This is a genomic window from Paraburkholderia sp. J63, from assembly GCF_905220245.1.
In the GTDB taxonomy this organism is placed as follows: Bacteria; Pseudomonadota; Gammaproteobacteria; order Burkholderiales; family Burkholderiaceae; genus Paraburkholderia.
Window position 1 is genome coordinate 56,610 of record NZ_CAJMZF010000025.1, and the last position, 52,269, is coordinate 108,878.

The following is a 52,269-nucleotide window of genomic DNA, read 5'->3' on the forward strand; positions in this document are numbered from 1 at the left end:
GGCGGGGGCTTGCACCATCGGTACGCAAATTGTTGTTTATGCCTATATAGGCCAGTTCTACACGGCCGGTGTACGCGCGACCGGGGTGGGCTGGGCGTCCGGGATCGGACGTCTGGGCGCGGCGTTCGGGCCGATTCTGATTGGCATTATCGTGGGTCTCAAGCTTTCGCTGCACGTCAATTTCTTCGTGATGGCGATTCCCTCGGTGCTGGGTGCGATCGCGGTTGGGTTCATCAATCATCGGCTGTCTGCCTCTGCGGCGAGTCTCCCATCGGAAAGTTCGCCAGCCGATGTCAATGCACAGCGTGCGTTTGGCACCGCTTCGAACCAGTAAGGCAGTCGCGGTCGGCCCGGCTTTCTGCCGGCGGCTAATCAATCGATGCGATGCGCTTGCGCTAACATCGACGTTGGAAATCCCAACGTCTTCGCATCCGACTCCGCGCCGCCATGACCAAGCCCACCCGGCACCGCAAAACCGACCCATCCCCCGAGCATCGCGCTTCCACCACGCACGCGCCCACCGGCTTCGTGCGGGTCCGGGGCGCAAGAGAGCACAACCTCAAGAGCGTCGACGTCGACATCCCGCGCGACGCGCTCGTGGTGTTCACGGGCGTCTCCGGCTCCGGCAAGTCGTCGCTCGCCTTCGGCACGCTGTACGCGGAGGCGCAGCGGCGCTATTTCGAATCGGTCGCGCCTTACGCGCGGCGGCTGATCGAGCAGGTCGGCGCCCCCGACGTGGACGCGATCGAAGGCCTGCCGCCCGCCGTGGCCCTGCAGCAGCAGCGCGGCGCGCCGAGCGCGCGCTCGTCGCTCGGCAGCGTGACGACGCTTTCCAGCCTCGTGCGGATGATGTATTCGCGCACCGGCAGCTATCCGCCGAAGCAGCCGATGCTCTATGCGGAGGACTTCTCGCCGAACACGGTGCAGGGCGCGTGCCCGACCTGCCACGGCCTTGGTCGCGTCTACGACGTGACCGAGCGCTCGATGGTCCCCGACGACTCGCTGACCATTCGCGAGCGCGCGGTGGCTGCGTGGCCGCCCGCGTGGCATGGGCAGAATCTGCGAGACATCCTCGTCACGCTCGGCTACGACGTGGACAAGCCGTGGCGCGATCTGCCGAAGAAGGACCGCGACTGGATCCTCTTCACCGACGAGCAGCCCACAGTGCCGGTCTATGCGGGCTTCACGCCGCAGGAGACGCGCGCGGCGCTCAAGCGCAAGGCGGAGCCGAGCTATCAGGGCACTTTCACGGGCGCCCGCCGCTACGTGCTGCATACCTTCGCGAATACGCAGAGCGCGTTGATGAAGAAGCGCGTTTCGCAGTTCATGCTCAGCAGCGAGTGCCCGTCGTGCCACGGCAAGCGCCTCAAAAAGGAGGCGCTCTCGGTGACGTTCGCGGGACTCGATATCGGCGAGCTCTCGCAATTGCCGATCGCGCGACTGGCCGCGCTGCTCGAACCGGTCTCGCGCGGCGAGTGGCCGTCCGACGCGGCAGCGTCGGGCGCGGCCACGCTCGATCGCGAGGCCCGGCGCGCGGCGACGGCGCGCCGTGTCGCGGCTGGCGGCTCCGCGCATGAGGCGGCGCCCGATGTGCGCCGGACGCCGAACCTGTCCGACGAGAAACGCATCGCCGCGCAGCGGCTCGCGATCGAACTACTGGAGCGGCTCAAGACCCTGATCGACCTCGGGCTCGGCTATCTCGCGCTCGACCGCGCGACGCCGACGCTGTCCTCGGGCGAGCTGCAGCGGCTGCGGCTCGCGACGCAGCTATCGTCGCAATTGTTTGGCGTCGTCTATGTGCTCGACGAACCGTCGGCGGGCCTGCATCCCGCGGACGGCGACGCGCTGCTCGATGCGCTGCAGCGCCTGAAGGCCGCGGGCAATTCGCTGTTCGTGGTCGAGCACGACCTGGGCGTGATGCGGCGCGCCGACTGGCTCGTCGATGTCGGACCTGAGGCTGGCGAAGCGGGCGGGCGCGTGATCTATAGCGGCCCGCCCGCCGGTCTCGCGGAAGTCGCGGGCTCGCACACGCGGCGCTATCTGTTCGGGGAGGGTGGACGTAGCGGACAGGGCAACGCCAGCGAGCAGGCGGCCGGCTCGCAGCCATGCAGGCGCCGCGAGCCGCATGGCTGGCTCCGTTTCGAAGGCGTGACGCGCAACAATCTGCACGGTCTCGACGCGGCATTCCCGCTCGGCTGCCTGACCGCGGTCACCGGCATCTCGGGCTCGGGCAAGTCGAGCCTCGTGAGCCAGGCGGTGCCGGACCTCGTCGCCGAACATCTGGGCCGCGCAGTCGATACGGCCGACGACGACGAAATCGACCCGCTGCTCGCGGCCGCGCCCGTGACGACGGATGGCAGGATCGTGGCCGGCATGGAGCGGATCCGCCGCCTCGTGCGCGTCGACCAGAAGCCGATCGGCCGCACGCCGCGCTCGAACCTTGCGACCTACTGCGGGCTGTTCGATCACGTTCGCAAGCTGTTTGCCGAGACGCCGGCCGCACGCAAACGCCGCTACGGCGCCGGGCGATTCTCGTTCAACGTCGCCCAGGGGCGCTGCCCGACCTGCGAGGGCGAAGGCTTCGTGATGGTCGAGCTGCTGTTCTTGCCGAGCGTCTACGCGCCATGCTCGACCTGTCATGGCAGCCGCTACAACCCGCAGACGCTCGAGATCCGCTGGCGCGAGCGCAACATCGCCGAGGTGCTCGCGATGACCGTGGATACCGCGTGCGAGTTCTTCGCCGGCGAGGCGCAGGTGATGCGCTCGCTTGGCGTGCTCCGCGACATCGGCCTAGACTATCTGCGGCTCGGCCAGCCCGCGACCGAGCTTTCGGGCGGCGAAGCGCAACGCATCAAGCTAGCAACCGAGCTGCAGCGCGCCCAGCGCGGCGACACGCTATACATCCTCGACGAGCCGACCACGGGCCTGCATCCCGCCGATACCGACCGCCTGATGGTGCATCTGCACGGACTCGTCGATGCGGGCAACACGGTGGTGCTCGTCGAGCACGACATGCGCGTGGCGGCGCAAAGCGACTGGATCGTCGACGTGGGGCCCGGCGCCGGCGACGAAGGCGGCCGCATCGTGGCGAGCGGGGTGCCGGACGCAGTGGCCCATGCCGCGCGGAGCCGCACGGCGCGCTATTTGAAGGCCGCGCTCGAGGCGAGCGACGCCGGCGAGCGACGCGCGGCACGTTGAGTGTGTCGCGAGCGGGCGCTGTTTACAGGCCGGATCGCCGCCGGTATCATGTTTTCTCAGAGCTTTTGAGAATTCTCAAATCGTATGAGAAAGCATGAGAAGCCGGCGGATCCCTGGCATTTTCCGCGCCCGGAACTGGCTGCCGCTTACCTGGACGCGTTTGCGCTGGGTTTGACCGCCGCGCGCGGGCTATTCGCGCGCCGGCGCATGGGCAAGACGGAGTTCCTGTGCAAGGACCTGCTGCCCGCGGCCGTCGAGCGGGGATATCTGGTGGCCTACACGAATCTCTGGGACACCGAGACCCCGGACATCGCGCTGGTCTCCGCGCTTGCGGAAGCACTCGAGCCGCGCGGATTCCGCGCCGTGCTCGCTGCGCTGGGCAAGCCTGTCAAAAAGGTCAGGGCGAGCGCAAAAGTACCGGGTGGCGCGGAAGGGTCCATCGAAGCGGAACTGGCGCAGCTCGACGCCGATAGCTCCATCACGATGCGCGAGGTGCTACGCCAGCTCGACCGCCAGAAGAAGCCGCTGCTGCTCGTCATCGACGAGGCCCAGGTGCTGGCGAAGGAGATGCACAGCACGTTCGCGCACGCGCTGCGCGCCGCACTCGACATTCGCAAGGAGCGCATCAAGGTCGTGTTTGCCGGCAGCTCGGAGACGACCTTGCGCGACATGTTCGCGCGTTCCTCCGAACCGTTCTACAACTGGGCGCCGCTGGAGCCGTTTCCGCTACTGGGGGATGAGTTCGTCGCGTTCACCATCGACCTGATGAACAGCATGGCCCGGCATACGCTGACGCTTGCGCAGGGCAGGCGTGCCTTCGACGAACTGCACCGTACGCCCGAGTTCTTCAAGCGCTTTATCGAGCGATTCCTGGTTTATCAGCCGCAGGGTGTCGAAGCGGCGCTCGAGCACACCAAGGACACCGTGTTCTCCGATGCGCACTTCATCCGTCAATGGGACTCCACTCATCCCGCCGACCAGGCCGTGTTGACGCTGCTTGCCGACGGCGACTCGGACCTGCATTCCGTAGCGGGGCTGGAGCGCTTGTCGGATCTCATCGGCAAGCCCGCTACGCGCAATACGGCGGGACACGCCCTGCGCCGTCTTCAGGACGCGAACGTCGTGACGCGACTCGGCGTGGGGAAATACCACATTGAGGATGAAGCGTTCGCCGAGTGGATTCGCCGACGCATTGCGCGCAAGCGCTGAGCGGCCCACCGCGATCGAGGTGGGCCGCCCGCTGGGGTAGAAAAGCGTTAAAGCGTACTGTCGAAGTCCTTCAACTGCCGCTCGGCCTCGTCGCGCGCGATCCCGTAACGTTCCTGGATCCTGCCGACGAGGTACTCGCTGTTGCCCTCGGCCACCGCGAGATCGTCATCGGTCAGCTTGCCCCACTTGGCCTTCAACTTGCCGGACAACTGCTTCCACTGGCCTTTGATTCGGTCTTCGTTCATCGTGAGCTCCATGTGTTGTTTGAGGCCACGTCGATATAGCAAGCGGCGTGCCGCCGACCCTCGCCGGTCGCCAGGCTCGCGCCGCCCGGTCATCGCCGGGGCTTCAGCGCGACCGGCGATGCGGCCCGATATCCGCTACGATACGGCAGACGGCGGGAAACGCGGCCTTCAGCGCCTCGACGAGCCCCATCGTGACGTTGTTCCGGTTGACGTTGAAGCGCTTGACGCTCGCCTTGCCATCGGGGCCGGTCAGGCCGCGCGGCACGGGCAGGTCGGGATCGAGCAGCGCCGCGGCAAATTCGCGCTGACAGGCTTCGAGGCTGCCTGGGCTGTAATGGATCGCAGATATCACGGAATCCTCACGATATCGGCGGCCGCGTCACGACGTTGGTCCACAACTGGCGAAGGCTGTCGACGCCGCCCGCTGTCGAGCTCCAGAGCGTCGTATCGCTGACGAGCAGCGTGCCCGCGAACGTTTCGGGCCGCGACTGCAGGAGCGCGTCAAACGTCTCGTGCTGCGCCGCGAACGGATGCGGCGGCGCGTGAGGATCGATGCGCTGGCGTGCGAGCACATCGAGCTGGTGGGCTGCGTCGCCCATCCGCTCGAGTTGCGGCAGATGCGGATGCAGATTGAAGTGCTCGACATTGTGGAGGATCCCTAAGCGGTCGAGCGCCTTTTCGGCTTCGACCGGTGCCGGAGATCCATCGGGCAGCGCGGCGGGACGCAGCCCGAAGCGGTTTTCCACCGGTACGCCGAGATCCGCGAGCAGTGAGCGCGCGAAGCCGCCAAACCGTTGGCGGGGCGGAATGGTCTTGTCGCCATGGTGCTCGAATTCTGCAATCTGGCGCGGCAGCCGGGCCGTTTCCGCGAGTTCATCAACGTCTCCAATATCGTGATGCGGGCAGACGAAGGCGAGGTGATCGGGTTGCGCGAGGAACGCGCGGATCGCCTCGACTTCGCCGCTTTCGGCCTTCTGCGCCGTGCGCAGCGAGTCGAAACTGATGACGATGAGCGTATCGACGCCGCTGAGCACACGCTCGTCGAGCGGCGTGAGCGTGCCGTTGTCGAGCACGCGCTCGATCTGTGTCACCGGCTGGCCGGTCAATGCGGTCGCGAGCTCGACGAACGCCGTGAAGTTGTGCTTCATGATGTGATCGAGAAAGCCCGCAATGCCCTGATCGTATTGCCCGGGGTCCGAGAATTCGTGGAATCTCGGGAAGCCCATCCGGCGGCTTTCGAACAGCGCGGGGAAGCGGTCGTCGATCACGGGGAGCGGCGCACCGCTTTCGCCGGGGCGGCTCCATGCGTAGTAGAGCAGAACGTTTCGATGATTCATGATGCGTGGACCTCGGTTCGGTCGTGACGGTCGTGGTGTGGCAGGGCCGCGGCCATGGCGGCCTCGGCGCGCGCGGCTTCGACGGCAAGCGTGGGCCAGCCAGGCAGCTTCGCGTCCCATTCGATCAGCGTGGGTAGCGCGCCGGTCCGGCGTATCGTGCAACCAGGTGCTCGCCTCGAAAGCCAGATACGTGGAAGGGTTTTCGAGCAGCATCTGCGTGCCCAACGTTTCCTGCACTTCGTCGACATGGTTCGCGACGCGCACGAGACTCTCCTTCGTGTACGGAAGCGGCAGCAGGTCGTCGAGAAAGCCGCAGTCGTGACTCGACCACGCGAGATGCTCGGAAAAGACGGCCGGCGCATAGCGCGTAATCAGCGTCTTGAGCCGCTGGAGATGGTCGCGATCGAGCGGACGGTCGGCGCCGATCGAAAGGCCCACGCCATGCAGCGAAAGCGAATAACGCGCGCCGATAGCGGAAAGATAGCGATGGGGCGGGCCGCCCGCGCCCATGTAATTTTCGGCGTGCACCTCGAAGAAGCCCACGTCGGGCCGCGATTCGAGAATCGTGCGGTAATGCTCGGCCTTGAGGCCGACGCCGGCGCGCGAGGGCAGCCGATCATGCGCGCGGAAGCGAGGGGAGAAAGAGGACGCTGACATGGCCTGTCGGGATCGAAAGCAACGTAGCGGTCCGGGCTTTGAAAAAAGCCCGGACAGGTATCGATATTAGACCTTCGGCGTCAGGCTGCCGGGGCCGTTCGGCGTGGAGATGCTCGTGCACGTTCCCTTCGGCACGAGCCGGAAGGCGTTGCCCTGGTAGTCGGCGGCGCTCGTGCCGGCGCAGGTCGTGCCCGCGCCCGCGTAGCAGTCGTTGTGGCCCTTCAGCGCCGTGCCGAAGCAGGGCTCGACCTTGCCCGACTTCACGAGTGCGGTGTGCTCGGCCTGGATTTTCTTCTGGGCGTCCGTGAACTCCTGCGCGCTCGCGGGCGTGATGGAAAGGGCAGCGAGGGCAGTCGCGAATGCGCCGGCAACCAGACCGGTCATTTTGTAATCGGCCATGCGATATCTCCGAGATAAAGAGAGAGCAACGATCTTCGAAAAGATCGCCATAGGAGCATCAGGGACGGGGGCCCCAGGTCAGGAAGAAGAGCGGCCGTATCGTGCCGCTCGTTCTGCCGCGATGATGGGTCACCGCTTGCTCAGAATACGGAATGGGCGCAGGCGAAAGATTGCACGGTCTTGTGCGATTTGGTCTCGGATTGCCGGGCGCCGAACGAACGGCGTTCGCGGCGACGGCGTGTCACGAGCGGGCGCGCCTCGCGTCCGCCGCATGATGGAGCGCCTTGAGCACCATCGCCACGGCGCTGCTGCCCGGCGAGTGGCTCAATACGCCGATGGTCGGCGCGATCGTCGAAAGCCGCAGCGGTAGCATGCTGAGCTCGCGTGCCGCGTCACGCTGGTTCGCGCGCGCCGCCGAAGCCACGAACAGGCAAGGCAACTGCTGCGCCACCGCACGATTCGTGTAGTGAGAGGCCGACTCCATCACGATCCGCGGCATCGGCTTGCCTGCCTGCGCAAACTCGGCTTCGAGCGCGATGCGCATGGGCGAGCCGGCCGGCGGGGCGATCCACGGAAACGCGGCTGCCTCCGCCCAGCTTACGCGGCTGCGTTTGTGCAAGGGATGATGCTTGCCCGCGACCACCACCATTTCCTCGCGCAACAGCTCTTCGACATGAAGCCCCGCGGCCAGCGCCGTGGTCTCCAGCCAGCACACCAGCAGATCGAGTTCGCGCCGCTGCGCCTGCGGCAGCAGGTGATCGAGCGTGTTGACGCGCACGTTGAGCTGGATCGGCATGTCGTGCTGATGGAGCCACGCGAGCGCGCCCGCCATGAACACCTCGTCCATATTGGGCAGCAGACCGATCGTCAGCGGCCTGCCCACGCCGTGACGCAGCGCCGCAAACTCGGGCTCGATCTCGCGCAGATCGTTGAGGATGCGCGCGATGCGTTCGAGCATGACTTCGCCATAAGGGGTGGGCTGAACGCGGCGCGAGGTCCGTTCGAAGAGCCGTAGCCCGAGCTGCTCCTCGAGCTCGCGCAGCCACTTCGACAACGCGGGCTGCGTGACGGAGGCCGCCTCCGCCGTGCGCGCGAAGCTGCGGTAGCGGCCGAGCCAGGCGAGCGTTTCCAGATCGCGCAGACGCAGACGGCGGAGTACGCTGGGCAGGGCGTCGGTGCCCGCCAGCGCCGAGGGTGCGGAGGGTGCGGAAGCTGACGAGGCCGTGTCGTGCATGGTCGTGCGTTTTCTATTCATGTCCTGGAGGTTATGGATTATGCAGAAACTTTCATCGAATCGCACGGCCTCCTGGCGAATAATGCAGCACACCCACAAGGCGGCGCCGCACGGCAGCACGCCACACACCACGGAGACACAACGTGACGAACAAGGTAGACACCGGCGCATCCGACGAGAGCAACAGCGTGCCGCCGGGCCGCCTCGGACGCAGGCAATTCCTGAAGGTCGCCGGCGCCGCCGTGGCGGCCGCCGGCGTTGGCACCACGGCGGCCGTTGCGGAGGCGGCGAGCGTTGCGCCGCGCGCGGCGAGCGCCGGGGCCGACGACGCACCGGCCTTCCGCCAGGCCGCCGCGGCGCCCGCGCAGGCGCCCGCCGGCTACAACATCCTTTTCATCCTGACCGATCAGGAGCATCACTTCGACGCCTGGCCGTTTCCGGTGCCGGGCCGCGCGGCCATGCGGCGCGACGGCATCACCTTCACGAATCACCAGATCGCGTCCTGCGTGTGCTCGCCATCGCGATCGACGATCTACACGGGCCAGCATACGCAGCACACCGGCGTGCTCGACAACGCCGGCATGCCGTGGCAACCCGACATGTCGACCGACATACGCACGATCGGCCACATGATGCACGATGCGGGCTACTACGCAGCCTATCTCGGCAAGTGGCATTTGAGCTCGACGCTCCAGGAAACGGCGAGCCCCTATAACGCGCCCGTCTCCGACTATCACCACACGATCAACGAATACGGCTTCGAAGATTACTTCGGCGTGGGCGATCTGATCGGCATGGTGCGCGGCGGCTACAACTACGACGGCATCACGACCGAATCGGCCGTGAGCTGGATGCGCAGTCATGCGCCGCGTCTCGCGAAGGAGGGCAAGCCCTGGTTCCTCGCGGTCAATCTCGTGAATCCGCATGACGTGATGTTCGTGAACACGGACACGCCGGATTCGAAACTGCAGGAGCAGAGCCATCCGGTGCTCGGCAACGCGCATCCGCCCGAAGACGCGCTGTATCAGCAGAAGTGGGACAACGTCCCGCTCGTGGCCTCGCGCCGTCAACCTTATGACGAACCGGGACGCCCGCCTGCGCACGGCATGTTCGACGAAGCCCACGCCAATCTCGTCGGCAGCTATCCGTTCACCGACGAGCGCATCCGGATTTATCAGGACAACTATTTCAATTGCATTCGCGATTGCGACACTCACGTGGTGCGTCTGCTGCAATCGCTGAAGTCGCTGGGGCTCGACGAGCGCACCATCGTCGTGATGACCTCCGATCACGGCGATCATGTGGGCGCGCATCAACTGGTCGGCAAGGGCGCCACGGCGTACAAGCCGCAGAATCACGTGCCGCTCGTGATTCGCCACCCGGCGTATCCGGGCGGCAAGCAGTGCAATGCGCTCACCTCGCATATCGACGTCGCGCCTACGCTGCTGGGTCTGACCGGACTCGACACCGCGCGCGTGGCGACGATTGGCGGGCCGTCGCTCAAGGGGCATGACCTCACGAAGTGGCTGGGCGCACCGGAGACCGCGCGCACCAATAGCGTTCGCGACACGGCGCTCTTCAACTACGCCATGCTGCTCTATTACGACAGCGAGTGGATGCTCAAGGAGTTCAAAACGCTGCACGAGAAGGGCGTGCCGCCCGACGAGCTACTGCGCCGCGCGCTGGCCCAGCAGCCCGATTTCCGCCTGCGCGGGACCATACGCAGCGTGTTCGACGGCCGCTACCGGTTCTCGCGCTACTTCTCGCCGCTGCAGTTCAATACGCCGGATTCGCTCGAGACGCTGTTTGCGAAAAACGATGTGGAGCTTTACGACCTGGCGAGCGATCCGGGGGAGATGCGCAATCTGGCGCTTGACCGCAAGCGCAATGGCGAACTGCTGCTCGCCATGAATGAGAAGCTCAACCATGCGATCGCGAATGAAGTGGGCGACGATAGCCCCGATGTCATGCCGATTCGTGACGGGAAGGTTCAGTTGACGATACGGGCGCATGGGGGGGCGTAAGGGCTGAAAGCGCGGCTGGAAAAGCCGCGCGATCCGCCCTTCGCGTCAGCGGCCCTTGAATTCCGGCGGGCGTCTTGCCGCAAACGCGGCGACGCCTTCGGCCGCATCATGGGTCAGCAGTAAATCGCGCTGGAGCTCGGCCTCCATTTTCAAACCTTGTTTCATCGGAAGACCGAAACTGGCAAGCAGCGCACGCCGCGCTGCCACCACCGCGAGCGGACCGTTCCTGACTATCCGCCGGGCTATCGCGAGCGCCGTGCCTTCGAGTTCGTGCGGTTCGACCAGGTCGGTGATCAGCCCGCAGTTCAGCGCCTCGTCGGCCCGGATTTCGTCGCCGGTCAGGATCATTCTCATCGCCACGCCAAGCCCGGCAATTTTGCCGAGCCGCTGCGTCCCGCCGCCTCCGGGCAGAATTCCCCACCTGACTTCGGGCAGCGCGAAGCGTGCGTTGCGCGTGGCGATGCGGATGTCACAGGCCAGCGCCAGCTCCAGGCCTCCCGCCACACAAAAGCCGTCAATGGCGGCAATCGTGGGCTTCACGACATCCTGATCCGCCGTCAATCCACCAAAGCTGACCGTTGCATCGTCAAGCGCTTGCTCCGCCATGCTGCGACGATGCGCAAGGTAGTCCAGGATATCGGCGCCGGTGCAAAATGCACGCTCACCCGATCCGGTCAGCACCGCGACTTTCAAATTCGCGTCTTCGTTGAACCGCTTCCAGGCAGCCGCCAGAGCGCGATCGTGCTCGACATCGAGCGCGTTGAGCCGCTCGGGCCGGTTAATGGTGAGATGCGCGATATGTTGGTCGATGACCCTGAAATCGATTGACATGGTAAGTTCCCCGAACGATCAGACCGGCGATGCCGCTTTCGCTCGGGGCGTACGCGGTCGCTTGGGCGCAGCGGTCTTGCTCGCGGCGGGAGCCTGATCCGGAATGCGATGGGGACCGTCGGAAGCACGGATGATCAGCTCCGGTGCCCAGACTTCCTGAAGATCGCGAGGCGACCCGCCCGCCAGTCGCTCGAGCAGCATTTCCGCCATCCGCTTGCCGGCGCGATGCGTTTCTGCCGAAAAGGTGGTCAGCGCCGGCTGCACATAGCGCCCAATGGGATGGTTGTCGCCGCCAATCACGCCCACGTCGCGGCCCGGCGTTCTCCCCGTTTCCGTGATACCGCGCAACACACCCAAGGCGATCAGGTCGTGGCCGCATACGATGGCCGTGGGCGGGTTCGGGAGGGCAAGCAGGCGGCGCGCAGCGTCCGCGCCGCCTTCTTCGGATATCGCCGCTTCCACGCAGAGGGCCTCGTCGTAGGGGATGCCCGCGGCACGCAATGCCTCGCCGTAGCCCGCATGTTCGAGGTGGCTGAACATCAGGTACTCGGGGGCATGAACCAGAGCGATGCGACGATGACCCAGTGAAATGAATCGCGCACAGCCGGCGCGGCCCACGACGTGATGATCGATATCGACGTAAGGGAAGTCGTCGGACGTCTCGCTGCGGCCGAACGCGACAAACGGAATGTCCTGCTCGAGCAGATAGGCGATGCGCTCGTCCTGGCGGCGCGTGCGCCCGAACAGCAGCGCATCGACGCGCTGGCGTTCGATGAGGCGCCTGAAGACATCGATTTCCGCTTCGAGCGTTTGCGCGGACGCCACAATGACCTGATAGCCGCTGTTCTCCATCGCTTCGTTCACGCCCATCAGCATGTCCAGAAAGAAGGGATGCGCGAACGAAGTTTGCGGGGGCGAGACGACGAAGGCGACGGTGTCGGCCGTCTGCCGGCGCAAGCGTCGTGCGGACGGATCGGGCGAAAAGCCGTGCAGCTCGGCGGCTTCCAGCACGCGTTTGCGTGTGGCCTCGCTGACGTCCTCCCGGCCGTTCAGCGCCTTCGACACGGTGCTGATGGAGAGCTTGAGCGTGGCGGCAAATTCCTGAATGTTCATTTCACTTTCTCTGGATCGGCGGCGAGCGGCGCCTCGAAAACGATTTTGCCATTCTACGCCACAACGCGGCCGTATCAAGGACTTGCGACGGCGTGCTGGGCAAAGAACGATTTCGGGCGGCGTCGCGCGAGTGGGGCGGAGTACACATCGTTGCGACGGTGTATACCCGTATATGACCCCTATAAGAAAGCCTCAAACAGCATGTTGAGTCGTGGCCTGAAGGCTTGCGCGGCGCGGCTTTCCGGGTAATTCGCCTTTCGGAGCCCGGACAGAAAACGATTTCGTAATAGGTTTTTGATTCTTGAGTTTCCATGGATCGCCTGCTATCTTGCAATCGAAATCGTTTTCGAAAAAGAGCGGAGACCGGCATCCCTGCCATTTCCGCCTTCGTGGTCCCACTAGCCCAGGTGAGCGTCCAGAGGAGACTGCCTGGCATACCTATCTAATGGTGAGCGCTTTGATCGAACATATCGTGACCGGAAAGGCCCCTTTGCCGCGCGGGCACTACGCACAGGCGACGCGGGCAAACGGGCTGGTTTTCGTCTCGGGTCAGTTGCCCCTTGCGGCCGACGGCGAGGTGACGCTGGCGGAAGGGCTCGAAGCACAGGTGCGTCAGGCGCTTTCGAACGTGCGGGAAATCCTGCTGGCGGCAGGAAGCGACATGGGAAAGCTTCTGAGCGTGCAGATCTTCGTAGCCGATATCGAGTCCTGGCCGCGCGTGAACGAGATCTATCGGGAGTTCGTCGGCGACCCGGCGCCCGCCCGAACCGTAGTCCCGTGCGGCCAATTGCACTATGGCGCGCAGGTCGAGATCAGTGCGATCGCCCTTTGCGGTGACGCGCCTTGACGCATAGAGGAGATCGAAATGCAGATGTTTGACTGGTATCGGGCAGCCACGCCGGCAGAGCGGCGCACGTTCTGGGGATGCTTCGGCGGCTGGACCCTGGATACGTTCGACAATCAGGTTCTGGCGTTCATTTTGCCCGCGTTGATGGCGGCGTGGCATTTCTCGAAGGCGGAGGCGGGTTTGATCGCGACTTCGTCCCTGCTTGCCGCCGCGGTGGGCGGGTGGCTCTCGGGCATTCTGAGCGACCGCCACGGACGTGTGCGCGTGCTGACATGGTCGATCATCTGGTTCACCGTGTTCAGCATTGTTGCTGGTCTGACGAACTCGTATCCGCAGTTGCTGATCGTGCGAGCGCTGCAAGGTTTTGGCTTTGGCGCCGAGTGGGCGGTTGGCGCCGCGCTCATGGCTGAGGTCGTCAATCCGGCCCATCGGGGCAAAGCGTTGGGTCTCGTGCAGAGCGGCTTCTCCATTGGCTGGGCGCTTGCCGCTATCGTCACGGGCCTGCTGCTCGCGTATCTGCCTGCGTCGGTTGCGTGGCGGTCGGCGTTCTGGGTCGGCGTGATTCCCGCGCTGATCGTGCTGCTGATCCGTCGATATATTCCCGAGCCGGCCATGTTCCGCGAAATGAAAAAAGCGACGGGCGGCGAGGCGGTCGCGACATGGCGCTCATCGTTCCGGCGTGACATCCGCCGTTCGAGTCTCCTCGCGGCACTGCTGGTGACGGGGCTGCAAGGAAGCAGCTACGCCATCATGATCTGGCTGCCTACGATGCTGGTTCAGGTTCGCCACTTTCCCGCAACGTCCGTAGCCTTGATGGCGACGATGATGAGTGTCGGGTCGTTCATCGGGCAGGTGGGTTTTGCGTGCCTCAACGACTCGCTGGGACGTCGTTTGACTGCGGCGATTTTCTGTCTATTCTCGGTAGTCCTTACCGGTTGCTATCTGCTAGTTCCCATGAACGCCTGGTTGCTGGCGGCGTTGGGGCTTCCCGTCGGCATGGGCATCAATGGCGTATTTGCCGGAATCGGACCCATGTTGTCGGAACTGTTCCCAACCCAGATTCGAACGACGTGCATGGGGTTCTCGTACAACGTCGGAAAGTCGCTGGGCGCGCTGAGCGTTGCTCTCGTGGGCGTGGTTGCCGGGCATCTGGGCCTTTTGGGCGCGATCGCACTGTTCTGCTTCATTGGCTACTTTTGCGCACTGCTTGCGCTGGCGTTCCTGCCTGAGACGCGCGGCCGCGATCTTTCGAATATCGCGCCCGTCGAGGAAGCCTATGGTCAGGCGGACTTGCTGGCGCACGCCACGTCTGTCCGGAGATAGCACGTCCTGCCATAGACGCGAGATTGGGTTGATTTTGTATTTGCACACGCTGAAACATTGGAGATACGCATGAGCAGGGAAGCGGGGATCGATCTCGTCGATTCCGAAGCGGTTGTCGAGTTCTATGATCCCGCGACGGGTCATGGTCTGCCCCACGATCCGTTCAAGGCCATCGTCGCACCGCGCCTGATCGGCTGGGTCTCCACGCGTTCGTCGCGCGGTCAGCTCAATCTTGCGCCGTACAGTTTCTTCGGTGCGTTCGCGTCGGTTCCACCCATCATCGGCTTTTGCAGTGAAGGCCGCAAAGACAGTCTTCGCAATGTCGAAGCCACGCGCGAATTCGTCTGGAATCTCGCCACGCGCCCGCTTGCGGAGCAGATGAACCGCACGTCGGCGCCCGTTGCGCCCGATATCGACGAGTTCGAGCTAACCGGCCTCACGCCCGTTGCGGGACGCAACGTATCGGTTCCACGCGTGGGTGAATCGCCGGCGGCGCTCGAATGCAGGCTGCTCCAGGTCGTGCAGTTGCACGACCTGAATGAGAGGCCTACCGATAACTGGCTCGTGCTGGGCCAGGTGGTCGGCGTGCACATCCAGAAGGCGTACCTGAGGGATGGCCTCTTTGACACGCATGCCGCGCAGCCGATCATGCGTGCGGGTTATCGCGGCGACTATGCCCAGATCGGCGAAATCTTCGAAATGATCCGGCCAGTGTTCTGAGCGTTCCTAATTAAGACGAAAGCGTTTTATTCAAAGTGAGAGCATCATGACTCAAATCGACAACGAAGTATCGATGATCCGGGAAACCGCACGCCGGTTCGTGCGCACCCGGCTCGTACCGCTCGAACAGCAAATCGAAACGGACGACGATGTCAGCGAGGAACTGCTGGCGCAGTTGCGTTCGGAAGTCGCGGCACTGGGGCTGTACGGGTTCAATCTTCCGGAGAGTATTGGCGGCCCCGGCTTGTCGGCTGCCGCGAAGGTGGCCATTCTCGAGGAGGTGACGCATACGTCGGTGCCGCTGAGCGAGGTATTCGGGCATCTGCCGCTGCAACTGACCCAGACCAATGAGCGCCAGCGTGCCGAGCTTCTGCCCGACATTCTTTCGGGGCGCAAGATCGTCACGTATGCATTGACCGAGCCCAACGCGGGATCGGACCTCGGCGGACTTCGTACCCGCGCGGAGAAAGTCGCGGGCGGGTGGCGGCTCAACGGCAGCAAGCATTTCATTTCGCACGCCGAGACCGCCGATTACATCATCGTGCTCGCGGTCACCGATCCAGCGGCGGCGTTGAAGAACAAGCTGACCACGTTTATCGTGCGGCGCGGGAATCCGGGCGTGGTCGGGATGACGCGATACCGGAAGATGGGCTGGCGCGGCTACCACCTCAACGGCTTCACCCTCGAAAACTGCTTCGTGCCCGACGAAGACTTGCTCGGCGAGCCCGACGCGGGCTTTCTGGGCATGATGCAGTCGATCAATCAGGACCGGCTCCTGTCCGCCAGCCGCTCGCTCGGTCTTGCCGCGCGCGCCCAGGCCATGGCCTGTGAGTATGCACTCGAGCGCAAGGCATTCGGCGCACACCTCGCGCAACATCAGGCCATCCAGTTCATGGTCGCGGACAACGACGTGGAAATCGAAGCGGCGCGCATGCTGATTCGAGCGGCAGCGGAGATGATCGAATCGGGCAATCCGCAGGCACACGTCTCGGCATGCCGTGCCAAGCTCTATGCGAGCGAAATGGGATGCCGGGTCACCGATCGCGTCCTGCAGATCTTCGGCGGCATGGGCTACATGACCGAGCTTCCCGTCGAGCGTTTTTATCGCGATGCGCGGGCATTTCGTATCGGTGAAGGGACCTCGGAAATGCAGCGCGTCCAGATCGCGCGTGCCGCGTTGGCTGTTGCCGGGGGACGTCATGGCGTTTGATCTGCTCGAATTGGGCGATGCCGGTCTCGTCGCACTGCATCATGGCGAAAAAACGATGACGCGCGGGGAATTGCGGATCGCATCGCGGCGCGCGGCGTCGTTTTTGTTCGAGCTGGGCGTGAGACGCGGCGACACGATCGCCGTATGGCTGCCGGACGGCGCCGTGTGGCTGCAGCTTTTCTTCGCCGCGGCGCAACTCGGGGCACTGATGGTGCCGGTCAGTACGCGATTCAGGCAGCAGGAAGCGCGCCATGTGATCGACACGGCGAAAGCGCGCGTGCTTCTGGTGCCGCAGACGTTTCTGGATTTCGACTATGCGGGCGCGGCTCGTGCGATCCAGGCTTCGAGCGAGGTATTGCAGCATGTCGTCACGGTGTCGCAATTCGATAGCTTCGAATGGGAGGCGTTCGAGCCGTATCCGGACTGGGACGGCCGCGACACCGATCTGCTGTGCACGTTCACGACCTCGGGCACCACGGGCCGCCCCAAGCTCGCGGTTCACACGGCAGGCGGGATTGAGCGCCACGCACGCAACGTCGCACAATTCAACGACATGCACGCGCAAGACGTCGTGCTCTGTGCGCTGCCTTTATATGGAGTGCTTGGATTCGTTCAGGCCATCGCCGCGCTCGCTTCGGGAGCCGCGTGCGTGCTGCTGCCCGTCTTCAAGGCGCAGGCCGCCGCCGCGGCCATCGAGCGTCATCGCGTGACGCATTTCTTCGGTTCGGACGCCATGATCGACATGGTGCTCAGCGCGGGAGAGGGCTCGTTGGCCAACTGGCGGCGCGGTGCCTTTGCGGAATATGCAAGCCTCGGCCAAAGCGTCATTGCCAGGGCGTGGGCCGCGTGGGGCGTGCGTTTGACCGGGCTGTACGGGATGTCCGAATGCCTGGCGATGACCGCGATGGGCGACCGCGAGGCGGACGCAAAGCAGCGGGGTTTGCCAGGCGGTGCGCCGATTGCATCCGGCATCTCGTTCCGGATTGTCGATCCCGCCAGCGGAGCGATATTGCCGGACAGGCAGCAAGGCGAATTGCAGCTGCGCGGCTACAACGTCATGGCGGGCTACCTGAACAATCCCGCGGCGACAGCCGAGGCCCTCACGGCGGATGGCTGGCTCAAGACCGGCGACCTTGCTTACGCCGAGGGGGGCGCGTTCGTCTACCTGGCGCGGATCCGCGACAGCTTGCGCTTGCGAGGCTATCTCGTCGATCCCGTCGAGATAGAGACCTTCCTCGCGCAGCATCCGGGCGTTCAGGCGGCGCAGGTCGTCGGGGTGCATATCGACGGCGAGGGCGACGTGGCCATCGCCTTTGTCTGCAACTCGGCGACACCTGCCGCGGAGCACGAATTGATCGCCTACTGCAAGCAAGGTATCGCGGGCTTCAAGGTTCCGCGCCGCATCCTGCCCGTCGAGGCCTTTCCGCAGCAGGACGGCCCCAACGGCGTCAAGATCCTCAAGAGCATCTTGAGGGACATGGCTTCGCAGGCGCTCGGTCTCGTTCAACACTCATCCGTCACGCGAGAAATCAATCATGAAGCAAGCTGAAATCCGTTCCGACATCGCCTGGGCCACACCGACGAAGGTCGTCGTTCACGGTCTGGACCTATGCGAAGACATCGTGGGCAAGATCGACTTCGGGCAAATGGCATTTCTGCAATTGTTCGCCCGCTTGCCCGAAGCGCGTGAACTGCGCATGTTCAACGCCATGATGGTCATTCTCGTCGAGCACGGCATTACGCCTTCGTCGCTGGCCACGCGCATGACCTATGCGGGCGCGCCCGAAGCGGTCCAGGCGGCGGTGGCTGCGGGCTTGCTGGGGTTGGGTTCGGTATTCGTCGGATCGCTCGACAATGCGGCGCGGCTCTTGCAGACGTCGCTTGCCAATGGCGATCACGAGCCCGACATCGAGAGGCTCGCGCGCGAGGCCGTCGACGACTATCGCGCGCGCAAGGAAATCTTGCCGGGCATCGGGCATCCGTTTCACAAGCCCATCGATCCCCGCGCGCCCGCACTGTTTAGTGTTGCCAAGGAATTGGGGTATGAAGGGCGCTACGTTCGGCTCATGTCGGCAATCGGAAAAGAAGCCGAGCGGCAACTCGATCGTGCGTTGCCGGTGAACGTCACCGGCGCGATGGCCGCGGTCGCATCGGAGATGGGCATTCCATGGCAGATCTGCCGCGGGCTGGCCGTTGCCGCACGGGCGGTGGGGCTGGTTGGGCACGTCCTCGAGGAGATGCGCCAGCCGCTGGCCACGGCGCTCTATCTGCGCACCGAGCACGAAGCCAGCGCACATCTGATCCCGAAGGAGCATGAGGAGCCGGTATGAGCGCTTTCGAACCGGGCGTGATGACGCGGGCGAAAGGCACAGCCCGGCGCGGCGACTTTCGTTTCTGGACGGAAGAGAAGTTGCGCAATGCGGACACCGATCAGTTCAGACACGTCAACAACGCCGTAATGGCGACATTGTTCGAAGCGGCGCGCATGGAGATCGTTGCGCAAGCATCGATTCGTGCGCTCATGCGCGGCGCGAATCTGGCCGTGGTCAGGCTGCTGATCGAGTTCAGCGCCGAGCTGCATTTTCCCGGGCGCGTAGAGGTGGGAAGCACCGTGGTCGAGGTCGGCAAGACTTCGTTCAGGGTGCGGCAGGGCCTGTTCGCGCAAGCGGACGATATCTGTCGTGCGAGCGCGGAAGCGGTCTGCGTGCTGGTTCACGGCGAGACCGGACGCCCTCATCCTGTTGCCCCCGAATTGCGCGCGTATCTGTTGGCGGATGAAGACAGGGAGACCCTCGCATGAACGGGAACAAGGTGCTGTATGAACGTCGTGGGGCGGTGGCGCTCCTGACACTCAACGATCCCGAGCGCCGCAACGCGTTGTCGCGTGAGATTGTCCGCGGGATTTCGCTGGCGCTCGACCAGGCGCTGAACGACGGCCAGCGCGCGGTCGTGATTGCAGCGGCCGGACCGGCGTTCTGCGCCGGCGCCAATATCGAAGACCTTCGCGACGGATGGATGGAGTGCCCCGATCCCGACGAAGATCCCGCCGTGATGTTCAAGCGCATCGCCGAATTCGATCGTCCTGTGCTCGCCGCGGTTCACGGTGCCGCATTGGGCGGCGGAATGGAGCTCACCCTCGCATGCGATCTCGTCGTGGCGGCCGGATCGGGCTGGTTTTCGATGCCCGAGTTGGGCCGCGGCGTGATTCCGAATACGGGCCTTGCGCTGCTTGCCCGCCTCACAGGTGTGCGCAGGGCAGCGGAGCTGATATTGACGCGCCGGCGCGTGTCCGCACAGGAGGCGCTGGATATGGGGCTCGTCAACCGCGTCGTGCCCGGCGACCAGGTGCTCGAAAGCGCGTTGTCGCTGGCCGAAGAGATCGTGGGGGCCGTGCCACCCGGCGCGTTGAAGGCCGCCAGGCTCAATCTGCACGCGCACATGGCGGTTGACTGGGACCGTGTCCTGAAGTCGCCACTCGACGTTCCCAGGCGCGAGTGGCAAGAGGGATTGAACGCCTTCATGCAAAAGCGGCCAGCGGACTACGGGCGCTTCTGGCAAGAAGGCCAAAACTGAAGTAGGCGATTCGAAGGAGAACGAAGTGAAGGTGCTGGTTTCAGTAAAGCGAGTAGCGGATGCCAATGTCAAGGTCGGCGTGAAGCGGGACAAGACGGGCGTCGACCTTGCGAACGTGAAGATGTCGATGAACCCGTTCGACGAGATCGCCGTGGAGGAGGCCGTGCGCCTCAAGGAAGCCGGGGTGGCGACGGAGGTGATCGTCGTATCGGCGGGCATCAGGCAATGCGAGGAAACGCTGCGCACGGCGCTCGCGATGGGCGCGGACCGCGCGATCCTGATCGAGTCGGACGAAGCGTTGCAGCCGCTGGCCGTGGCGAAACTGCTCAAGGCCGTGGTCGACAGGGAGCAGCCACAGTTGATCGTGCTGGGCAAGCAGGCGATCGACGACGATTCGAACCAGACTGGCCAGATGCTGGCCGCGCTGGCGGGCCTGCCGCAAGCGACGTTTGCTTCGAAGCTCGTCATCGCCGATGGCAAGGCCATCGTTGCGCGCGAGGTGGACGGCGGCGCGCAAACGCTGTCGCTCGTGCTGCCGGCCGTGGTGACGACGGATCTGCGCCTGAACGAGCCGCGCTATGTGACGCTGCCGAACATCATGAAGGCAAAGAAGAAGCCACTGGAAGCCGTGAGCCCCGAAGCGCTGGGCGTCGACGTCACGCCGCGTCTGACGACGCTAATCGTCAGCGAGCCGCCGAAGCGCGCCGCTGGCGTGAAGGTGGCGGACGCGGCAACGCTGGTCGAGAAGCTGAAGACCGAAGCCAGAGTGCTTTGAAACCTGAACAAGCGGAGATGAATGAAATGCCGATTCTGGTCATTGCCGAACATGACGTCCCGAGCGACGCGTCCCTGGCAGCGGGCGCGTCGCTGAAGGCGGCAACGTTGAATACGATTGGGGCCGCGGCCGTTATCGCCACCTTGACGCATCAGCCGGTTCACGTGCTGGTTGCCGGGCACCGCGTACGGGCCGCGGCGGAAGTGGCCGCGAGGATCGCGGGCGTCAGCAAGGTGCTGCTCGCCGACGCGCCGCAACTGGCCGATGGTCTCGCGGAAAACATTGAAGCGACGGTGCTGAACATCGCGGAGGGCTATTCGCACATCCTCGCGCCGGCCAGCGCCTATGGCAAGAACATCGCGCCGCGCATTGCGGCCCGGCTCGACGTCGCGCAGATCAGCGACATCATCGCGGTCGTGTCCGGCAACACGTTCGAGCGGCCGATTTATGCCGGTAATGCGATTGCACGGGTGGAGTCGCGCGATCCGGTGAAAGTCGTCACGGTTCGCGCGACGGCCTTCGATCCGGCCGTAGCCGAGGGCGGCAGCGCGCCGGTCGAAGAGATCGCGGTGGCGGCCCATGCGGGGACTTCGCAATTCGTGAGTCGCGAAGTGATGCGGCAGGACCGTCCGGAATTGACGTCGGCCCGCGTGGTCGTGTCGGGCGGCCGCGGGCTCGGCAGCGGCGAGCATTACCGCGAAGTGCTCGAACCGTTGGCCGACCAACTCGGCGCGGCGATGGGCGCATCGCGCGCGGCTGTCGATGCGGGCTATGCACCGAACGATTATCAGGTCGGTCAGACCGGCAAGATCGTCGCGCCGCAGCTCTACATCGCGGTCGGCATCTCGGGGGCGATCCAGCACCTCGCGGGCATGAAGGACTCGAAGGTCATCGTCGCGATCAACAAGGACGAGGAGGCGCCGATATTCAGCGTCGCCGACTATGGCCTGGTGGGCGATCTGTTCGATTGTGTGCCCTCGCTGGTCGCCGAACTCGACGCGCGTGCATGAACCCGAAGCCGAATTCCCTTTTCACGGATCAATAACAAGGAGTCGATCATGAGTTTTCGCACTATCAATCCCGCGACGGGTGAATTGATCAAGGAGTTTCCGCTTCAAACAGATGCGGAAGTGTTCGCGGCGTTGGCGACGGCGGACAAGCGCTATCGGGAGGACTGGAAGTTCCGGCCGGTTGCCGAGCGGGCCCGGATCGTCGCGCGCGCGGCTCAGATCCTGCGCGAGAAACGCGACGAATACGCGAAGTATCCGACGCTGGAAATGGGCAAGGTCGTGCGCTTCAGCTACATGGAAATCGATCTCGTCGCCGATATATTGGACTACTACGCAACGCACGGAGAACGGCTGCTCGCCGCGCAATCGTTGCCCGGCGAGCCGGGCGCCACGCTGGTGTCGGAGCCCATCGGCGTCGTTCTGGCGATCGAGCCGTGGAATTTCCCGTATTACCAGTTGGCCCGTGTTGCTGCGCCTCAGCTCATTGCGGGCAACGTGGTGCTGATGAAGCATGCGGAAAGCGTGCCGCAGTGCGCGCTTGCCTTCGCGCGGCTGTTCGAGGAAGCCGGGGCGCCGGAGGGCGTCTACACCAATCTGTTCTGCAGTATCGAGCAGATCGCCAGCCTGATCGACGACTTCCGCGTGCGCGGCGTCGCGCTAACGGGCAGTGAGCGAGCGGGGATGTCGGTGGCCGAACGAGCGGGCCGCAACCTCAAGAAAGTGATTCTGGAGCTGGGCGGCAGCGACCCGGCCCTCATCCTCGAAGGCGCGCCGCTCGAGCACGCGGTCGAGCAATGCGTGATGGGCCGCACGTTCAACTCGGGGCAGGGCTGCGTCAACATCAAGCGCGTCATCGTGGTCGGCAAGGAGCGCGGCGCGCAGATGCTGGCTGCGCTGAAACAGCGGTTCGAGGCAATCAAGGTGGGCGACCCCACTGACGAGGCGACCGTGCTCGGCCCGCTCGTCAGCGAGCGCGCGCTGGAGGGATTGCTCAAGCAGATCGCGGATGCGAAGGCTGCCGGCGCGCGACTGGTTTGTGGCGGCAAACGCGTGGATCGTCCCGGCTTCTATCTCGAACCCACGATCTTCACGGACATCGCCGAGGACAACCCGCTCTATCAGCAAGAGGCATTCGGCCCGGTGCTTTCTTTTTATGTCGTGGATAGCGAGGAAGAGGCGATCGAGCTGGCCAATGCCACGAGGTATGGTCTTGGCGGCTATGTCTTCGACGCCGATATCGAGCACGCAAAGCAGGTTGCCTCGCGCATCGAGTCCGGCATGGTGTACATCAACTCCTGTTTCGTCGACTCGCCGGGACTGCCTTTCGGCGGTGTCAAGAATGCCGGGTTCGGGCGCGAACTGTCGGAACTGGGCATCGGCGAGTTTCTCAATCGCAAGCTGGTCAGGGTCGCCGACGCAGTCTGAGATCCAGCAGGCCATTGGCAATCCTGAAAAATACATGGAGGAGATGATGCGAAAGATGCAGGTAGCGGAAGTCGCGAGAGCGGGCGGTCCGCTGACGCTCGTCGAGCGAGACGTGCCGGAGCCCCCCGAAGGGCATGTGCTGATCAAGGTGCAGGCCTGCGGGATCTGCCACAGCGACACGCACACGATGGAGGGTTCGTGGCCCGGCCTTCAGTTTCCGCGCGTGCCGGGGCATGAGATCGCGGGCGTGATCGACACGCTCGGCGAGCGGGTGGACGGGTGGCGCGTCGGGCAGCGCGTTGGGGTGGGCTGGCACGGCGGACATTGCGGCCGCTGCGACAACTGCCGGCACGGCGACTTCGTTCGCTGCGAGAACCTGCGTGTGCCCGGCCTCAGCTATGACGGCGGTTACGCGCAATACATGGTGGCGCCCCAGGAAGCGCTGGCGCGCGTGCCCGACGAGCTCGCCGACGTGGATGCCGCACCGCTGCTTTGCGCGGGGCTGACGACCTTCAACGCGTTGCGCAACAGCGGTGCGCGCGCGGGTGAAACGGTGGCAATCCTGGGCGTCGGCGGTCTCGGCCATCTCGGCTTGCAGTTCGCCCGCAAGATGGGCTTCATGACGGTGGCCATCGATCGGGGAGCGGATCGGGCGGCACTGGCGATGCAACTCGGCGCCCATCGCTACATGGACAGCGAATCGCAGCATGTCGCCGAAGCGCTGCAGGCACACGGCGGTGCGCGCCTCATTCTGGCGACGGCGAACAGCGGCAAGGCCATGAGCGCTGCAATCGGCGGTCTCGGCATGAACGGCAAGATGATCCTGGTCGGATGGACGGAGGAGCCGGTCGAAGTATCGGCGACGCAATTCATCATGGGCCGGAATTCGGTTGCGGGCTGGCCTTCCGGTACAGCGGCGCAATCGCAGGAAACGCTCGCGTTCAGCGCGTTGTCCGGCGTCAAGCCCATGATCGAAGAATACCCGCTGTCCCGAGCCGCGGAGGCCTACGACCGGATGATGAGCGGCAAGGCGCGCTTCAAGGTCGTGCTGACACCGGATCAATGACCGGGGCGCCTCTCTCCCGCGAGGTGCCGCGGCGGAATGGTGCAATCACGCGAAATACTTGATCGATGAAAGCGTTGGCGAAATCCATAATAGATCGTGAGGAGTCCAATGAAAAATCGCTGGGTAGCTTTAGCCATCATCTTCATTTCATACCTGCAATTCACGCTTAACTGGTTCTGTGTTGTCCCCGCCTTCGGCGGGATCGTGAATGAAATGAAGATCTCTTTTGCCGATGTCGGCATTATCGTAGGCACGTTCATTGCCGGTTATGGGGTGATGCATATTCCGGGCGGCTGGATCGCGGAACGTTACGGCATGCGGGTCGCGATGCTCTTCGGGATCGCCGTGGAGACGATTGGAGCCGCAGTCACGGCCTGGGCGCCATCCTATGAAGCTCTTCTGGCCGGTCGGCTGTTATGCGGGATCGGGGGCTCCGTCTACATCGGCAGCTCGGTGGGGCTGACCGCCGCCTGGTTTCGCGGTAAAGAGCTTGGCATGGCGAACGGAGCGATCCAGGGTGCCGCCTTCACCCTCGGCGCCGCCATCGGGCTCTATGGCTGGGCGGCGGTCATCGCATCGTTCGGTTGGCGAGAGGGATTGCTGATCGGCGCTGCCGTGGGCCTCGCGACGCTGGTTTTCCTGATGATTTTCTTTCCCGCGCCGCCCAGCGGTAACGACGAAGTTGTTGAAGGCGGGCACCTCGACAAGAACTCGCTGCGCCGCGTCTTTGGCAGTCCGTCTCTCTGGATCATGGGCATTGCACTGGCCGGCGCTTACGGCAGCTTTTTCAGTGCCGCGCAATTATTGCCGCATTACGCACAGGCGATCCTGAATACCGACAGTGCGGTCGCCGAACGAATCAGCGTCATTTTGTTGCTCAGTGGCGTGGTGGGAGGCTTTATCGGCGGCTGGCTCGCGGATCGCGTTTTCGGCGTGCTCCCCACGTTCTTTGCCGCCTGCGTGATCGAAGCCGCCATGTTCTTTCTGATGCCGCATCTCGGTCTGCTGGGCGTCGAGATCACGGCGGCCGTCATCGGGGCGGCGGAACTGGCGGCGTTTGTGCCGTGGGTCTCCATCCCCGGAGAACGCAACAGCGGGTTTTCGATCTCCGATGTCCCTACGGCCGTGGGTCTCATGCTGAGCATCGCGGCCGTTGGCGGCGCGACCGTCGCGCCGCTGTTCACCCGGATTGCGAGTCACTGGGGTTTCGATTCAGCGTGGCTGTTCCAGGGCTTGATCACGCTCGCTCCCGCGTTTCTCGTGTTCCTGGTCAGGCCGAAACGGGCGATCAGCTTGCGCGCAGCACAAAACGCCGGTGATTGACGCCATGCGCGCAAGCGGCGGGGCGGCAAATTGAGAATCTATAAATCGAAAGCGGGACAGGAGGATTGCGTGGAGAAGAGCTTCAAGGAGATGGTCTCACGGCGTTTTTTGACTGGTTTGTCTGCAACATGTTTATGGCTTGTTGCGTCAACGGCATCGGCACAATCGTCTTTAACCTTATATGGAGATCTTGACCTTGGCGCGCAATATCTGACCAAGGCGAATTCAAAGGGAAATTCCGTTTTTGGCTTGCAGTCCGGAAATGCGTCGCCGACGCGGTTCGGTCTGACTGGCGAGGAGGATCTTGGCTCCGGATACAAGGCGATATTCAAGCTGGAGGGCGGATTCAACATCGCTAACGGAAGCAATATCGTGGCCAATACGCCCTTCGACCGTTATGCCTACGTCGGCATGGATTCTCCGTACGGCAAGCTCACGTTGGGTCGGCAGCGGAGCCTGCTGTTCGAGCGTTCGATACTTTACGATCCGACTTATCTCGCGCAATTCTCGAGTATGTCCACGAACGATATTCCGCTCGCCAGCCTGGGCCAGAACAACGCCATCAAGTATGAAACGCCTGAATGGCGTGGCCTGGACGCGGCGTTGATGTATGGGTTCGGCCAGGAAATTCCCGGTAATTCACGAGCGGGCCGGTTTGTCAGCGGTGCTGTCGAATATCACAACGACACGTTGGGGACTCGAGCGGTGTATGAGGAAACGCGCGGCAGTATGACCACGACGCCCGCGCTCGACGAATCTGGGCTCGTCGATAGACGGGTAAGCCTTGCTGCCCGCTATCGCATTGCTTCTACCACGGCCTATGCGTGGTTCACGAACGTGAGCGGAGATTTGCACTTCTCCCCAGCCGGTAATGTCTATGGCGGAGGACTTTCGCAACAGATCTCACCGTTTCTCAGTCTCGTGGCGGAGGTCAACCACTACCAGACCCATGATGAGCAAGGGCATCCGACGTGGTTCACCGTGGGAGCGTTCTACAACCTTTCGAAGCGTACGTCGCTATATGCCTTTTGCAGCACCCTTCGAATAAACGGCGGCAGCGGCTTCACGGTGAATACCTACGATTTTTCGTCGCCGGGCAACGAAAATCAAACCGGTGTCCAGATCGGTATAAACCATTTGTTCTGAGTTTTACCGCTGGATGCAATCTTTAGCTGGATACTTTAGCCGAGTCATCAAATCATGCAGAATCGAAAAGGCGGCTGCCTGTGCGGCGCCGTGCGTTACACGATCAAGGGCGAACCTGAGGCGAGTGCAATATGCCATTGCACGCACTGCCAGAAGGCAGGAGGGAGCCTGTTTTCCTTCAACCTCTTTGTAGACGAAGCCCACTACGAGCAAGAGGGCGAGACGACGATCTACGAGGACAGGGGCGATAGCGGAGAGCCCTCATACCGCCATTTCTGCGGGCGCTGCGGCTCGCCGGTCATGACGAAGGTGGCGCTGCTGCCAGGCAAGGTTCTCGTGAAGGCCGGCACGCTCGATAACCTGGAGGGCTTGCGGCCGCCTCAAACGGAAATCTATACCGATCGTGCGGTGCCATGGCTGGCGCCGTTCAGCGGCGCCACGCGTTTTGCACTGAGCGCATAACCACCAGCGAGACCAGGCCCCCCGCTTGCGAATCCCATGACGAGAATTCTTTCTAGACTATCGTCATGGCCTCAGCCCCCGACCGGACATCGCCGCCCCTGTCCCGCTATCGCAAGAAGCGGGACTTCCTGATCACGCCCGAACCGGCGCCATCGGCTCCGCTCGCGTCTTCGGGCGAGCAGCCGATGAGCTTCGTCGTCCAGAAACACTGGGCGAGGCGCTTGCACTACGACTTTCGGCTCGAGCTCGACGGGGTTCTGCTCTCGTGGGCCGTACCCAAAGGCCCCTGCTACGACCCGAAGCAAAAGCGGCTCGCCGTTCACGTCGAGGACCATCCCGTCGAATATGCGGGCTTCGAGGGCGCGATTCCTCAGAGGCAATATGGCGCCGGCGACGTGATGGTGTGGGACCGCGGGACGTGGGAGCCGGTCGGCGACCCGCGCGAGGGCATGAAAGCGGGCAAGCTCGTTTTCCGCCTGCATGGAGAAAAGCTCGCGGGTCTGTGGGAGCTCGTGCGCACCGCGAAGCCCGACGACGCGCAGGACGCGTGGATGCTGTTCAAGAAGCGCGACGAATGGGCCCGGCCATTGCAGGAATACGACGTCATCAAGGCGCTTCCGGACAGCGTCGTTACGGATCCGCTCGGGCCTGTTGAAGAACGCGAACCGCGGACGGCGGCGTCCGCGCAAAGCGTGGATTCGAAGACCGCTGAGATTGACCTGTCCGCAGCAATGTCCGCAGCCGTGACCGCGGCGCTGCCCGCGAAGCTCGAACCGCAGCGCGCGACCCTCGTGTCGTCCCTGCCAACGAGCGGCGACTGGATCACCGAGGCCAAGCTCGACGGCTACCGCATGCTGGCCCGCATCGACAAGGGCCGCGTGCGGCTCTTCACCAGCGGCGGCCACGACTGGACGAAGACGCTCGCGAGTCTCGCCGCGGACGTTAAAAAACTTCCCGTCTCCTGTGCATGGCTGGACGGCGAAATCGTCGTGCTCAAGGACGGCATTCCGGATTTCGGCGCGCTGCAGGACGCACTGGACCGCGCTGCGAGCCCGGAAAATCGCGAGATCGTCTTCTTCGTGTTCGACATGCCGTACTTCGACGGCAAGGACCTCAGGAACGTGCCCCTGTGGGCGAGGCGCGCGCTGCTCGCGCCGCTGCTCGAAAACGGCGGCGAGCGGATCCGCTACAGCCAGGATTTCCCGGCGCCGCCCGCCGAGGTGTTCGCCGCGGCGGCGGCGTTGGGGCTCGAAGGCCTCATGCTCAAGCGTCGCGACGCGCGCTATGAATCGGGAGAGACGCAGACCTGGCTGAAGGCGAAATGCCGCTTGCGGCAGGAGCTCATCATCTGCGGCTTCACCGCGCGAGGCGGCAAGGACGGCGAAATCGGCAGCCTGCTGCTCGGCTACTACGTGGGCGATCAGCTTCACGACGCGGGCAGCGTCGGCACCGGCTGGGATGCGAAGACCGCACGCAAGCTCTGGGCGCAGCTCACGCCGCTCGAGATCGACGCGGCGCCGTTCGACGTGGCCGCCGCCAAACGGCGCCGATGGGCGCGGCGCGCGGCCGGCAGCGAGCGCTGGGTTCGCCCCGAGCGGGTCGCGGAAGTCGAGTTCGCCGACTGGACCGCCGATGGCCTCGTGCGGCAGGCCTCGTTTCAGGGCCTGCGCCTTGACAAGCCCGCGCGCAAGGTCGTCCGCGAGGGCGGCAAGACGCCGGCCGCGAGCCCGCCGCCACAACTGAAAATCACGCACCCCGAGCGCGTCGTCGACCCCTCGACCGGCGTCACGAAGGCCGACCTCGTCCACTACTACGCGAGCGTGGCGAAGTGGATGCTGCCCCACTTGAAGGACCGGCCCGTGGCGCTGGTTCGCGCGCCTGCCGGCATCGCCGGGACGCTGTTTTTCCAGAAGCACGCCGGGGGAACCGGCATGCCGGGCCTCACGGTCCACGACCCGGACCTGTGGCCGGAACACCCGCCCTTGCTGACGGTGGACAGCGAAGAGGCGCTGCTCTCGGCGGCGCAACTGAACGCCGTCGAGTTTCACACCTGGAACTCCACGGTGCGCCGGCTCGACAAGCCCGACCGCGTCGTCTTCGACCTCGATCCCGGCGAGGGCGTGAAATGGGGGCATGTTCAGGAAGCGGCGCTGCTCGTGCAAACGCTGCTCTCGGAGCTGGGGCTCGAGGCCTGGCTGAAAACGAGCGGCGGGAAGGGGCTGCACGTCGTGGTGCCGCTCGCGCCGCGGCTCGGCTACGAAGCGGTCAAGGCCTTCTCGCAGGCCTTCGTGCGCCACCTCGCGAAGACGATACCGGAGCGTTTTTCGGCGACCTCGGGCGCGTCGAACCGCGTCGGCAAGGTCTATGTCGACTTCCTGCGAAACGGCATGGGGCAGACGACCGCCACGGCATTTTCGGCGCGGGCGCGGCCCGGGATGGGTGTCTCCATGCCGGTGGCCTGGGAGCAACTGGGCGACATCAAGAGCGGGGCGCAGTGGACCGTGCAGACGGCGCGCGAGTACCTGAGCTTCCAGTCGCAGGACCCCTGGGCGGAGTACGGGTCGGCGGCCCAGTCGTTGGCTTCGGCGATAAAGCGCCTACAATGAAAATCTGCATCGCCGGCGGCGGCACGTATCTTGCGCGAACGACGCGATGAACGCGCAAATCCGCGAGGAGAAGTCCATGCCTGCCCGCTCCATTGCTTCGTTGTCACTGTCCTTCGGGCTCGTTTCCATCCCCGTGAAGCTCTACACGGCCACGGAGAGTTCGTCCGAGGTCCGGTTTCATATGCTCGCTCCGGACGGCTCGCGCGTGAAGCAGCAGTACATCTCCGAGAAAACGGGCGCCGTGGTCGAGCGCTCGTCGATGAACAAGGGCTACGAGTTCGAAAAGGACCGCTTCGTGGTCTTCACGAGCGACGAGCTCAAGGCGCTCGAAGATGCCGCCAGTCACGTGGTCGAGATCGTGGCGTTCATTCCCGAGAAGGCCGTCAATCCCGTGTTCTACGACCGGGCCTATTACATTGCGCCCGACAAACGCGGCGGCAAGCCGTACAGCTTGTTGCAACAGGCGCTCGCGCAAAGCGGCCGCTGCGCATTGGCCAAATGGGCGTTCAAGGGCAAGACGCGCATCGTGCAGGTGCGCCCCGAAGAAGATGGGCTCGTGTTCCAGCAACTGCTTTATGCGGACGAGGTTCGCTCGCTGAGCGACCTGCATGTCGAGCGCGTCGAGGTGTCCGATTCCGAATTAAAGTTAGCATTGCAGATTATCGATCAGGCGGCCGAAGACAGTTACGATCCGGCCGCCTATGAAGACGAAGAGAAGAAGCGCATCCTGGCCGCCATCGACGAGAAGATCGAAGGCAAGCAGGTCCTGACTCAGGAGGCCGTGGAATCGACGCGCGGCAAGGGGCAGGTCATCGATCTGATGGACGCCTTGCGCGCCAGCCTGAAGGGGCGCGAGACGGCGAAGCCCGCTGCGGCGCCGAAGCGCAAGAGCGCGGAGCGCACCGCGCAGGCCGAGGAAGCGCCCGCGGCGCCGAAGACGCGCAAGCCGCCTGCGCGCGCGGCCAAGGCGCCCGCTGAAGCGCCTGCCAAGGTCCGGGCCCGCAAGTGACGCCGCAGGTTACCGCGCGCGAGATGTCGATGCGCGAGTTGCAAGCCATCCTGGGCGTTTCTCGCAGCATGATTGCCGGTCTGGTCGCGGCGGGATTCGTGACGCCGTCGCGCGGCCCGCGCAATGCATACCGCTTCACGTTCCAGGATGTCGTGCTGCTGCGTACCGCCCTGCAGTTGCGCGCTGCGCGGATTGCGCCGCGCAAGATCGTCGCGGCGCTCGCACGGCTGAGCGAGTCCTTGCCCGACGAATTGCCGCTATCGGGCATTCGCGTCTCGGCGGTCGGCAATGACGTGGCGGTGCGAACCGGGCCCGCGCAATGGGACGCGGTGACAGGGCAACTGCTGCTCGATTTCGAGGTCGCCGAGATCAAGGGCGACGTCGTGTTCCTCGACACGCAACCCACCCGCAAGAACCTCGCGCGTGAGGCCGAAGAATGGTACGACCTGGGCGAGCAGCTCAGAACGTCGGATGCGGGCGGCGCGGAACGGGCCTATAAAAAGGCGATCGAGCTCTCGCCGCAGCCGTTCTATGCCGCGTACGTGGACCTGGGCGCGCTGCTCTGCGAAATGGAGGCGCGATGTGAAGACGCGCTGCGCGTCTTCGACGAAGCCTTGTCCCACTTCCCCAAAGATGCCGTGCTGCACTTCAATCGCGCGATTGCCTTCGAGGAGCTGGGCCGGTTCGAGGATGCCGAGCGCAGCTATCAGCGTTGCCTCGAACTCGACCCCTCGTATGCCGATGCCCACCACAATCTGGCGATGCTGCTGGAAAAACGCGGCGATCCGCAGGGCCTCGTGCGCCATCTGAATGCCTACCGCCGGCTCACGACCTGAAGCCGGGAAGGCCGATGTCATTGATAAGGAGACCTGATACATGTCCACCACGCCGTTCCCCGATAGCCGTGCAAGCGAGTCGCCGGTGCGCGATCTGCGTCGCGTGCCGATTCATCCCGACCACTGGTATCCGCTTGCCTGGTCGAAGGAGGTCCAGCGGGGCAAGGCCCATGGCGTGCGTTTCGCGGGCGAGCCGATCGTGCTCGTGCGCACCGCATCCGGCAGCGTGTTCGCGCTCGAAGACCGTTGCGCGCATCGTCAGGTGCCCTTGCACGCCGGCGTGGTGGAGGGCGAGTCGATCCGTTGCTGCTACCACGGCTGGACCTACGACTGCAGCGGCCGGTGTGTCGACATCCCGTATCTCGGCCGGGAGCGGCTGCCCAATGGCGTGCGCGCGTATCCGTGCCGCGAGGCGCATGGCCTGATCTTCGTGTTTCCCGGCGATGCGTCGCTCGCCGATGAGCGCCCCGTCCCGGCGCTCGCCAGCGCTGAGGACAAGGCCTACCGGACGCGACGCTTCGGCCGCGAGGTGCGCTGCCACTACTCGTTCATGCACGAGAACCTGATGGACATGAACCACCAGTTTTTGCACCGCCGGCAGATGGGGCAGATGCAGGCGCGCTCGCTGGGCCGCCGCCGCGGCGAGAACTGGATCGAAGTCGATTACACCTTCGTGCGGATGGCCGGCCGGCAACCGGCGGGCGAGGCGCTCGTGTTCGGCGGGGGCAGTCGGGCGGGCGCGCAGAGTGGCCACAGCGTCATGACCGTGCGCACGCAATATCCGTGGCAGACGCTGCAGATCCGCTCGCGCGACCAGGCGCTGGTCATGGACCTGTGGATCGCGTATGTGCCGCTCGATCGCGCTCAGCGCACCAACCGCACGTTCGGCGTGCTTTCGGTGCGCCGGCCCGCGGTGCCGTTTCTGCTCGATGCCGCGTGGCCGCTGCTGGTCTGGTTCACGGAGCGCATTTTCAGGGAGGATCGCGAGATCGTCGAGATGGAGCAGGCGGCGCACGACCAGCAGGGCGCCGACTGGAATCACGAGGTCTTTCCGGTCATCAACGAACTGCGTGACCTGCTGCGCCGGTGCGGGGATAGCAGCGTGATCGAGACGTACCTGCGCGCCGATATTTGAGCGGCCGTTCAGTCCCGCATCGGTCCCGGATCGGCATCTTCGCGCTACTAGCGCCGCGATCGTTGCGTGCGCGGCGCGGTTCGCCGCGCTTTTTGCGCAGGTTCGCCGCGCGCCGGCTCTGCCGGATTTTGCGCTGCTGCCGCCGCGATCCAGCTTTTGAATGCGATGACCGCGTCGTCGTCGGCGCGTTCGGTGTTCACGACCAGCGTGTAATCGGGGCCGCGCCATACCGGCTCGGAGATCGGGCACACGAGACGCCCGGTCGCGATCTCGCGCTCGATGAGCGGCAGCGACGCCAGCGTCACGCCGAGGCCTTCGGACGCCGCGCCCAGCTGGAGAAAGACATGATCGAAGTCCAGATGGCGGGCGCCCTGCAGGCCCGGCGCGCCGGCTTGCCCTAGCCAGTCGGACCACGCGGTGCGAGTGCTCGACGAGTGCAGCAGCGTGTGATGGCGTAGATCGGCGACCGTGCGGATCGGGTGGCTCAGCAGTGTCGCCGGGCTGCAGGCGGGCAGGCGCAGGTCGGGCATCAGCGTCGTCGATACGAGGCCCGCGGCGTCCTCGGGACCCGAGCGCACGCCCACGTCGAAGGCATCGCCGACATAGCGCAACCGGCGCGAGGTGGTGGAGAGCCGCACGTCGATGTCGGGGTAGCGGGCCTGGAAATCGGCGAGGCGCGGTATGAGCCAGCACAACGCGAAGCTCGCCAGCGCATTCACGCGCACGACGCCGGTGATCCGGCGCGTAATGGATTCGTGGCGCAGCCGGGTGACCGAGCTGCTCAGCCGCGCAAACGCCCCGGTGACGTCGTTGAGCAGGGCCGCGCCTTCGTCGGTGGGAACGACGCCGCGCGAGCGGCGCTCGAAGAGCGGCACGCCGAACCAGTCTTCCAGCAAGCGGATCTGTTTGCCGACCGCCCAGTGCGTGACATGCAGGTCGCTCGCCGCAGCCGCGAAACTCCCGAGCCGCGCGACCGCCTCGAAGTGCCGCAACGCATTCAACGGGGGGAGCTTTTCCGCGTCTTTTCCCGGGTGCTTGCCGGTGGGTTTGCTGGTGGATCGACTGGTGGATTTGCCTGTGCCCATGAGGTGACCTTGAGGTGACTTTTTCTCCCGGCTGACTCAATTTTACGTCAGTTGTAGCAGGGTCTGGACGAACCTAGACTATCGGTGTCCTGCAACAAACGTTCGAGCCGCCTGCCGCCTGGGCCTGCGCTTGGGCGATCCGGTTGAACCATGCGACTTTTCTCGTTCTCCTCTCCAACGACGGGCCTCGCCGACGGCCCCGGCCGCCCGGCTTCGGTTTCACGCACGCGCGTCTTGTGGCTCTCGTGCGCGGCGCACGCGCTGCACGACGGCTACACCGACATGATCTACGCCCTGCTGCCGGTCTGGCAGGCGGACTTCGGACTCCATTACGGCGCCCTGGCCATGTTGCGCGGCATCTACGCGGGCACGATGGCGGCGCTGCAACTACCGGCCGGACGCCTCGCGCGCAGGTTCGGCACGCGCGCGACGCTTGCGTTCGGCACGCTGCTGGCCGCGCTCGGCTATGCCTTCGCGGGCATGTCGGGAACGCTGCTGGGCTTGTGCGTCGCGCTCGCTATCTCAGCAAGCGGTTCGAGCACGCAGCATCCGCTCGCTTCAGGCGCCGTCTCGCGCGTCTATGGACGCAACGCTCGCGGCCCGCTCAGCATCTATAACTTTTCGGGCGACCTCGGAAAATCCGCGCTGCCGGCGGCAATCTCGTTGCTCATTACCCTCATGCCGTGGCGCCATGCGCTTTGGGCCATGTCGACCATCGGCGTTCTGGTCGCGGCGGTGATTGCACTTTTTCTCCCGCCGGTGCCAAGAGGCGAGTCTTCCATCGAGGAAGCGCCGAGCCAGGGCAGCAACGGTTCGCGCACGGGCTTCTCGCTGCTGTTCACGATCGGCATGCTCGACACGGCCGTGCGGATGGGGCTGTTGACCTTCCTGCCCTTTCTGCTCAAAGCGAAGGGTATCTCGCAACCGATGATGGGTACGGCGCTCGCGCTCGTCTTCATTGGCGGCGCTGCGGGCAAGTTCGTCTGTGGCTGGCTCGGCGCGCGCGTGGGCGTGATCGGAACGGTGCTCGCCACCGAGGGCGGCACGGCCGCGTTGATCCTTGCCGTGATCTACCTGCCGCTCGCGCCCGCGATGGTCTTGCTGCCGGTGCTGGGCGTGATGCTCAACGGCACATCGTCCGTGCTTTACGGAACGGTGCCCGAGCTCACCTCGGTCGAGCGCACCGAGCGCGCGTTTGCGCTCTTTTATACCGGCGCCATCGCCTCGGGGGCGCTCGCTCCAATCGCTTATGGTTTTCTGGGCGACCGGATCGGTGTGCACGGCGCCACGATTACGACGGCGGCCACGGCGCTGGCCATCTTCCCGCTCGCGCTCGCGCTGCGTCCGCATCTGCGCGTGGCGTGAGTTTGCTGGGGACGCATTTCACGCCGTCACGAGGAGGATCGCTCGATGAATACCGTTGCACAGGCCCCGTTGATGCTGATAACGGGTGGCGGCCGTGGCGTAGGCGCGGCGACGGCGCGGCTTGCGGCCGAACGAGGCTACGACGTGGCGATCAGCTTCGTCTCCAGCGAGTCCGCCGCCCTCGCGGTGGCGGCCGATGTGGAAGCGGCCGGGCGTCGGGCGCTGGCCATGCGCGCGGACAGCGCGGATCCGGAGCAGGTCGCCCAGCTATTCGCCGCGATCGACCGTGAGTTCGGCCGCATCGACGTGCTGGTCAATAACGCCGCGATCATTGCGCAGCAGTCCCGGCTGGAGGATCTCGGATTCGAGCGGATGCAGCGCATCTTCGCGGTCAACGCGATAGGGCCTATCCTCTGCGCGCAGCAGGCGGTGAAGCGGATGTCGCATCGTTACGGTGGGCGAGGCGGGGTCGTGGTCAACATCTCGTCGGCATCGGCGAGGCTTGGCAGTCCGAACGAATATGTCGACTACGCCGCATCGAAGGGCGCCATCGAGACCTTCACGACCGGCTTCGCCAGGGAAGTCGCGCGCGACGGCATACGCGTGAACTGCATTCGCCCCGGGCATATCTATACGGAAATGCACGCGAGCGGCGCAGAGCCGGGGCGCGTGGACCGCGTCAAGGACTCGATCCCCATGGGACGAGGCGGTCAACCCGAAGAGGTCGCGCGGGCGATCCTGTGGCTGGCGAGCGCCGAGGCTTCGTTCATCACCGGCACGTTTCTCGATGTCACGGGCGGGAAGTGAGCGGCGGGGCCGGTTTGCGCGCCACCGCGCGCAGCACCTCGACAAAATTGCGCACCGTCACGGACTTTTCTCTCGGCCTGAACACCAGCGCGATCGTGGTCCGCAGATTGGGGTCCTTGATCTTGTGGTAGGTGACGCCCGTGGCGTGAATCTGCCGGATCGACGCCGGAATCAGCGTGACGCCGAAGCCCGCCGCGACCATATTGATCGTCGACGAGAGCTGCGGGGATTCCATCTCCACATGCGGGGAAAAACCCGCTGAGCGGCAGGCGCTCGTGATCGAGTCGTAAAGGTCGGGGCCGATCGAGCGCGGAAACAAAATGAACGCGTCGCCGGAAAGCCGGGCGAGATCCACGCTGCGCATTTTCCCGAGCCGGTGACCGGTCGGCAGAACCGCAATCATCTCCTCCTCCGCGAGGGGCTCCGTCAGCAGTTCCCCGCAGTTCAGCGGCAAGCGGATCATCGCGCAGTCCACCTTGCCTTCCCTGACCTTCTCCAGCAGCGCCGTGCTGTTGCTCTCCTCGGTCTTGACGAGCACGCCGGGATAGCGCTGGCGGAACTTGCGCAGCGACGCCGCAACCGACGAGTGGAAAACTGTGGAGCCCGCAAAGCCGATCGACAGATGGCCGCTTTCGCCGCGCGCCGCTTTCCTGACGTGCTCCACGGCGTCGTTGGCCTCGTCGAGCACGCGCTGCGCGCGTTCCTTGAAAATCGCCCCGGCTTCGGTCAGCTCGACCCGCCGCGGATAGCGCATGAAGAGCTTCGTTCCAAGCTCCCGTTCGAGCTTGATGATCTGCTGGCTCAGCGGCGGCTGGGCGATGCCGAGCCGTTCGGCGGCGATAGTGAAGTGAAGGTGTTCGGCGACGGCCAGAAAATACCGTAGCTGGCGAAACTCCATGGTCCTGTCCTCCTTGCTCGCCCAAATCCGGTATCGGGCATCGGGCGCAGCCGTAAGCATAGTCTCGAAGCGGCGTTTGCCATATGAATTTCGTCTTGAAGACGCAATCACGAAGTATTGGATCGAATCGCAACGGTCTTTTAACCTGATGGCCATGTCACCGGGCGCCACCCACGCGGCGCCGGTTCGCCACTTTCGGCCTGAGGAGTCTTCCATGCTTGCCGTTCCTGAATGGGCGTCCGCCGCCTCCCTGAAATCCGGCGCCGACGCCAGCCGTCTCGTCTCCGACCTGGAGGCGGTCGTCGGGAAGCGCTACGTGCTGACCGACGAAAGCGAGACCCGCCGCTACCGGACGGGCTTTCGCTTCGGCACGGGGCGGGCGCTCGCCGTCGTGCGCCCCGGCTCGCTGGTCGAGCAGTGGCGCGTGCTCAAGGCCTGCGTCGACGCGAACGTCATCGTGCTCACGCAGGCGTCCAATACGGGGCTGACCGGCGGATCGACGCCCGATGGCGACGATTACGACCGTGACATCGTCATCGTCAGCACCTCGCGCATGAAAAAGATCTATCTGATCGACGGCGGCAAGCAGGTCATCTGCCTGCCCGGCGCGACGCTCGACCAGCTCGAGCAGGCACTGCGCCCGATCGGCCGCGAGCCTCACTCGGTCATCGGTTCGAGCTGCATTGGCGCATCGGTATTCGGCGGCATCTGCAACAACTCGGGCGGCGCGCTCGTGCAGCGCGGCCCCGCGTACACGCAGATGGCGGTTTTCGCGCGCGTGGATGACGCGGGCGATCTGCGCCTCGTGAATCACCTCGGCCTGGGCCTCGACGGCTCGGAGGAGGACGTGCTAGGCCGCCTCGACGATGGCCGCTTCTCCGACAAGGACGTGGTGCGCGGCGCCGGCGCGGGCCATGACGAGCACTACGTCGAACACGTGCGCAAGATCGACGAGCCCACGCCCGCGCGCTTCAATGCAGATCCGAATCGGCTCTACGAAGCGTCGGGATCGGCGGGCAAGGTCATGGTGTTCGCGGTGCGTCTCGATACGTTTCCGATGGAAAAGAACGCACAGGTCTTCTATATCGGCACCAATCATGCCGACGAGCTGACCGATATCCGCCGCGAGGTGCTCGGCAAGTTCAGGCACCTGCCGATCTCGGGTGAGTATCTGCACCGCGACGCGTTCGAGGTCGCCGAAAAATATGGTAAGGACACCTTCCTGATGATCCAGTATCTCGGCACTTCGCGGCTACCGGCGCTGTTCGCGCTGAAAGCGCGTTGCGACGCGTTTTTCGAGCGCATGCCGTTTCTGCCGTCGAATCTGACCGACCGGGTCATGCAGGGACTGAGCCATCTGTTCCCGAAGCACCTGCCGGCGCGCATGCGCGACTTCCACCAGAAGTTCGAGCATCACTTGCTGCTGAAGGTCAGCGCGGAAGGCGCGGACGAGGCGCGTGCCTTTCTGGGGCGCTACTTCGCGCGGGCGAGCGGAAACTTTTTTGAGTGCACGCCCGAGGAGGGCACGAAGGCCTTCCTGCATCGCTTCGCGGCGGCGGGCGCCGCCAACCGCTATCGTGCCGTGCACACGCGCACGGTCGAAAACATTCTCGCGCTCGACATTGCGTTGCCGCGCAACGAGCGGAACTGGCTGGAGACACTACCGTCGGAAATCGAGTCGCCGATCATTTTGAAGCTTTATTACGGTCACTTTCTCTGCCATGTGTTTCATCAGGACTACATCGTGAAGAAGGGCAACGACTGCATGGCGCTCGAACACAAGATGTGGAAGCTGCTCGACCGGCGAGGGGCCGAATACCCGGCTGAGCACAACGTCGGCCATCTGTACTACGCGAAACAGGCGCTACGCGATCACTATCAAAGCCTCGACCCGTGCAATTGCTTCAACCCCGGAATCGGGCACACCTCGAAGTTCGCGTCCTATCGGGAGGCAGTGAAGGACTGAAAGAGCCGCCGCCCGAGCGATCACCGATTAGACATGAGGCGCGGTACGAAAGTGCTAGCATCGCGGCAGGATCATTCCTGGGGCAAGCGGCCGGGCCAGCGAGAAAAGCCATGGAAAAAGACGAAGAGGACCACGATGAGGGCGGGGCGCAGATCGCCGACGTGGTCGCCCGGCGCCTGGAGGGCCTGATCGTCGATGGCGTGCTGAAGCCGGGGCAGGTGTTGCCGTCCGAGCGGCGCCTGATGGTCAAGCTGGGGGCGTCGCGCTCCGCGGTGCGCGAAGGACTGAAGGTGTTGCGCGCGCGCGGCATCATTGAAACCGAGCACGGACGCGGATCGTTCGTGGCGCTGCTGACCACGCAACCGGCCCTCACGCCGATGATGCATCTGCTGGGCTCGCAGCCCAGAACGCTGTTCGACATCTTCGAAGTGCGCGCAATGCTCGAGTCCGAATCGGCGCGCCTCGCTGCGCTGCGCGGCACGCAGGCCGATTTCGCGCTGATCACGCGCCGCTACGAGGAGATGCTCGCCGCGAACGCGAGCGAAGTGGGCGAGTCGACGCGCGCGCGGCTCGACTACGCTTTCCATCTGGCGATCTGCGAAGCGTCGCATAATCCGGTGCTCGTCCATACGCTGAGCTCGCTGACTGATTTGCTGCTGAGCTCGGTGTTCGCCTCGGTCAACAACCTCTACCACCGGGAGTCGGAAAAGCGCGTCATCGACCGCCAGCATGCGCGTCTCTACAAGGCCGTGCTCGCGAGGCAGCCCGAGCAGGCGCGCAAGGCGGCAAGCACGCATATCGCGACCACGATGGCGTGCATGAGAGAAATCGAGGCGGAGGAGCAGCGTCTGGTGCGCGCGACGCTGCGCCTCGAAGGCTGGCGCTGACGCGAACCGCGCCCCGCAACCCAGGCGCGCCGGAAGCCCGGCGGCCTTGCCGCAGTTGCGTCTCCCGAAATCGTGCGGCTGGCACGACATAAAAAACTGGTAGGACCAGTGCCGTTGCGTCTCGACAGTCTCCTGGCGGCGCGGAACAATGCGCGCTAGCAAACCCAGTTGCGGCCAGAAGCTGCACACGAATCAGGAGACTCGCGATGAATCCGCGCAACCCGCCCGGCGTATCGGTACAGCCGTCCGCCGACCTCAGACGCCACCCCGCTCCCACCGCCGAATTCGAGGCCGCGACCTACGCGAAGGTGACCTGGCGCCTGCTGCCGTTCCTCTTCATCTGCTATGTCGCGGCCTATCTGGATCGCGTCAACGTGGGGTTCGCCAAGCTGCAGATGCTGAGCGACCTGAAGTTCAGCGAATCGGTCTACGGGCTGGGCGCGGGGATCTTCTTCATCGGCTATTTCCTCTTCGAGGTGCCGAGCAATATCCTGATGGACCGCGTGGGCGCGCGCGTCTGGATCAGCCGCATCATGGTGACGTGGGCGGTGGTGTCGGCGGTATCGCTGTTCGTCAAGACGCCGGGCATGTTCTACGCGATGCGCTTTTTGCTCGGCGTCGCGGAGGCGGGGTTCTTTCCGGGCATCGTGCTCTACCTCACGTACTGGTATCCGTCGACGCGTCGCGGCCGCATGAACGCGCTCTTCATGATCGGCATTCCCGTGGCGGGCGTGCTCGGCGGCCCGCTCTCGGGCTGGATCATGGAAGCCTTCAACGGCGTTCACGGCTGGTCGAACTGGCAATGGCTGTTTCTGCTCGAAGCGATTCCGTCGCTCGTGCTCGGCATCGTCACATTGTTCGTACTCCCGAATGGCATTCGCGCGGCCTCGTGGCTCGATGAGCGGCAAAAGTCGCTGCTCGAAGCCAACATCGCACGTGACGGGCATGCGGGCACGGAGCATTCGTTGAAGGGCGTCGTGTCCAATGGCCGGGTCTGGCGGCTCGCGGCAATCTACTTCTGCTGCATGATGGGTCTCTACGGCGTGAGCTTCTTTCTGCCCACGCTGATCAAGGCCGCGGGCGTCAAGGACACGCTCGACGTCGGCTTGCTGACCGCGATTCCCTATGCGGTCGCCATCGTGGCCATGATCGCGGTGGCGCGCAGCTCGGACCGCCGCAACGAACGCCGCTGGCATCTCGCGCTGGCCTGCGTCGCGGCCGCCGTCGGGCTCTATGCGAGCACGCTCTACACGGGCAATCTCGTGCTGGTCATGGTGACGCTCTCGCTCGGCACCGCGGGCGTGCTCTCGTCGATGCCGGTGTTCTGGACGTATCCGGGCAGCGTGCTGAGCGGCACGGCCGCCGCCGCCGGCATCGCGATGATCAATTCGATCGGCAATCTCGCGGGCTTCGTCAGCCCCTCGGTCATCGGCTGGATGAAGGACGTGACGCACAGCACGAACGCCGGTTTGATTGTCGTTGCGGTGGCGTTGCTTGCTGGCGCGATGCTCACGCTGACGCAGCGCGTGGCGATGGCATCGTCGGCGTCGGGCGCTGCGGAGGCGGGGCGGGCCTGAATTTCCTGCGTCGACTGGCGCGGCCGGTTGGCAGGACGGAAGGCCGGAACCTCGCGCGACCGGCTCATCCCACTCACGCCAGAACGGCCTTCACGAGCATACCCAGCGCCACACAGACGAGAATGCCCGCGAATCCCGACTGCACGTGATGCGCGGGCATGCGATGCGAAACGAGGCGTCCGCCCAGCATCCCGGTCGCGGTGGCGAGACTGAACCACAACGCCACCTCGAAAGGAAACGCGCCGCCGTGCAGGGCCGTCGCCAGCACGCCGCCGCTGCCCACGAGCGCAATCACCATCAGCGACGTCGCCACGATGCCGTGCATGGAGACGTTGGTCAGCTTGCGCATCATCGGGACGATGATGAAGCCGCCGCCCACGCCAAGCAGCCCCGTCATCAGGCCGGTGAGCGACCCTGTGGCCGCGAGCGCCAGGGCTGTGCGCCACGACCAGTCGAAGCGGCCCGTCGCCGGGTTGATGTGCGCGACGCACAGCGGCGAATCAGGCTGCGCCGGAGCATGGCGCCTGAGTGTCTGACGCAGCAGGCGGAACGCGACGAACAGCATGACGCCGGCGAACAGGCCGAGCAGCAGCCGCTGCGGTAAAGCGCGCGCGAGCCGTGCGCCCACTGCCGTGGCGGGAACGCCGAGCGCGGCCATGAAGAGGGCCGCGCGATAGCGCACGAGACGCTTGCGGAACGCCTCCAGCGCGCCCACCGCCGCGCTGCCGGCCACGGCCACCAGCGCGACCGGCGTGGCTTGCTGCATGGGCCAGCCCATGCCGAACACCAGCGCGGGAACGGCGAGGATGCCCCCGCCCGCGCCCGTGAGCCCAAGAACGGCGCCCACTCCGGCGCCGAGAAAAAGCGAGACCAGCATCGATCACCTCGGGGAACGTTAAGCGCGGGCGTATCAGTCGGCCACGTGGGGTTGCACGAACCACTCGCGTCCCTTGAGCATGCCGCGCCAGTAGAGCGGCGGCAGGATGCGCTCCTTGAGCAGCCAGGCGAGCCCCGAGGGCTTCTTGCCGTCGATGAGCCACGCGGGGAAGGTCGGCGCGAGCTTGCCGCCGTAAAGAAACTCGGCGAGCACGATCTTGCCGCGCTCGACCGTGAGCGGGCACGAGCCATAGCCATCGTAGGCCGCCACTCCGCGCTTTTCGCCCAGCGCGGCCAGCACGTTGTGCGCGACCACGGGCGCCTGCTTGCGCGCGGCCGCGGCGGTTTTCGCGTTCGGCGTATTGGTCGCGTCGCCGAGCCCGAAGATGTTCTCGTAGACCTTGTGCCGCAAGCTCGCCTGATCGACGTCGACCCAGCCCGCTGCGTCGGCCAACGGACTGACACGGATGAAATCGGGCGCCTTCTGCGGCGGCACGACATGAAGCATGTCGAACGCCGTTTCGAAGCGCTCGCTGCCGCCGCCCGCGAGCGCGCGCGAGAAGGTCGCGCGCTTCGCTTCGCCGTCGACGGCCGTGAGGTTGAAGCCGAAGTTGAGCTTGATGCCATACGATTCGACGTACTTCATCAGCGCGGGCACATAGTCGGTTACGCCGAAGAGCGCCGCGCCGGCATTGAAGAACTCGACGTCGATCTGATCGAGCCGGCCGCTACGGCGCCAGTGATCGGACGACAGATACATGGCCTTCTGCGGCGCGCCCGCGCATTTGATCGGCATGGGCGGTTGCGTGAAGAGCGCGCGGCCGCCCTTGAGCTGCTGCACCAGTTGCCAGGTGTAGGGCGCGAGGTCGTAGCGATAGTTGGAGGTCACGCCGTTGCGCCCGAGCGTCTGCGGCAGTCCCTCGATGGCGTTCCAGTCCAGCTTCAGGCCGGGGCAGACCACGAGCTGCCGGTACTTCACGATCCGGCAGCCTTCGAGAATGACGGCGTTCGTGGCGGGCTCGAACGCGGCCACCGCCGCCTTGATCCAGCACACCTTGCCCGGCAGCACGCTGCCCATGGGGCGCGCCGTCGTTTCCGGGCGGAATATGCCCGCGCCCACCATGGTCCAGCCGGGCTGGTAGTAGTGGACGTCGGCGGGATCGATGATGGCGATGTCCAGATCGGGCGCGCGGGCGAGCAGGCTCGACGCGGTGGCGACGCCGGCTGCACCCGCGCCCACGATCACGACATCGTGCTGCTCCTCCGACGACGCGCGCGGCGAGCCGATGCGGCGCGCCAGGCCGCTTAAGTCGACCCCGGCGCGCTTGCCCGCGGCCAGGATCTCGACGAGCGACAGCTGCGGCGCGCTGGCCAGTGCCCACAAGGTGGCCGAGCGCATGCCGCTGCGGCAGTAGGCGAGCAGCGGGCGCGGCACGGTGTCCAGATAGAGCCTGAATCGTTCGGTATCCTGATCACTGACCTTGCCGGTTTCCACGGGAAGATAATGCGCCTCGATGCCGGCCTGGCGCGCGGCCTGCTCGATTTCGGTGAACGTGGGCTGGTCCGCGCCTTCGCCATCGGGGCGATTGCAGATGAGCGAGCGAATGCCCATCTCGCGCAGCGCGGGCAGATCGGCAATGTGGATTTGCGGGGAAACGGCGAAGGTGTCCGTGAGCTTTTTGAGTTCCATGCTTGCCTCTTATGGTTTTCTGAATGATCGATGCGGGCTCAAAGGACGTTGATGGGGATCTTGATGTAGGAAACGCCGTTGCTCTCGGGCTCGGGCAGGTGGCCGGCGCGCATGTTGACCTGCACCGAAGGCAGGATGAGGACCGGCATATCGAGCGTGGCGTCGCGCGCGGTGCGCATGGCGATGAACGAGGCCTCGTCGATGCCGTCGTGCACGTGGACGTTGGCTTCGCGCTCCTCGGCCACGGTGCTTTCGAATTTCACGGCGCGCCCGCCTGGCTGATAGTCGTGGCACATGAACAGGCGCGTCTCGGGCGCGAGACTCAGGACGCGGCGGATCGAGCGGAACAGCGTGGTGGCGTCGCCGCCGGGGAAGTCGCAGCGCGCGGTGCCGTAGTCGGGCATGAACAGCGTGTCGCCGACGAAGGCGGCCTGCTGCGCGCCGTCGTCGACCACATAGGTCACGCACGCGGGCGTATGGCCCGGCGTGTGCATCACGCGGACGCTCAGCTCGCCCAGCGCGAACACGTCGCCATCGGCGAACAGGCGGTCGAACTGCGAGCCGTCGGTGCGAAAGCCGGGCCCGGCATTGAACAGCTTGCCGAACACGTTCTGGACGCGCGTGACCTGGTTGCCGATCGCCACCTGGCCGCCGAGCCGTTCCTTGAGATACGGCGCGGCGGAAAGGTGATCGGCGTGGACGTGGGTTTCGAGCAGCCAGTCCACGCGCGCGCCCAGCGATTGAACGCGCGCTGCGAGCCGGTCCGCCGTGGCGGTACCCGTGCGGCCCGATTTCGGGTCGTAGTCGAGCACGGTGTCGATCAGCGCGCAGCGGCGCGTCGCGGTATCGAGCAGCAGGTAGCTCACGGTCCACGTGGCGGGATCGAAGAATCCTTCGACGGCAAATCTGGCGGGCATGCTGGTTATTCCTCGCAAATGACGGACGCTTGGGTCCTGGCGAGCGATGACAATTCAATAATCGTGCCAGCGTGGCCGAACACCGCGTCATGGTTGCCAAGTCCATGATTTGGATTGGGTTTTCTGTACGCGGGGGGCGAGGGATGCGGCTGGCCGGGCGGCGGTGCCGCTGAGGCGGATGACACTGAGACTGCCAAATGGCAGTCGGTGGCATAATTGGCAGTCTGCCAACATTGGCTGCATATCGAGTTGCAAAGCCGAGTTGCAAAGCCGCTGCAACCGCAAGGACCGACGATCATGACGTTGCCTGACCTGCCGCCCACCGGGGCCCCATTGCCGGACAGCGCGACCGATGTCGGCGCGCTGGTGTCGTACCTCGAGTACGATCCGCTGCCCGCCATCGTGCTCGATCCGCAGTACCAGATCCTGGCCGCGAACCGCGCGTATCAGCGGCAATTCGGGGTGGAGGGGCAGGCGCACGTCGGCCGCAAGTGCTATCAGGTCTCCCACCATTACGACGTGCCCTGCGATCAGGCGGGCGAGCATTGCCCGATGAAGCGCGCGACCGAGAGCCGTGGGGCAGATCGCGTGCTGCACATCCATCACACGCCGCGAGGCCCGGAGCACGTGGACGTGGAGTTGCGCCCGATCTTCGACGCGGGCTCGCGGATCATCGCCTACGTCGAGCGCCTGGCCACGGTGCGCGGCGCGTCGGCGAGACCCAGCGCAGCGGGCCTCGTCGGGCGCGCGCCGGCCTTCAACGACGCGATCAGCGCGCTCCAGCGCGTTGCGCCGTCGATGCTGCCCGTGCTGCTGCTCGGCGAATCGGGCACGGGCAAGGAGCTGTTCGCCCACGCGCTTCACGAGGCGAGCGACCGGGCGCAACGGCCGTTCGTGGTCGTCGACTGCTCGGGCATTACCGAAACGCTGTTCGAAAGCGAGCTGTTCGGGTTCGAGAAAGGCGCGTTCACGGGCGCGACCGGCCGCAAGCAGGGGCTCGTGGAAACCGCGCAGGGCGGCACGCTGTTTCTCGACGAGATCGGCGACGTGCCGCTGTCGATTCAGGTCAAGCTGCTGCGTCTAATCGAGACTGGCACGTTCAGGCGGGTCGGCAGCACCGAGACCCAGCGCGCCGATTTCCGGCTCGTCGCCGCCACGCATAAGCCACTGGAACAGATGATCGCGGCGGGCCTGTTTCGCTCCGACCTCTACTTCCGCATCAGCGCGTTTCCGATCCGGCTGCCCGCGGTGCGCGAACGGGTGGACGATATCCCGCTGCTGGCGGACTCCATTCTGGCGCGCATTGCCTCGACGGGACATCGTCCTGCGCGCAAGCCCGTGATCGCGCCCGACGCGCTCGCACTGCTGCGCGCGTATTCCTGGCCCGGCAATATCCGCGAGCTGCGCAACGTGCTCGAACGCGCGAGCCTGCTTGCCGACGATGGCGTGATTCGCGGCGACCAGCTACCGGAGTCGCTCAGGCGGGAAGTCATGGCGCCGGTCGAGACGTTGCCCGCGCCGGCTTTCGCGCTGCCTCGCAAGGCGTCGGACGCGGAACTCGTGCGCGCCGCCGCCGAGTGGGGCGGCAAGCGCAGCGAGCTTGCCGAACGGCTTGGAATGAGCGAGCGCACGCTATACCGCAGGCTCAAGGCGCTCGCGGGCGTTGAAAAAGCCTGACGCGCCTGATACCCGCGTTATCCATCGGGCGGCCCGTTTGGCCGGCGCCCGAATTTAATCTGCACTCCGGATGATCTGATTAGCGCTTCTTGCGCTTTGAAGCATGGCTCTCGGCCAATGCGATCAGCGCATCGGTGAGCTGTTCCATGTGCCTGTCCATCGTGCGCTTGTCGCCCGATTGCAGGGAAATGAACGCGCCGTCGAAACCGACCATGCCGAAGTAGGCGAGGTCGTCGGCGAACGCGGCCGTCATGCGCTCGCCCTCGACGCCCAGCGCGTTGCAGATCATCTTTCGCATATAGTCGCGGCCCTCGTTGCGGACCTCGATCAGGATCTGCATGGCCTCGGGTTCCACCGCCTCGTCGGTCATGACGAGGACGAACTGCAGCCGCATGAAGTTCTCGCGGTGCTGAAACACTTCGCCCGTCTTCTGCAGATACCAGCCCAGCCGTTCGCGCGGCGTCCCCTCTGGGGGATTCGCGTGCGCCTCGCGCATCGCCGCGAAGAACTCGCGCGCGCCATGCGCCATGACCTCGGCGAGCAGGCCGGCCTTCGATCCGAAGTGATGGTAGATCGCGCTCTTGGGAATGCCCGTCGCTTCCACGAGTGCGGACATCGACGTGCCTGCGTAGCCATAGGCCGCCATGACACGCGCGGCGGCGTCGAGGATCTCCTGGCGCGAGCGCTGGCCGCGCCGGTTGCCGGTGGGAGGTGAGGGTTTTGCGGGGGAAATTTTCATCTGACAAGTATAGCGTCCACCATGTATTGGACTAATCGGTCCAATACTAGTTTTCCCTGGATTTACAGTTTTGGACCTGTCGGTACAATTCTGGGATATCGGCATAGCAAAACAAGGAGAAGCGAATGCGGAGCGTGTCAACCTTGGGATATATGGTCCTTGGCGTCGGCGACCTGGCGGCGTGGGAGGCCTTTGCCGTCAACGTGCTGGGCTTGCAGGCGGGCGCGCGGGTGCCCGGCGAGTCGCTCGGCCTGCGGATGGACGACTACGAGCAGCGCATCCTGCTGCTGAAGAACGACCTCGACGACTTCCTCGCCGCCGGCTGGGAATTCGAATCGAATGTGGCGCTCGAGGCCTTCGTGGATCAGGTGCGCGCCAAGGGCGTCGAGGTGGTGGAGGCGGACAAGAGGGTGGCCGAGCAACGCCGCGTCGCACGCCTTTTCGTGTGCGAGGATCCCGACGGCATTCGCCACGAGTTCTACTGCGCCGCCTGGCGGGCCAACACGCGCGACGCGTTTCGCTCGTCGGTGCTGCGCGGGGCTTTCAGCACGGGACGCCTCGGCGTCGGGCACTTCGTGACCGTGCCCAAGCAAAGCGCCAAAGCCAAGGTGTTTTGCGAGGACGTGCTGGGACTGAGGCTCAGCGACACCATCGGCGGCGACGCGGCACCGGGCGTCAATCTCGACGTGACGTTCTTTCATGCCCGCGCGGGCCGTCACCACTCTCTGGCCATCGCCGAGGTGCCGTTCCCGGCGCACAAGCGCATCCACCACATCATGGTCGAGTGCACCGACCCCAACGACGTCGGACTGGCCTACGACCGCTGCAAGCAGGCCGGTGTGCCCATTCTGATGGAACTGGGTCATCACCCCAACGACCAGATGTTCTCGTTCTACCTGATCTCGCCGTCGGGCTTCGCCATCGAGTTCGGCGCGGGCGGCATCGTCGTCGACGACGACACGTGGGAAGTCAAGCGCTACACCGAACTGAGCGACTGGGGGCACAAGATGAATCCGCCGCCGGGCGCGCCGGCTCACCCCGCGCATTGAACCCGCCAAACACCGCAAAAACCTGTTACTCACTCCCCGTCAATGGAGCTACGGAATGACCTTCACTGAAGCCAGCACCAGCAAGTTCGTGACCATCAACGAGCCCGGTCTCGAGAACTTCAAGATTCACCTCAACGACGCCGGCAGCGGCCCCGCTGTCGCCATGCTGCACGGCGGCGGCCCCGGCGCCAGCGGCTGGAGCAACTACTACCGCAACATCGAGGCGCTCGTGGGGGCCGGCTATCGCGTGCTGCTCATCGACAGCCCTGGCTTCAACAAATCGGGCGAGATCGTCACCGACGTGCCGCGTCCGCTGATGAATGCGCGCGCAACCAAGGGTGTGATGGACGCGCTCGGTATCGACAAGGCCCATCTGGTCGGCAACTCGATGGGCGGCGCTTCGGCCATGAGCTTCGCGCTCGAATTCGCCGACCGCATGGATCGCCTCGTGCTCATGGGGCCGGGCGCGCAAGGCCCGAGCATCTTCCAGCCGCAACTGGGCGAGGGCGTCAAGCGCATGTTCAAGCTCTATTCGCAGCCGACCTACGAGAACTTCGAGGCCATGCTGGAGGTGTTCGTCTACAACCCGCAGGCGATTACCGAAGAGCTGCGTCTCGGGCGCTGGAACAACATCGAGTCGAACCTCAATCACCTGAAGAACTTCGTCGAAAGCGGCAAGCTTTGCCCCGTCTCGAAGTGGGACCTGACCGCGCGCTTCCCGGAGATCGCGCACAAGACGCTGATCACGTGGGGCCGCGATGACCGCTTCGTGCCGCTCGATCACGGCCTGCGCATGCTGAACACCTTCCAGGACGCGCGACTCCATGTTCTGTCGAAGTGCGGCCATTGGGTTCAATGGGAGCACGCCGAGGAATTCAACCGTCTCGTCATTGAATTCCTGAAGGGCTGACCGGAAGCAGCGACAGTACGGAGCCGGATTTAACCTGCAGCAAGTAGTCAAAACCATAATGAAACGGAGACCCGCATGTTATCCAATTTGCAGTCCGAATCAAATGTGAAGGAGGCGAGCAGCCTGCAGGGCTGGCTGCTCGTTTCCACGTGCTGGCTCGCATCGGCCGGCGCCGTACTGATCGCACCCGTGCTTCCATTCATGCAACAGGCGTTTTCCGGCCAGCCGCACGCCGACGTGCTCACGCTGATCGTGCTGGTGATTCCCGGCCTCATGATCGCGCTGTTCGGCCCGCTGATGGGCGCGCTGATCGACGTCGTGGGACGCAAGCGCCTGTATCTGATCTCGGTGGCGATCTACGCGATTGCGGGCACCTTGCCGTTTTTTCTGCACAGCCTCTATGCGATTCTCGCGACGCGCGTCGTGGTCGGCATCGCCGAGGCCGCGATTACGACGATCTCGACCACGCTCACCGCCGATTACTTCAGCGGCCGGGCGCGCGAAAAATGGCTGACCGTCCAGTTGGGCTCGGCCTCGATCGTCGCCGTGGTGATGTTCGCGCTGGGCGGCGTGCTCGGCGGCTTTGCCACCGGTTGGCGCACGCCGTTCCTCGTCTATGGCGCCGCAGTGATTTTCCTGCCGCTCATCGCCGTCTATGTCTGGGAGCCCGCGCAGCCCGAGGCAGCATTCAGCCAGGCCGAGACCAAGTTGCCATTTCCGTGGCGTGAAGTCGGCCACATCTGCGTGATGGCGTTGTTCACCGCGGTGATGTATTTCGTGATCACCATCCAGATCAGCTTCCTGCTCACGGCGCGCGGTGTCACGACGCCCGCGGTGATCGGGATCGGCAGCGCGATTGCCAATGCGGGCGTGCCGTTCGGCGCTTTCGTGTTCCATCGGCTGTCGCGTTGGGCGATCAACCGGCTGCTCGTCATCGCGTTCGCCATCGTCGCGGCGGGTTTCTACGTCGTGTCGACCGTCGCCAACGTCGACGTATTGATTGCGGGGGCCTTCGTGGCGTGCTTCGGCGGCGGCATCGTCATGCCGCTGATGCTGAACTGGATCATGGTCCGGCTGCCGTTCGCCCAGCGTGGCCGTGGCGCGGGGGGCTATATGGCCGCGTTCTTTCTCGGCAACTTCCTCAGCCCGCTCGTGGTCGCCGCGCTGGCCGCCAAAGCCGGCGGGCTGTTTGCCTCGATCGGATTGCTGGCGGCCGTCTGCGCAGCGGTTGCCGTCGTTGCCCTGGTTCTGGTGCTCTGCAAGCGCGGACCCACCGAAGCCGTGGGCGAGCTCGCCCATCTACCGCTGCCGCATTGAAGTGTTGAAACATTGAAGCATTGAAGTCGAATATATCTGGTGGAGTCCTTATGAAAGAGCACTACGATGCCGACGTTGCAATCGTCGGCTATGGCCCCAGCGGCATTATCGCCGCGCTAACCCTCGCGAAATACGGTATCTCCACCGTTGTATTCGAACGGCATCGCGACATCTATCCTCGTGCCCGTGCCGTGACGGTCAACGACTGGACCATGCGCATTTTCCAGAACCTGGGCGTCGATGAAGCGGTGCTCAAATGCATCGACCCGCAGCGCGCGCTGCGCTGGATGCGCTACGACGGCACCGAGATCATGCGCATCGAGCATCCGCCTTCGACGCTCGGCATCAAGTCGCGCCAGTTCAATATCTATCAGCCTACGATGGAAGCGACGTTGCGCGAATGCGCCGCGGCGCGTGAAGAGATCGACGTGCGCTACGGCATGGACGTGGTGTCGCTGACGCAGGACAACGACGGTGTCACGCTGGGCGCAAAGGATGCTGCGACGGGCGCGGTCACGCAGACGCGCGTGCGCTATGCGATTGGCTGCGACGGAGGCAGCAGCGCCACGCGTTCGATGATCGACGTGAAGCTGCTGGGCGACACGCTCGACGTGATGTGGATCGTCATCGACTGCCGCGTCAAGCGCTGGTGGCCCGACCGGAACCTGCTGACCTTCTGGTCCGACAAGGAGCGTCCCGTGGTCGACATCGCGCTGTCCGGCGGCAACCACCGCTGGGAGCTGCCGCTCAAACCCGGTGAGACCGAAGCGGACTTCGCGACGCAGGAGCAGGTCTGGCCGTTGCTCAGAGCACTTGGCGTGAGCGAGGACGACGTGGAGATTCACCAGCACGCGTTCTATCGCCACCATACGCGCATGGCGGACAAGTGGCGCGTCGGGCGCGTTTTCCTGGCCGGCGATGCCGCGCATCTGATGCCGCCCTGGGCGGGCGCCGGCATGCAGACCGGGATGCGCGACGCGTTCGATCTGGGCTGGAAGCTCGCAGGCGTGATCAACGGCACTTTGCCCGAGTATTTTCTCGACACCTACGAAGCGGAACGCCGGCCCAACGCCGCGTTCTACACCCAGCTCGCCGTTCAGCTGGGCCGCGTGATCAAGCAGGAGCTCTCGGAAGAAGAGCAGGCCGCGCTCAGCGCGCCGCCGCCCGAGAACGCGCCGGAACCGCCGCTGATCGCACCGCCCGTGCTCGCTTCGGGCTGGCTGCGTGGCCCCGTCGCCGATGACAGCATCGTCGGCCGGATGGTGCCGCAACCGGTGGTGGGCGACACGCGCGGGGTGATGGCGCGCCTCGACGAGCTGCTTGGCGATCGATTCGTACTGCTTGGCGATAACGTCGACCCCGCCACGTTGCTCACGCCCGGCGAGAAAGCGGCGTGGGACAAGCTGGGAGCGCGCTACCTGGCCTTGCGTCACCAGGACCAGCACACCGCGGGCCCCGATGAACTGATCGACCTCGACGGCGTACTGCGGCCGTGGCTGCGCAAGTACGGCGTGCGTGCGGTCGCATTGCGCCCCGACCGGTTCGTCGCCGCGGCCGATGTGAGCGGTCTTTCGGTGCCGGCTTGACGCCTTTCTGCGTGGGCAGTGCCCGCGCAGCGCTTCGTCGAGCTGTTGGCGCGAGAAGCAAGATGAGGGAGGCCGCGGGGCCTCCCCCGATAGATCCAACGAGGGAGGCATCCACCGATGTCCGATATCTCCGTAGTCAATACACTCGCCGCGCGCCTGCGCAACGCCGAAGCTTCGCGTGAGGTGATCGAGCCCGTACGCGGGCAGATT

Annotated in this window: 46 protein-coding genes (1 of these 46 cut by a window edge); 33 read left to right on the top strand and 13 right to left on the bottom strand. The window is 64.8% G+C overall.

The genetic code is table 11. The annotated features are described in order from the left end of the window. The 3 genes from U5775_RS24415 to U5775_RS24425 all read left to right on the top strand — a co-directional run. Window positions 1–334, top strand: the end of a protein-coding gene (locus U5775_RS24415) for an MFS transporter (protein ID WP_322060668.1). The gene continues 1,049 nt to the left of window position 1, outside the view; only the last 334 of its 1,383 coding nucleotides appear in the window; the start codon falls outside the window, past its left edge; it ends in the stop codon at window positions 332–334. Window positions 335–447: 113 nt separating this feature from the next. Beyond that, on the top strand, window positions 448–3,198 hold the full coding sequence (locus tag U5775_RS24420) for an excinuclease ABC subunit UvrA (RefSeq protein WP_322060669.1): 2,751 nt from the start codon (window positions 448–450) through the stop codon (window positions 3,196–3,198). Between the two features lie 84 nt (window positions 3,199–3,282). Further along, entirely contained in the window at window positions 3,283–4,407 is a 1,125-nt protein-coding gene (locus tag U5775_RS24425; protein WP_322060670.1) for a hypothetical protein, read from the top strand. 47 nt (window positions 4,408–4,454) lie between these two features. Here the strand turns inward: U5775_RS24425 and U5775_RS24430 are convergent, their stop codons facing one another. The 5 genes from U5775_RS24430 to U5775_RS24455 form a co-directional block, all read right to left on the bottom strand. Further along, a complete protein-coding gene (locus U5775_RS24430; RefSeq protein ID WP_322060671.1) occupies window positions 4,455–4,652 on the bottom strand; it encodes a CsbD family protein in 198 nt (65 codons plus the stop codon). A gap of 103 nt (window positions 4,653–4,755) precedes the next feature. After that, a complete protein-coding gene (locus tag U5775_RS24435; RefSeq protein ID WP_322060672.1) occupies window positions 4,756–5,004 on the bottom strand; it encodes a DNA-binding domain-containing protein in 249 nt (82 codons plus the stop codon). Between the two features lie 7 nt (window positions 5,005–5,011). Further along, window positions 5,012–6,646 carry a DUF692 domain-containing protein gene (locus U5775_RS39525; RefSeq protein WP_415913642.1) on the bottom strand — a complete coding sequence of 545 codons (1,635 nt, stop codon included), beginning with the start codon at window positions 6,644–6,646 and terminating at the stop codon, window positions 5,012–5,014. Window positions 6,647–6,712: 66 nt separating this feature from the next. Next, a complete protein-coding gene (locus U5775_RS24450) occupies window positions 6,713–7,045 on the bottom strand; it encodes a DUF2282 domain-containing protein (RefSeq protein ID WP_322060674.1) in 333 nt (110 codons plus the stop codon). A 241-nt stretch (window positions 7,046–7,286) separates the two neighbouring features. Further along, window positions 7,287–8,300, bottom strand: coding sequence for a LysR family transcriptional regulator (locus tag U5775_RS24455; protein ID WP_322060675.1), 1,014 nt, complete (start codon window positions 8,298–8,300; stop codon window positions 7,287–7,289). Between the two features lie 122 nt (window positions 8,301–8,422). Here U5775_RS24455 and U5775_RS24460 point away from each other — a divergent pair, with 122 nt between their 5' ends. Next, complete coding sequence (locus U5775_RS24460; RefSeq protein WP_415913643.1) at window positions 8,423–10,303, top strand: sulfatase-like hydrolase/transferase; 1,881 nt, start codon at window positions 8,423–8,425, stop codon at window positions 10,301–10,303. A gap of 45 nt (window positions 10,304–10,348) precedes the next feature. Here U5775_RS24460 and U5775_RS24465 read toward each other — a convergent pair whose 3' ends face one another. Together U5775_RS24465 and U5775_RS24470 are read right to left on the bottom strand one after the other, a co-directional pair. Then, on the bottom strand, window positions 10,349–11,134 hold the full coding sequence (locus tag U5775_RS24465; RefSeq protein ID WP_322060676.1) for an enoyl-CoA hydratase/isomerase family protein: 786 nt from the start codon (window positions 11,132–11,134) through the stop codon (window positions 10,349–10,351). An 18-nt stretch (window positions 11,135–11,152) separates the two neighbouring features. After that, window positions 11,153–12,247, bottom strand: coding sequence for a LacI family DNA-binding transcriptional regulator (locus tag U5775_RS24470; protein WP_322060677.1), 1,095 nt, complete (start codon window positions 12,245–12,247; stop codon window positions 11,153–11,155). A gap of 448 nt (window positions 12,248–12,695) precedes the next feature. On the opposite strand from U5775_RS24470, the gene U5775_RS24475 reads away from it, so the two are divergent. The 19 genes from U5775_RS24475 to U5775_RS24565 all read left to right on the top strand — a co-directional run bounded on the left by U5775_RS24475 (window position 12,696) and on the right by U5775_RS24565 (window position 32,713). Beyond that, entirely contained in the window at window positions 12,696–13,094 is a 399-nt protein-coding gene (locus U5775_RS24475; RefSeq protein WP_322060714.1) for a RidA family protein, read from the top strand. Window positions 13,095–13,112: 18 nt separating this feature from the next. Continuing rightward, window positions 13,113–14,417 carry an MFS transporter gene (locus U5775_RS24480; RefSeq protein ID WP_322060678.1) on the top strand — a complete coding sequence of 435 codons (1,305 nt, stop codon included), beginning with the start codon at window positions 13,113–13,115 and terminating at the stop codon, window positions 14,415–14,417. Between the two features lie 69 nt (window positions 14,418–14,486). Beyond that, entirely contained in the window at window positions 14,487–15,137 is a 651-nt protein-coding gene (locus tag U5775_RS24485; protein WP_322060679.1) for a flavin reductase family protein, read from the top strand. A gap of 46 nt (window positions 15,138–15,183) precedes the next feature. Then, window positions 15,184–16,347, top strand: a complete 1,164-nt coding sequence (locus U5775_RS24490) for an acyl-CoA dehydrogenase (protein ID WP_322060680.1) — start codon at window positions 15,184–15,186, stop codon at window positions 16,345–16,347. Then, window positions 16,337–17,896: an AMP-binding protein gene (locus tag U5775_RS24495; protein ID WP_322060681.1), complete on the top strand. Its 1,560-nt coding sequence runs from the start codon at window positions 16,337–16,339 to the stop codon at window positions 17,894–17,896. Before U5775_RS24490 ends, U5775_RS24495 begins: the two co-directional genes overlap by 11 nt. Further along, window positions 17,883–18,677: a citryl-CoA lyase gene (locus U5775_RS24500; RefSeq protein ID WP_322060682.1), complete on the top strand. Its 795-nt coding sequence runs from the start codon at window positions 17,883–17,885 to the stop codon at window positions 18,675–18,677. The genes U5775_RS24495 and U5775_RS24500 overlap by 14 nt, the downstream gene beginning before the upstream one ends. After that, a complete protein-coding gene (locus U5775_RS24505; RefSeq protein ID WP_322060683.1) occupies window positions 18,674–19,147 on the top strand; it encodes an acyl-CoA thioesterase in 474 nt (157 codons plus the stop codon). The genes U5775_RS24500 and U5775_RS24505 overlap by 4 nt, the downstream gene beginning before the upstream one ends. Next, window positions 19,144–19,920, top strand: a complete 777-nt coding sequence (locus U5775_RS24510) for an enoyl-CoA hydratase/isomerase family protein (protein ID WP_322060684.1) — start codon at window positions 19,144–19,146, stop codon at window positions 19,918–19,920. Before U5775_RS24505 ends, U5775_RS24510 begins: the two co-directional genes overlap by 4 nt. Before the next feature lie 25 nt (window positions 19,921–19,945). Beyond that, window positions 19,946–20,695 (top strand): electron transfer flavoprotein subunit beta/FixA family protein, encoded by a 750-nt coding sequence (locus tag U5775_RS24515; RefSeq protein ID WP_322060685.1) that lies wholly within the window; start codon window positions 19,946–19,948, stop codon window positions 20,693–20,695. Between the two features lie 26 nt (window positions 20,696–20,721). Continuing rightward, window positions 20,722–21,705 carry an electron transfer flavoprotein subunit alpha/FixB family protein gene (locus U5775_RS24520; protein ID WP_322060686.1) on the top strand — a complete coding sequence of 328 codons (984 nt, stop codon included), beginning with the start codon at window positions 20,722–20,724 and terminating at the stop codon, window positions 21,703–21,705. A 48-nt stretch (window positions 21,706–21,753) separates the two neighbouring features. Further along, window positions 21,754–23,130, top strand: a complete 1,377-nt coding sequence (locus U5775_RS24525; protein ID WP_322060687.1) for an NAD-dependent succinate-semialdehyde dehydrogenase — start codon at window positions 21,754–21,756, stop codon at window positions 23,128–23,130. A gap of 46 nt (window positions 23,131–23,176) precedes the next feature. After that, window positions 23,177–24,196, top strand: a complete 1,020-nt coding sequence (locus U5775_RS24530; RefSeq protein ID WP_322060715.1) for an alcohol dehydrogenase — start codon at window positions 23,177–23,179, stop codon at window positions 24,194–24,196. 108 nt (window positions 24,197–24,304) lie between these two features. After that, window positions 24,305–25,519: an MFS transporter gene (locus U5775_RS24535; protein ID WP_322060688.1), complete on the top strand. Its 1,215-nt coding sequence runs from the start codon at window positions 24,305–24,307 to the stop codon at window positions 25,517–25,519. A gap of 69 nt (window positions 25,520–25,588) precedes the next feature. Continuing rightward, window positions 25,589–26,665 (top strand): porin, encoded by a 1,077-nt coding sequence (locus U5775_RS24540; protein ID WP_322060689.1) that lies wholly within the window; start codon window positions 25,589–25,591, stop codon window positions 26,663–26,665. Window positions 26,666–26,719: 54 nt separating this feature from the next. After that, a complete protein-coding gene (locus tag U5775_RS24545; RefSeq protein ID WP_322060690.1) occupies window positions 26,720–27,127 on the top strand; it encodes a GFA family protein in 408 nt (135 codons plus the stop codon). A gap of 65 nt (window positions 27,128–27,192) precedes the next feature. Beyond that, complete coding sequence (gene ligD, locus U5775_RS24550; protein WP_322060691.1) at window positions 27,193–29,733, top strand: DNA ligase D; 2,541 nt, start codon at window positions 27,193–27,195, stop codon at window positions 29,731–29,733. Window positions 29,734–29,809: 76 nt separating this feature from the next. Beyond that, window positions 29,810–30,742 (top strand): Ku protein, encoded by a 933-nt coding sequence (locus U5775_RS24555; RefSeq protein WP_322060692.1) that lies wholly within the window; start codon window positions 29,810–29,812, stop codon window positions 30,740–30,742. Between the two features lie 29 nt (window positions 30,743–30,771). Continuing rightward, window positions 30,772–31,578, top strand: coding sequence for a tetratricopeptide repeat protein (locus tag U5775_RS24560; RefSeq protein ID WP_322060693.1), 807 nt, complete (start codon window positions 30,772–30,774; stop codon window positions 31,576–31,578). A 40-nt stretch (window positions 31,579–31,618) separates the two neighbouring features. Continuing rightward, a complete protein-coding gene (locus U5775_RS24565) occupies window positions 31,619–32,713 on the top strand; it encodes an aromatic ring-hydroxylating dioxygenase subunit alpha (RefSeq protein ID WP_322060694.1) in 1,095 nt (364 codons plus the stop codon). A gap of 47 nt (window positions 32,714–32,760) precedes the next feature. On the opposite strand, the gene U5775_RS24570 is transcribed toward U5775_RS24565, so the two are convergent. After that, window positions 32,761–33,798 (bottom strand): LysR substrate-binding domain-containing protein, encoded by a 1,038-nt coding sequence (locus U5775_RS24570; protein WP_322060695.1) that lies wholly within the window; start codon window positions 33,796–33,798, stop codon window positions 32,761–32,763. 150 nt (window positions 33,799–33,948) lie between these two features. Here U5775_RS24570 and U5775_RS24575 point away from each other — a divergent pair, with 150 nt between their 5' ends. Further along, the gene (locus U5775_RS24575) at window positions 33,949–35,163 is read left to right on the top strand and encodes an MFS transporter (RefSeq protein WP_322060696.1); all 1,215 of its coding nucleotides are present in this window, start codon (window positions 33,949–33,951) and stop codon (window positions 35,161–35,163) included. 45 nt (window positions 35,164–35,208) lie between these two features. After that, window positions 35,209–35,970: an SDR family oxidoreductase gene (locus tag U5775_RS24580; RefSeq protein WP_322060697.1), complete on the top strand. Its 762-nt coding sequence runs from the start codon at window positions 35,209–35,211 to the stop codon at window positions 35,968–35,970. On the opposite strand, the gene U5775_RS24585 is transcribed toward U5775_RS24580, so the two are convergent. Continuing rightward, window positions 35,954–36,868: a LysR family transcriptional regulator gene (locus U5775_RS24585; RefSeq protein ID WP_322060698.1), complete on the bottom strand. Its 915-nt coding sequence runs from the start codon at window positions 36,866–36,868 to the stop codon at window positions 35,954–35,956. The two genes, U5775_RS24580 and U5775_RS24585, sit on opposite strands and share 17 nt — an antisense overlap. Before the next feature lie 214 nt (window positions 36,869–37,082). Between U5775_RS24585 and dld the strand changes: the two genes are divergently transcribed. The 3 genes from dld to U5775_RS24600 all read left to right on the top strand — a co-directional run bounded on the left by dld (window position 37,083) and on the right by U5775_RS24600 (window position 41,298). Continuing rightward, entirely contained in the window at window positions 37,083–38,834 is a 1,752-nt protein-coding gene (dld, locus tag U5775_RS24590; protein ID WP_322060699.1) for a D-lactate dehydrogenase, read from the top strand. Between the two features lie 110 nt (window positions 38,835–38,944). Next, on the top strand, window positions 38,945–39,721 hold the full coding sequence (gene glcC, locus U5775_RS24595; protein WP_322060700.1) for a transcriptional regulator GlcC: 777 nt from the start codon (window positions 38,945–38,947) through the stop codon (window positions 39,719–39,721). 206 nt (window positions 39,722–39,927) lie between these two features. Further along, window positions 39,928–41,298, top strand: coding sequence for an MFS transporter (locus U5775_RS24600; protein WP_322060701.1), 1,371 nt, complete (start codon window positions 39,928–39,930; stop codon window positions 41,296–41,298). A gap of 73 nt (window positions 41,299–41,371) precedes the next feature. Here U5775_RS24600 and U5775_RS24605 read toward each other — a convergent pair whose 3' ends face one another. From U5775_RS24605 to U5775_RS24615, 3 genes are read right to left on the bottom strand one after another with little or no spacing between them, the layout of a single operon-like run. After that, window positions 41,372–42,175: a sulfite exporter TauE/SafE family protein gene (locus U5775_RS24605; RefSeq protein ID WP_322060702.1), complete on the bottom strand. Its 804-nt coding sequence runs from the start codon at window positions 42,173–42,175 to the stop codon at window positions 41,372–41,374. Between the two features lie 33 nt (window positions 42,176–42,208). After that, a complete protein-coding gene (locus U5775_RS24610) occupies window positions 42,209–43,864 on the bottom strand; it encodes a TIGR01244 family sulfur transferase (RefSeq protein WP_322060703.1) in 1,656 nt (551 codons plus the stop codon). 38 nt (window positions 43,865–43,902) lie between these two features. Continuing rightward, window positions 43,903–44,781 (bottom strand): MBL fold metallo-hydrolase, encoded by an 879-nt coding sequence (locus U5775_RS24615; protein WP_322060704.1) that lies wholly within the window; start codon window positions 44,779–44,781, stop codon window positions 43,903–43,905. A gap of 297 nt (window positions 44,782–45,078) precedes the next feature. Here U5775_RS24615 and U5775_RS24620 point away from each other — a divergent pair, with 297 nt between their 5' ends. Beyond that, complete coding sequence (locus tag U5775_RS24620; protein ID WP_322060705.1) at window positions 45,079–46,458, top strand: sigma-54-dependent Fis family transcriptional regulator; 1,380 nt, start codon at window positions 45,079–45,081, stop codon at window positions 46,456–46,458. A 79-nt stretch (window positions 46,459–46,537) separates the two neighbouring features. On the opposite strand, the gene U5775_RS24625 is transcribed toward U5775_RS24620, so the two are convergent. Then, window positions 46,538–47,197 (bottom strand): TetR/AcrR family transcriptional regulator, encoded by a 660-nt coding sequence (locus U5775_RS24625; RefSeq protein ID WP_322060706.1) that lies wholly within the window; start codon window positions 47,195–47,197, stop codon window positions 46,538–46,540. A 125-nt stretch (window positions 47,198–47,322) separates the two neighbouring features. On the opposite strand from U5775_RS24625, the gene U5775_RS24630 reads away from it, so the two are divergent. From U5775_RS24630 to U5775_RS24645, 4 genes are all read left to right on the top strand, one after another. Beyond that, window positions 47,323–48,246, top strand: a complete 924-nt coding sequence (locus U5775_RS24630; protein WP_322060707.1) for a VOC family protein — start codon at window positions 47,323–47,325, stop codon at window positions 48,244–48,246. Between the two features lie 55 nt (window positions 48,247–48,301). Further along, window positions 48,302–49,156 (top strand): 2-hydroxy-6-oxo-6-phenylhexa-2,4-dienoate hydrolase, encoded by an 855-nt coding sequence (bphD, locus tag U5775_RS24635; protein WP_322060708.1) that lies wholly within the window; start codon window positions 48,302–48,304, stop codon window positions 49,154–49,156. 75 nt (window positions 49,157–49,231) lie between these two features. Continuing rightward, window positions 49,232–50,473 (top strand): MFS transporter, encoded by a 1,242-nt coding sequence (locus U5775_RS24640; RefSeq protein ID WP_322060709.1) that lies wholly within the window; start codon window positions 49,232–49,234, stop codon window positions 50,471–50,473. Window positions 50,474–50,523: 50 nt separating this feature from the next. Next, window positions 50,524–52,059, top strand: a complete 1,536-nt coding sequence (locus tag U5775_RS24645; RefSeq protein WP_322060710.1) for a bifunctional 3-(3-hydroxy-phenyl)propionate/3-hydroxycinnamic acid hydroxylase — start codon at window positions 50,524–50,526, stop codon at window positions 52,057–52,059. Window positions 52,060–52,269: the final 210 nt, after the last annotated feature.

What these genes read in the sequence shown, in the direction of transcription:
- U5775_RS24455 (WP_322060675.1), bottom strand. Translation starts at nt 8,300, where the DNA reads ATGAATAGAAAACGCACGACCATGCACGACACGGCCTCGTCAGCTTCC.
- U5775_RS24425 (WP_322060670.1), top strand. Translation starts at nt 3,283, where the DNA reads ATGAGAAAGCATGAGAAGCCGGCGGATCCCTGGCATTTTCCGCGCCCG.
- U5775_RS24505 (WP_322060683.1), top strand. Translation starts at nt 18,674, where the DNA reads ATGAGCGCTTTCGAACCGGGCGTGATGACGCGGGCGAAAGGCACAGCC.
- U5775_RS24485 (WP_322060679.1), top strand. Translation starts at nt 14,487, where the DNA reads ATGAGCAGGGAAGCGGGGATCGATCTCGTCGATTCCGAAGCGGTTGTC.
- U5775_RS24580 (WP_322060697.1), top strand. Translation starts at nt 35,209, where the DNA reads ATGAATACCGTTGCACAGGCCCCGTTGATGCTGATAACGGGTGGCGGC.
- U5775_RS24645 (WP_322060710.1), top strand. Translation starts at nt 50,524, where the DNA reads ATGAAAGAGCACTACGATGCCGACGTTGCAATCGTCGGCTATGGCCCC.
- U5775_RS24495 (WP_322060681.1), top strand. Translation starts at nt 16,337, where the DNA reads ATGGCGTTTGATCTGCTCGAATTGGGCGATGCCGGTCTCGTCGCACTG.
- U5775_RS24510 (WP_322060684.1), top strand. Translation starts at nt 19,144, where the DNA reads ATGAACGGGAACAAGGTGCTGTATGAACGTCGTGGGGCGGTGGCGCTC.
- U5775_RS24470 (WP_322060677.1), bottom strand. Translation starts at nt 12,247, where the DNA reads ATGAACATTCAGGAATTTGCCGCCACGCTCAAGCTCTCCATCAGCACC.
- U5775_RS24525 (WP_322060687.1), top strand. Translation starts at nt 21,754, where the DNA reads ATGAGTTTTCGCACTATCAATCCCGCGACGGGTGAATTGATCAAGGAG.
- U5775_RS24610 (WP_322060703.1), bottom strand. Translation starts at nt 43,864, where the DNA reads ATGGAACTCAAAAAGCTCACGGACACCTTCGCCGTTTCCCCGCAAATC.
- U5775_RS24630 (WP_322060707.1), top strand. Translation starts at nt 47,323, where the DNA reads ATGCGGAGCGTGTCAACCTTGGGATATATGGTCCTTGGCGTCGGCGAC.
- U5775_RS24555 (WP_322060692.1), top strand. Translation starts at nt 29,810, where the DNA reads ATGCCTGCCCGCTCCATTGCTTCGTTGTCACTGTCCTTCGGGCTCGTT.
- ligD (WP_322060691.1), top strand. Translation starts at nt 27,193, where the DNA reads ATGGCCTCAGCCCCCGACCGGACATCGCCGCCCCTGTCCCGCTATCGC.
- U5775_RS24640 (WP_322060709.1), top strand. Translation starts at nt 49,232, where the DNA reads ATGTTATCCAATTTGCAGTCCGAATCAAATGTGAAGGAGGCGAGCAGC.
- U5775_RS24565 (WP_322060694.1), top strand. Translation starts at nt 31,619, where the DNA reads ATGTCCACCACGCCGTTCCCCGATAGCCGTGCAAGCGAGTCGCCGGTG.
- U5775_RS24535 (WP_322060688.1), top strand. Translation starts at nt 24,305, where the DNA reads ATGAAAAATCGCTGGGTAGCTTTAGCCATCATCTTCATTTCATACCTG.
- U5775_RS24490 (WP_322060680.1), top strand. Translation starts at nt 15,184, where the DNA reads ATGACTCAAATCGACAACGAAGTATCGATGATCCGGGAAACCGCACGC.
- U5775_RS24465 (WP_322060676.1), bottom strand. Translation starts at nt 11,134, where the DNA reads ATGTCAATCGATTTCAGGGTCATCGACCAACATATCGCGCATCTCACC.
- U5775_RS24450 (WP_322060674.1), bottom strand. Translation starts at nt 7,045, where the DNA reads ATGGCCGATTACAAAATGACCGGTCTGGTTGCCGGCGCATTCGCGACT.
- U5775_RS24480 (WP_322060678.1), top strand. Translation starts at nt 13,113, where the DNA reads ATGCAGATGTTTGACTGGTATCGGGCAGCCACGCCGGCAGAGCGGCGC.
- U5775_RS24530 (WP_322060715.1), top strand. Translation starts at nt 23,177, where the DNA reads ATGCGAAAGATGCAGGTAGCGGAAGTCGCGAGAGCGGGCGGTCCGCTG.
- U5775_RS24605 (WP_322060702.1), bottom strand. Translation starts at nt 42,175, where the DNA reads ATGCTGGTCTCGCTTTTTCTCGGCGCCGGAGTGGGCGCCGTTCTTGGG.
- U5775_RS24575 (WP_322060696.1), top strand. Translation starts at nt 33,949, where the DNA reads ATGCGACTTTTCTCGTTCTCCTCTCCAACGACGGGCCTCGCCGACGGC.
- dld (WP_322060699.1), top strand. Translation starts at nt 37,083, where the DNA reads ATGCTTGCCGTTCCTGAATGGGCGTCCGCCGCCTCCCTGAAATCCGGC.
- U5775_RS24625 (WP_322060706.1), bottom strand. Translation starts at nt 47,197, where the DNA reads ATGAAAATTTCCCCCGCAAAACCCTCACCTCCCACCGGCAACCGGCGC.
- glcC (WP_322060700.1), top strand. Translation starts at nt 38,945, where the DNA reads ATGGAAAAAGACGAAGAGGACCACGATGAGGGCGGGGCGCAGATCGCC.
- U5775_RS24600 (WP_322060701.1), top strand. Translation starts at nt 39,928, where the DNA reads ATGAATCCGCGCAACCCGCCCGGCGTATCGGTACAGCCGTCCGCCGAC.
- U5775_RS39525 (WP_415913642.1), bottom strand. Translation starts at nt 6,646, where the DNA reads ATGTCAGCGTCCTCTTTCTCCCCTCGCTTCCGCGCGCATGATCGGCTG.
- U5775_RS24585 (WP_322060698.1), bottom strand. Translation starts at nt 36,868, where the DNA reads ATGGAGTTTCGCCAGCTACGGTATTTTCTGGCCGTCGCCGAACACCTT.
- U5775_RS24570 (WP_322060695.1), bottom strand. Translation starts at nt 33,798, where the DNA reads ATGGGCACAGGCAAATCCACCAGTCGATCCACCAGCAAACCCACCGGC.
- U5775_RS24620 (WP_322060705.1), top strand. Translation starts at nt 45,079, where the DNA reads ATGACGTTGCCTGACCTGCCGCCCACCGGGGCCCCATTGCCGGACAGC.
- U5775_RS24430 (WP_322060671.1), bottom strand. Translation starts at nt 4,652, where the DNA reads ATGAACGAAGACCGAATCAAAGGCCAGTGGAAGCAGTTGTCCGGCAAG.
- U5775_RS24545 (WP_322060690.1), top strand. Translation starts at nt 26,720, where the DNA reads ATGCAGAATCGAAAAGGCGGCTGCCTGTGCGGCGCCGTGCGTTACACG.
- bphD (WP_322060708.1), top strand. Translation starts at nt 48,302, where the DNA reads ATGACCTTCACTGAAGCCAGCACCAGCAAGTTCGTGACCATCAACGAG.
- U5775_RS24560 (WP_322060693.1), top strand. Translation starts at nt 30,772, where the DNA reads ATGCGCGAGTTGCAAGCCATCCTGGGCGTTTCTCGCAGCATGATTGCC.
- U5775_RS24420 (WP_322060669.1), top strand. Translation starts at nt 448, where the DNA reads ATGACCAAGCCCACCCGGCACCGCAAAACCGACCCATCCCCCGAGCAT.
- U5775_RS24615 (WP_322060704.1), bottom strand. Translation starts at nt 44,781, where the DNA reads ATGCCCGCCAGATTTGCCGTCGAAGGATTCTTCGATCCCGCCACGTGG.
- U5775_RS24520 (WP_322060686.1), top strand. Translation starts at nt 20,722, where the DNA reads ATGCCGATTCTGGTCATTGCCGAACATGACGTCCCGAGCGACGCGTCC.
- U5775_RS24500 (WP_322060682.1), top strand. Translation starts at nt 17,883, where the DNA reads ATGAAGCAAGCTGAAATCCGTTCCGACATCGCCTGGGCCACACCGACG.